This is a genomic window from Streptomyces sp. 549, assembly GCF_030124175.1.
In the GTDB taxonomy this organism is placed as follows: domain Bacteria; phylum Actinomycetota; class Actinomycetes; order Streptomycetales; family Streptomycetaceae; genus Streptomyces.
Genome location: NZ_JASKMT010000021.1, coordinates 55,882 through 99,746, shown reverse-complemented (window position 1 = coordinate 99,746; position 43,865 = coordinate 55,882). Strand labels below are relative to the sequence as shown.

Below are 43,865 nucleotides of genomic sequence, written 5' to 3'. Positions count from 1 at the left end.
GCCAGCGATCAGTCACACGATCGAGCGATCACGAACCGAGGAAGATCGGACTTAACGTCCACTGAGAGGATCGAGTCGTGGCACGTCCTTCCCAGTACCCGCTTGAGCTGCGCCGTCGTGCGGTGCGCATGGTCGCCGAGGTGCGGACCGACTACGACACCGAGCGGGCCGCGATGAAAGCGGTCGCCTCGAAGCTCGGGATCGGCATGACCGAGACGCTGCGCAAGTGGGTCCGTCAGGACGAGATCGACGCCGGGGCCAGACCGGGGACGACGACGGAGGAGTCGGCCGAGCTGAAGCGGCTGAAGAAGGAGAACGCCGAGCTGAAGCGGGCGAACGAGATCCTGAAGGCCGCAGCGAGTTTCTTCGCGGCCGAGCTCGACCGGCCACACACACGCTCGTAGCGTTCGTTGACGAGCCCCGGGACCGCTTCGGCGGAGTCGAGCCGATCTGCCGTGTTCTGACCGGGCACGACTGCAAGATCGCCCCGTCCACCTACTACGCCCACCACAAACGCCGACTGGCACCCTCGGCCCGCACGGTCCGCGACACCGAGCTGAAGATCCTGATCCAGGAGGCATACGACGCCAACTACCGCGTCTACGGCGCGAGGAAGATCTGGCGGCACCTGAACCGCCAGGGCCAGACCGTGGCCCGCTGCACCGTAGAACGGCTGATGCGCGAGCTCGGCATCGCCGGCGCCGTCCGCGGCAAGAGAGTGATCACCACGATCCCGGACCCCTCCGTGCCCCGGGCGCCGGACCTGGTCGACCGCGACTTCGTCGCGTCCGCGCCGAACCGCTGCTGGGTCGCCGACTTCACCCACGTCGCCACGTTCTCCGGCGTCGTCTACGTCGCCTTCGTCGTGGACACCTTCTCCCGCCGGATCGTCGGCTGGTCCGCCTCGACCACGAAGCAGACCCGGCTCGTCCTGGACGCCCTGGACGCCCTGGACGCCCTGGACATGGGACTGTGGCAACGCGACCGCGACCAATACCCGCTCCTGCCAGGGGAGTTGTTGCATCACTCGGACGCGGGCTCGCAATATCTACGTCCTTCACGCTGGCCGAGCACTTGGAGAAGGCCGGCATCGCCGCCTCGATCGGATCGGTCGGCGACGCGTACGACAACGCGCTGATGGAGTCCACGATCGGCCTCTTCAGAACCGAGGCGGTCAAGCCGCAGCGGCCCTGGCGATCCCTCGCCCAGGTCGAGCTGGCCACCGCCGAATGGACCGACTGGTACAACCACACCCGGCTCGGTGAGATAGGGCACATACCGCCCGCCGAATACGAAGCCAACCACTACCTGAGCACCACGAAAGCCCAGGTCACAACCAACATCTGAGATCTCTGCCGAACCCGGAACGGTTCAGGCGACTGGAGGCCGCGGCCCTCTGGGCCGGGGCGGTGGTGTCCGTGGATGCGCGCATGGAGCCCCGCCTCTCCGGCTGGTGGCCTGTCGGTGCCGTCGACGCTACGCAGCAATAGGCCGCGCCCTCAGCTTTACCCATCGTCGCTCGCGTACCCGGCACCGCGACGAGCCGTACACCGTCGACGGGCGACGCTCCACCCCAGCCGTCCGCCCCGGCCGCACACCGGGCACTCAGTGTGCACGGGTGCCACTCGCTGACGGCACCCACCAACGCCGCCCTTCGGCCGCCGGGAGGAGCGGGGTCACAGCAGTTCCCACCACCACGCGATAGCGGGGTCCTTCTCGGCACGCTTCTGGTTGGGCGTGTCGGTGATCTCGTGCAGGGCTCTGGCGGGCTTGACGACGGCAGCGGGTCGGCCTGCCACGGGAACGTCTAGGGCGGTGGTGTAGCGGGGGAGGAAACGCTGCCACTCGTAGGTTCCGCGCACCAGGTTGGCCATCTGGTCCGCGTAGCGGTGAAGTTCCGTGCTGCCGCTGTGTTGCAGCTTGCTCCGCATCGCGACAAAGAACTCCATGACGCTCTCCAGGAGTGAGCACGAGCGGCTGACCGCCTCCTCCGACGAGCAGGCGTACTCGACGCCGAGAATCTGCACCACGTTCGATTCCAGGCATTCCTGGTGACTCTCGCGCGTGTAGGAGGCCAGGTCCGTGGGAACCGTCAGCAGGATGCCCGCCGCCTGGCTCAGTGCGCGGACTTCAGGGGTGATGCGTTCGGAAGCGGGAAGCGCTGTCCCCTCGGCGACCTCGATCATGTGCGCGGACAGGCAGTCCGCTCCGTCCGCTGCGCGGACGAGCAGGTGCTGGCTCGCAGTCCGCAGTGTTCCGGCAGCCCGGTCGCTCACCCCGCACATGGCCCCGACGGCCCATCTGTAGTGGGCGAGTGAGCAGAGGTGGGCCAGTTGGGGGTCGGCCAGCGTGTGGATTCTGGTGACGATATCGGCGAGTGAGGACGCGAAGGCGTCGAAGGCGGTGTCACCGGTGCGGCCGGTGCGGCCGAGTTCCGGGTACATCGCCCGCGCCATCATCTCCGCGATCAGCGTGTTGAACGGTCCCGGCTGGTCCGACAGCTCCCCAGCGTCGCAGTAGTAGTCGTCGAACAGCAGGGCCCACACGAGCCAGTCGGAGAGGAGCTGCACTCCTTCCCGCGTACCGTCCGGCGCCCAGCTGCACGCGAGAAAGCCGGTGTCGGTGGCGGTCGCGCGCAGCAGGGACCGCTCGTCCAGGCCGTGCCGCTCCAGCCAGGCGTGCGACCGTGCGTCGAACTCCTCCACACCGTCCCGGACCCGTAGTTCCAGCGGACACCAGAGTGGGGGGATGTCGATCGTGACGCTCATGCGATGTTTCCCTTCTGGGGGTACGGGGTCCAGCAACCAGGCGCGCGGTCACCGGTACGAGGGGTCTGGGCAGCGACTCCACAGCCGGTCAGCGGCTTTCGCCGCGGACAGCGCACGCTTCGGCGGTCGTGAGGCGCGCTCGGCGGTCATGAGGCGCGCTCCACGGCGAGGGCCGCGATGTGGCGCAGGGCGCCGGCCGCGGCGGACGGGCAAGGAAGGTCGTCGACGGCGGCGAGGGCCTGTTGGTATCGGGCCGCGATCATGCCCTCGACGGTGGCGCGGGCCCCGGTAACCTCCAGCACCCGCCGGACGTCGACGGCACCGTCGTCGTCCAGCGCGGGAGCACCCACGAGCCGCCGCAGCAGCGCCAGTTGGCAGGGGTCGGCGTTGCGGGCGGCGAGGGCGAGCAGCACGGTGTGCTTGCCCTCACGCAGGTCGTCCAGGACGGACTTGCCAGTCCTGGCGGGATCACCGAACACGCCGAGCAGGTCGTCCCGGAGCTGGAAGGCTTCCCCGAGTGGCATCGCGAACCGGCTCATCGGCTCGAGGATCGCCTCGCCGACCCCGGCGAGAGCCGCTCCGGCGTGCAGTGGGCGCTCGATCGTGTACTTGGCGGTCTTGTAGCGGATGACCCGAAACGCCGCGTCGACGTCGGTGAGGGGCCGGTCGGGAGCGAGCAGGTCGAGGTACTGGCCGTAGATGATCTCCTCGCGCATGCTGTCGACGACGTGGAGCAGCAGGGGCGTGGGGCGTGTGGTGTGGAGGAGTTCGTCGGACCAGGCCAGGGCCATGTCGCCGATGAGGATCGCGGCGCCGGCACCCCACCGGTCCGGGTCCGTGGCGTGGCCGCGGCCGGCGGCGAGCGCGCGGTGCACGGTGGCTCGGCCGCGGCGCGTCGGGGAGTTGTCCATGATGTCGTCGTGGATGAGCGCGAAGGCGTGGAACAGCTCCAGGGACGCCGCGGCGCGCAACACGCGTTCGGGGTCGTCGTGTCCGCCGGCGGCGTACCAGCCGACGACGCACAGGAGGGGCCGCAGGCGTTTGCCGCCCGCGGTCAGGAACTCGCCCAGGCAACGTGTGACGTCGCCTGGCAGGTTGCCCCGCGCGGCGGTGGCGCTCTTGTGCTGAAGGAAGCCGTTCAGCACGGCGTCGACTCCGGCGCGAACGGCGTCCAGGTCGATCGGGCCGGTGGTCACTGGCGTCGAGGTCACGGCGTGTCGCCCGCTTCCGGTAGCTCCGCCTGTTCGCCGAGCCGCAGGGCCTCCTCGACGAGGGCGTCGACGACCTGCTGTTCGGGCACGGTCCTGACGACCTGGCCGCGGACGTAGATCTGGCCCTTGCCGTTGCCGCAGGAGACGCCGAGGTCGGCTTCGCGGGATTCGCCGGGTCCGTTGACCACGCAGCCCATCACCGCGACGCGCAGGGGGTGGGGGAAACCGTCGAACGCGGCTTCCACGCGGGCGGCGAGGCGGTGGATGTCGACCTGGAGGCGGCCACAGCCGGGGCAGGAGACGATCTCTAGCTTGCGGGGGCGCAGGCCGAGCGACTGCAGGATGTGATTGCCGGCCCTGACCTGTTCCACCGGGTCGGCGGAGAGGGAGACGCGGACGGTGTCGCCTATGCCGTCGGCGAGGAGGACGCCGAAGGCGACGGCGGACTTGATCGCTCCCTGGAAGGCCGGACCGGCTTCGGTGACGCCGAGGTGGAGCGGGTACGGGCAGCGTTCGGCGAGCAGCCGGTTCGCGGCGATCATCGTCAGGGGGTCGTGGTGTTTGACGGCGACCTTCAGGTCCTGGAAGCCGTGCTCCTCGAACAGCGAGCACTCCCACAGAGCGGACTCCGCCAGGGCTTCCGGGGTGGCGCGGCCGTGCTTGGCGAGCAGGCGGGGGTCGAGGGAGCCGGCGTTGACGCCGATGCGGAGGGGCACCCCGGCAGCGGTCGCGGCGTCGGCGATGTCGCCGACCCGGTCGTCGAACTTCCTGATGTTGCCGGGGTTCACTCGGACCGCCGCGCAGCCGGCGTCGATGGCGGCGAAGACGTAGCGGGGCTGGAAGTGGATGTCCGCGATGACGGGGATCGGGGACTTGGCGACGATGGCCGGCAGGGCGTCGGCGTCGTCCTGCGTGGGCACGGCGACGCGGACGATGTCGCAGCCCGCGGCGGTGACTTCGGCGATCTGCCGCAGCGTCGCGTCCACGTCGGCGGTCGGAGTGGTGGTCATGGTCTGCACGCTGATCGGCGCTCCGCCGCCCACCGGGACGTCGCCGACGCTCAGCCGGCGGCTGGGGCGGCGCACGGGAAGCAGGCTGGACCGGGAGGGCAGGCCGAGGTCGATGGCGGTCACCGGCGGCTCCGATCCGGTAGGGGGCGGGCACGGTCCACACCGTCGGTCGAGGGGGTCGCCCGCTGGTGGTCCATGGCGTGCAGGACGGCATGGGTGATGCCCGGCGCGTCCAGGCCTGCCTGGGCGAGCAGGGCACTCCGGGAGCCGTGGGGGACGAAGGCGGTGGGCAGGCCGAGGGTGACGACCGGGGTGGTGACTCCCGCGTCCTGGCAGGTCTGGGCGATGGCCGTGCCGGCCGCGCCGGCGCGGATGCCGTCCTCGACGGTCACGGCCAGGCGGTGGCGTGCGGCGAGCGCGGGCAGGGCCGGGTTGGCCGGCAGCGCCCAGCGGGGGTCCACCACGGTGACGCCGAGCCCCTGCTCCTCCAGCAGCGCGGCCGCCCGGAGGCCGGTGGCGGCGAGAGCGCCGACGGTGACGAGCAGGACGTCGAGGGGGCGGCGGGTGCTGCGGTGCAGGATGTCGAGGCCGTCCATCCGGGCCACGGCCTCGACACTGCCGCCGGTGGCGCCTTTGGGGATGCGCAGCACCGTCGGCCCGTCCCCGGTGTCGACGGCTTCGCTCAGCAGGGTGCGCAGCCGGGTGGCGTCGCGGGGTGCGGCGAGCCGGAGTCCGGGAACGGCCGAGAGCAGGGCCAGGTCCCACATGCCGTGGTGGGAGGGCCCGTCGGGGCCGGTGATTCCGGCGCGGTCCAGGACGAGGGTGACCGGCAGCCGGTGCAGCGCGACGTCCATGAGGACCTGGTCGAAGGCGCGGTTCAGGAAGGTGGCGTAGATCGCCACGACCGGATGGAACCCAGCGGTCGCGAGCCCCGCGGCGCTGGTGACGGCGTGCTGTTCGGCGATGCCGACGTCGAAGACGCGTTGGGGGAAGCGGGCGGCCATCAGGTGCAGGCCGGTGGGCCGCGGCATGGCGGCGGTGATCGCCACCACGTCGTCGCGCTGGGCGGCGAGTTCCGTCAGGGCCTGGCCGAACACGTTCGTCCAGGTCGGCGACGCCGGGGCGGGCTGGGCGGGCCTGCCGGTGGCCGGATCGACGGTGCCGACGGCGTGCAGGCAGTCCGACGGGTCCGTCTCGGCGGGCTGGTATCCCTTGCCCTTGACGGTCATCACGTGCACCAAGACCGGGCGCCGCGTCGCCCGCGCGTGACGCAGTGCAGCTTCGAGTTCCGGGGTGTTGTGGCCGTCGACGGGGCCGACGTAGGTGAAGCCGAGTTCGGTGAACCAGTTCTGGCAGGCTTCGGCGCCACCGCCCTGCTTCAGCGCCGCCAGATGGCGGGCCAGAGCGCCCGTGGTGGGGGCGTAGGAGCGGCCGTTGTCGTTGACGACGACGACAACCGGCCGGTCCGGGGCCGCGCCGATGTTGTTGAGGGCTTCGAAGGCCATGCCTCCGGTCAGGGCGCCGTCGCCGATGACCGCGACCACCGCCCGGTCCCGCTCGCCGCTGAGTGCGCGGGCCTTGCCCAGGCCGTCCGCGTACGACAGGGCGGTGGAGGCGTGGGAGTTCTCGACCAGGTCGTGCACCGATTCGCTCCGGGACGGGTAGCCGGACAGGCCGCCCGCTTGGCGCAGTGCGGTGAACCCGCGCCTGCGTCCGGTGAGCAGCTTGTGCACGTAGGCCTGGTGGCCGGTGTCGAAGACCAGCGCGTCGCGGGGTGAGTCGAAGACCCGGTGCAGGGCCAGGGTGAGTTCGACGACCCCAAGGTTCGGGCCCAGGTGACCGCCGCTGGCGCACACCGCGTTGACCAGGAAGGTGCGGATGCGCGCGGCCAGGGACGGCAGTTCCGCGGCGGGCCAGGCACGTACCTCGCGCAGGCCGTCGGGCAGCGCGGGCGGCCCCGGGGACGACGCGGTGGGAGCGGCCATCAGGATCGTTCTCCTTCACGGTGTGCGGGGCGGTGCGGGCAACCGCGCTGGCCTGGACCAGGCTTCACGGGCGGGCGTGACGGGGTATCAACCAGTGCACAACCCCGCGCACGTTCCGCCCAGGGGGGCGGGTGGTCGGATGCCATGCACGGCATCCGACTTCGTGTCCTTGTGAAAGCCGGCATGGGCGCTGTGGCGGACGGGGTGGAGCCGGGTGGGAGGGGACGACCGTGGGAGCCGAACCGAACGTCCTGCTGCGGCGGTTATTGGAGGAGTCCGGGTTCAGCGAGGCCAGGTTGGCCGCGGAGATCAGAGTGGTGGCCGCCGAGCACGGGCACCGGCTGGCGTGCGGCCAGTCGTCGGTGTCACGCTGGCTGTCCGGCGCCTCCCCGCGCCCGCCGGCCCCGGTCTTCCTGCTTGAGGCACTCTCCCGCCGCCTGGGACGGGTCGTCACACCCGCACAGGCGGGCCTGTCGAAGGCTGTGCCGGCCTCGACCTCCGGGCAGCCGCAGCTCGGCGGGACGGAACCGGCGCGCGCCCTCTCCGCGCTGGTGCGGGCCGAACTCGACCCGGCCCGCCGCCGTCTGCTCACCGGCGGCGTCTACAGCCTGGCCACGCTCGCCCCGGACCTGGCCGCCCCGCCCGCCCTATCCGGTGCGCACGGTGACGCCCCGGTGCGGCCCGGTGTCCCCCCGCACGCCCGGGTGGGCCAGATGGACGCGATGGCCGCCCGGTTCGCGGAGGCCGCCGAGCAACACGGCGGCGGGCACGTGCGTGCCGCCCTGGCCGCCTATCTCGCCCAGCCGGTCACCGGTTGGCTGCGCGCACCCGTCGGTGACACCCTGCACCGCCAGTTACTGGCGGGAGCGGCCCGGCTGACCCTGCTGCTGGGCACCATGACCGCCGACGACGGCGCCGACGCCCTCGCCCAGCGCTACCACCACCTCGCCACCCGCCTGGCCGCCGAGGCGGACGACGCGGCCGCCTTCGCGATCGCGCTGAGGCTGATGGCCACCCACGCCCACGACCTGGGCCACCGCACTCCCGCCACGGTGAGCCTGTCCGAACGTGCCATCGAGGCATCCCGGGGCGCGCCGCGCATCGCCCGCGCCTTCACGCAGGCCCACCTCGCGGTCAGCGCAGCCCACCATGACCGGCACGCGGCACTGAGAGCCCTGGCCACCGCCGAGCGTCTCCACAGCCGGGCCGACTCCGCACCCGGGCCGTTCACCGCCTACTCCCTCGCCGCCCTGCTCTACCAGCGCGGTCAGACGCTACTGGCGCTCGGCGACGTCCCCGGCGCGATAGACGCCTTCACCACGTCGCTGAGGAGACGCACCTCCGCCGAACGGCACGCCCGCGTCCTCACCCACGCCGGTCTCGCCGATATCCGCCTCTCCCAGGGGCATCTGGAAGCCGCCCTGGCCCACTGGCACGTCTTCCTCGACGACTACCCACACCTTGACTCGGTGCGGGCCACCCGCCGTCTCGCCGCGATGCGCCGGCGCCTCGTTCCCCATCGCCGCCACCGGCCCACCGCTGCTCTCCTGGACCGGGCAAGGGCCCTGTGAGGCTGCCAGCACGGCGGCACAGTCGAATGGATCCTGCATGAGGAGCAACATGACCGGCCCCCGGCGGTGAGCCGTGCAGGCGCGACCGCGCCGGGGGCATATTCACGCGAGTGCCGGGGCACTGCCGGCGACCACTGCCCGGTTGCCCGGCCGGTCAGCGGGCGCGGGCGACACCGCGACGCCGCCAGTAGAGCGCGCCGCCCGCCGTGGCGAGCAGCAGCAGAGCACCCCCGGCGAAAGCTGCGGGGTCCGTCTCCCCCCAGGACCCCGCCGGAACTTCCGACACCGGTACGGACCGGACCGATGGGACCGCCCAGATCCACCCGGAACGCCGCAGTCCACAGCTCGCTACTTCAGGTGCGGCCGCACGCCCCGCGCTCACCTGCCCACGCGGCGCTGGCAGCAGCTCCTCAGCTCACGTCTGGGGCCAGAACTGCAGAAGGTAGCGCTCGACCCCGTGGGCGACACCCACGTCGCGGGTGAGTCGCTCCACCTCTGGAACCGCGGGAGTTTGGCCAGCCATGCCCTGATCGCCGGGGTCATGTGGGCGCCGTAGTTGTAGACGATCAGGTGGACCTGGAGATGCGCGGGCACCTCTTCGTCGATCCTGATCAGGGATTTCCTCCTGCAGGCGAGGCCCGAACCGATCGTGGACCACCCCTCGTTCGTGCATCCAGGTCAGTGTCCAGGCAGGACGTGATCAGCATGTCAACGACCGTGTCGGCCAGGGCTGTTGTTCCCCGCTTGTCGGGCGGGCGGGTCTGGAGGACCGGCTGCGGAGGGTAGGAGGAGGACGGTGGCGACGGGGCGTTCTCCGGTGGGGTCGCTGGGGGTGTTGCGGACGCGGTCGTGGGTGACGAGGGTGGTGGAGCCGCCGCCGTCGAGGTTGAGGGCGTCGACGGCGCCGAGGCTGCGCATGACGGCCGCCGTCTCCGTGATGGTGAGCCCGGCGCTGTGTCCGGGCTGACGGCCGTCGGCGGTCATCAGGATGAGATGGCCGGAGGCGGTGGTCCCGGCAGCGGTACGCGGGTTCCTGCGCAGGTACCAGTCGTTGTAGAAGGCGCGGCGGTCGTGACCGTCGATGGCCTGCGGACTCCAGCCGTCACGGACAGGATCGAGCACGGTGCGGCCACCGCGGAGGAGCAGGGGGCCGCCTTCGATGATGTCCAGGCTCGGGGTGGGTCGGAGCCGCTGGCGGGTGTCGGGATCGGTCACCTCCTGGCGGATCTGGAGGCGGACGCCGGGGCGGGCGTTGGTGGCCAGCCACTGGGCCGCCGCGCCCCGTCCCTGGACGACGCTTCCGCCCGGAGGCACCGGGCCGCCGCGGTGGTCCTGGAGCGCGGTGACCTGGCCGTTCGCGTCGAGGAGGGCCTGGCGGCCGTCCCCTGCGGGAGCCTGCCGGCCGTAAGTGGGGGTGATGACAACGAGGTCGTCGGAGCTGCCGCAGGTGTAGTCGTGGTGGGCGGCCTTGTCACGGCCGGTGGCCCAGGCGCCGCCGCAGTAAGGGACAAGCCCGGGGAAGCGGTTGAGGCCGGTGACGGGGTGCGCGGCGCCCCGGGAATCGGTGATGCTCAGCCGGGTGGACAGACGGCGTACGGCCGGGCGGAGGCCGGAGGAACCGGGGAGGACGAGGGCGGGCCGGTGCAGGACGGACTCGGAGAGGAGGTCGCCGCCGATGACGGTGAGCCCGGCGGGATCGCCGGGGGTGCCGGCGAGCCAAGGCCCGGGTTCGCGCCGGGTGTTGGGGGTGACGTAGAAGCCGCCGTTCACGGCCGCGAGAGCGCCGGTGCGGTGGGCGGCGGAGCTGACGGACTCCAGGCCCTCGATACGACCTTGGCCAAGTTCGACGCGGAGTCGCTTGGCGGCGGCGGGGTTGAGGAGGAGGACGTTGAGGCGCCAGGGGCCGGTGGTGTGGTGGCCGTCCTCGCTGGTGTGGTGGACGCGGGCGCTGAGACCGGCGCTAACGAGCTCGGCCCTCAGCTGCCCGGCTTCGGCGGAGGTGGGGAAAGCGCCGACGCGGACGGCGGTGGCCATCGGGCGGCCGGGCGGGCCGCGCGGGTCGGGGCCGGCGACGGCTTCGCGGCGCGGGTCGTGGCCCAGTTCCCGCAGCCGCTGTTCGAGGGCTGCGATCTCCGGTTCGCCGGTGGCGAGCCCGGCGGTGACGGTCCAGTAGTCGTTGGCTGAGGCGTGGCCGCGCTTGATGGTGATATGGGTGACGCCGGGCCCGACGGCCTCGCTTGTCCGCGCCTCGTGCAGGTCACCGGACCCCAGGGGCAAGGCCGGTGCCGTGGCGTTCGCCGCCGCCGCCGGGCGCTGGTCGGAATCCGCCGTGGAGGGCGATCCGGCAAGCAGGGTGAGCAGCGTGAGCACGGGGATGAGGAGGGCGAGAACAACCGCGCGGGCGGCGCCGGATGGTCGGCCGATACTAGGTCGCCTGCTGGGGTGCCGCATCCCGTGGGTCCTCCATCTCTCACATGAGTAAGCAGAGTCAGGTGCATCTTCCCGTTCACAGTGGTGAGCCGTGGTTACGGCAGGGTGGCTGACAACGTGTCGGCGGGTGACGGCTTCACCACCGCCAGGGGTGCGGCGCCGGAAGGTGCCAACTGGTCAGCGTTCGACGCGGTTGCGGATGGCGAGGACGGCCAGGCCCAGGAGGACGGGTCCGGTCAGGCGGGAGGCCATCTCGATGTAGGTGCCGACAGTGGCCAGATCCTGGCCGGAGGAACGGAACACCACCGAGTTGATCGTCACGCTCAAGGCCCCACCACGGGCGAGAAGGCCGGTAGAACGCGGGGGTGGTCAAGAACCTTCAGCGCGTCGGCGCGCTTTCCCTCGCCCTCGTTCCGCTCTTTGCTTCGGCACCGGCCCAGGCGTCCCCGGCTTCTCACGGAGCGCGGGTTGCCGAGGTGACGACGCTCACCGATGCCGCCGGCCTGATCCGGGCTGGCTTCGTTCACTCTCAGCAGCAACGTTTGCCTGCTGTTCGGACAGCAGTTGCAGATCTTGGGGCCCCTGGACGTATACGAGGAGTAGCAGCAAGCGGGGTGATGGTCGGGTGTCGGGCTTGGTCATCAAGGCGGGCGCTGGTGGGATCCGCCGCTATCGTGCTCCCGTTACTGGTTCCGTGCAGCGTGCCCTGCTGTTCTCGATGTCGATGGGCCACTCATCCCGTTCGGCGCGGTGTCCCAGCCGTTTCCGGTTTACGCGGCGGGTCCTGAACTGCCCGGTGTGGACGCGAATCCGCTCCTGACCAGGATTCAATTCCGATCACGGGCCTCGGCTGGCGGCGCTGCGGCTTGCTTCTCTCGACTGGGTTCCTCTCCTTGTAGGGGGTCGGCATCGTGGCTGACGGGACGGCCGACCGGCAGACGGACGCGGATCTTCTTTCAGCGCGGGGACGAACCGGGGGCCGTCCCCGGCCGGCCCGGCGACCAGGACGAACGACAGAGGTCGTCGCTTCCGGTCGGCGGGAGGTGAATCTTGCTGGTCAGCCCGCCGCAGGACCTGCCGAGCGGAGCTTCCTTCTGACGGAGCCCGTGTCGGCGGCGGTCGCGTCGGCGTTCTTCCCGCTCGGGCTCGTTTCCGCCTTCCCGCCCGTTCTGTTCCTGAACGCACCCCGTACGCTCCCCACTTGGTCCTGAAATGATCAGTACGGCCGAGTCGGCACCCTGGAGCGGTAGGCGCCCGGGGTCACACCCGTCCACCGGCGGAACGCGCGGATGAACGCCGCCGCGTCTGCGTACCCGAGCCGAACGGCGACCTGGTCGACTCCCAGTCCGAGGGTTGACAGCATCTCGACAGCGCGAGCGTGCCGCGCTCCGTCGGCGAGACGCCGGTAGGAAGTGCCCTCCACGGCCAGACGCCGGTGCAGCGTGCGGGTGGAGACGTGCAGCGCGGCTGCGGCAACACCCATGTCGGGGATCCCGACCGGCCACTGCATGAGCAGCTCCCGTACCCGCGCTGCGAACTCGGTGTGGGCGCGCCGGGCCAGCAGGAGGCTGCACTCGCGTTCGCACACCTGCATCGTGTGGCGGTCCGCCTGCGGCAGCGACTGCTCCAGTACCGCGGCCAGGGTGACGATCGCGTTGCGCGGCGCTCCGAAGGCGATCGGCGCGTCGGCAAACGCCTCGTAGCCTGCGGGGTTTTCAGGCCGCGGGAAGCGCACCTCCAGCCGATGGGGGATGAAGGGCCGACCCAGAATGGTATCCAGGATGGTGCGGATGTTGGCCATTTCCCGCTCAACGAAGAAGTGCCGGACGGGCTGGGGCACAAGCCCGTCGTCCATGACGAGGTGGACCTCGTCCCCTTCATCCTGAAGGTGGATCCCGACCATGGTGAAGGTGAGTTCCAGGTAGCGCAGTCCCACAGCCGCCGCTTCGCGCAGCGTTGGGCTGGCCAGCAGTGCGAAGCCCCACACGCTGTACTTGCGCAGCGGAATCCGGCTCCCGACCTCCAGACCCAGGCCGGGAGCATCGCCTGTGGCACGGATCAGATTCTGCGCCACGACGAGCTCCTGCCAGGCGCGGACGTGTGCGGCGTCGTCGACAAGAGTGTTCTCGTCCACACAGCTGCCGTCCAGGCACGCCGGTACGGGAACTCCGCGCTCGACCCCGACATCCACCATCGCTCGCACGCCTGCGATGCCGCGCGGGAACAGCCTGGGAGCCGTGGGGACTTCGTCGACACCCGCCCCGTGTCCGGAACGGCCCACAGCATGGCCGCCATTGCCTGGAACCAGCACCGCCAACTCCCTAGCATCGGAAGGAATCGCTGCGGCGAATCCCGTCGCAGGCTGTCATTCAGCCTAAGCGGGATGTGCATGCCGGCCAGCGGGCATGCACGGTATCAGCCACGGTCACCAGGAGGGCTCGGCGCACCCCTACAGCCTTCGCGTGTGCAACCACATGTGCCAAATGCATTCTTGACAGCATCCGTGCACACCGGCCAGGAGACCACGGAGTGGAACGGGGACGACACATCCGAATCGCACAGGCGGAGTGATTGATGGACGAGTGCAGCACGTTGGAAGTAATGCTGGTCGACAATGAGGACCTTGTGCGCCGCGGTTTCCGGCACGCACTCGGAGAGGCATCAGACATCACCGTGGTCGCTGATACGAGAGTCGGTGAAGAGGCGTTACGATTGCTCGAGCTGCGGCGACCGCAAGTCGTACTCATCGACGCCGAATGCGAGTTCATCCGAAAAATCACCAAGCCTTCGGGGGCAGCGGCACCCGGATTCGTACCCGGAATCGTCGTCCTCACGAGCATCAGCCTCGACAGCCATCTGTTCGGGACGCTGAAGGCGGGCGCAAGCGGTTTTCTGCTCAAGAGCGCCAGCCAGGAGGAACTGACCTCAGCGGTCCGCGCGGTCGCCGGCGGCGCGGCTTACATCTGCCCCACGATGACCCGACGGCTGATCGATCGGTTCGAGATTCTTCCGCCGCCGCAGGAGCGCTCGCACGCGGTCGCCCTGGCCACCCTGAGCGGCCGGGAGACCCAAGTCCTGTCCGGTATAGCCATGGGGAGGTCGAATCAGGAGATCGCCGCCGAGCTGCATGTGACGCCCGCCACGGTGAAGTCCCACGTCTCGCGCATCCTCGCCAAGCTCGAGCTGCCGAACCGGATGCACGCGGCGCTGATGGCACAGCGGAGCGGTCTGGTGCACCCGACCCAGCCTGCGCAGGCTCCAGGGACCTCCGCAGGCCCTCCAGTACCTCCCGGCCCCTCAAGCCCCCTTTCCTCCGGCCCGTCCCGCGCCCCCGGTCAGGCGGACTTGGTGAAGGCGAGGACCACGTTGTGACCGCCGAAACCGAACGAGTTCGAGATGGCCGCGGTGACCTTGGTGTGCCGAGGACTTCCCGTGACGATGTCCACCTTCACCTCGGGGTCCTTGTCGTCGAGGTTCCTGGTCGCGGGAATCACGTCGTTGAAGATGCTCAGGACCGTGAAGATGGCCTCGACCGCGCCCGCCCCGCCTATGAGATGGCCGGTGATCGACTTGGTCGCTGTGACAAGAGCGTGCGGGCCGATCGATTCCAGCAACGCCGACGCTTCGATGCGGTCGCCGACGGGCGTACCGGGAGCGTGAGCGTTGACGTGAACGATGTCCTGCGGGCCGAGGCCGCCGGAGCTCAGTGCCTGGCGGATCGCAGTGATCTGACCGTCCGCTGAAGGAGCTGTCATGGCGTGCGCGTCGGAGCTCATCCCCGTACCGGCAAGCGTGGCGTACGCCCGCGCGCCACGAGCTCTTGCGGAGTCTGCTCGTTCCAGTACGACGGCTCCGGCGCCCTCCGCCATGACGAAGCCGTCACGCGCGCTGTCGAACGGCCGCGATGCGCTCTGAGGTTCGTCGTGGCGGCTGGACAGGGCTCCCATGCGGGCGAAGGCCGCCATGGACAGCCGCCCGATGCATCCCTCGGTGCCGCCGGCGACAACGACGTCGGCCCGCCCGGCACGAAGTATGGCGAGCCCCATGGCGATCGCCTCGGCTCCAGAGGCACAGGCGCTGGTCGGTGCGTGGGCGCCGGCTCGGGCGCCGAGGTCCAGACTGACGGCGGCGGCCGGACCGTTGGGCATCAGCATCGTCACGGCGAAGGGCGACACACGCCCCGGCCCCTTCGCGGAGGACAGGTCGTGCTGGTCGACCAGGGTCTTCCCGCCGCCGAGCCCTGTGCCGATCACCACGGCCAACCGCTCGGGCGCCACCATGGGCACGCCGGCGTCGGCCCATGCCTGCCGGGCCGCCACCATCGCAATCTGCTGGCAGCGGTCCATCCGCCGGGCCTCGACCCGGTGCAGGACCTCGGTCGGTTCCTGACTCAGCCGGCCGACCAGCCGTACGGGCAGGTCGTGGGCCCACGGTTCGTCGAGCACGGTGACCGGGGATTCGCCGGCGAGCAGCCCCGTCCAGGTGGAGTGGACGTCGGCGCCCAACGGCGTGGTCATTCCCAGGCCGGTGACCACGACGCCGGTTGTGCCGAGGACTTCCCCTTCCGGGGAACCGGGGAGATCGGGGAGCTTCGGATAACCCAAGAAGTAGCCGTCAGATGCTTCGTAGGACATCGCGGTTCCCTTTCTGAAGCCTTCCAGGGAATGGTCTCCCTTGGACATGTGCGTGGGCACGGGCCATTCGTTGTCCACTGGCCGTCGTCATCACGGTAGAGAGCACGAGGCGCTTTCCGTAACGGCCGGCGGACGGAGCCGTGAGGGCGACCGGAGGCTGGTTGCCATCCGCCCCACGGCTTAACCGGCACTCGCCTTCCGGTAGGGGGTGGACGCCGTCCGCCGGTGGATACCCGATGGTTCTCCGCCGACCTAGCATCACTCCGAGGGGAACGAGCGTGACGCAGGCGTACGGCAATGGCTGGGCAATGAAGCCAGGTCCTCGCGGCCGGTGGGGAAGGGCGGGGCAGTAGCAATGGCAATGGCGAACAGGAGGACCACGATGTCAGAGGATGCCATCACAGAATTCCGAGTCGAGCCGACGACCTTGGTCGAGCTCTGCAGGTATCGCGCGTCCAGGGACCCGGATCGACGGATGTTCGCCTTCCTGGAGAACGGCCTCGAAGAGTCCGCCTCGCTCACCCTCGCCCAACTCGACGCCCGCGCACGGGCGATCGCCGTGCGTCTGAGCAGGCATGCCCAGCCGGGCGCCCGCGCCGTTCTGAGTTACCCGCCGGGTCTGGACTTCGTGTCCGCCTTCTTCGGCTGCCTGTATGCCGGCCTGATCGCGGTGCCCGCTCCTCCGGTGCTGCGCGTCGGCGTCGACGACCGGTATACGCGCTTCCGGGCGATCGTCAACAGCTGCCAGCCGGATCTGGTGCTGTCGAACGGGTCCAGGCTGGACCGTGTCGACACTTTGCTGAAGGACATGTCCACACGGCGCCGGCCGACCGCTGTGGCGACGGACGAGATCAGTGGGACGGACGCATACGGCTGGAAAGCCCCCCACATCGGCCCGGACACGATCGCGTACCTGCAGTACACCTCCGGTACGACCGGCCCGCCCCGGGGTGTGGGGCTCACCCATGGCAACGTCCTGCACAACCTCTCGCTGATCCTGGCCAACGGTTCCCGGGACACGGACGACCTCGACCGGCTGCCGCCCGTTGTGTCCTGGCTGCCCGTGTTCCACGACATGGGACTGATCACCGGGGTCCTGCAGCCGCTCTATGTGGGGTACGACGCCGTACTTATGCCGCCGTCGGCGTTCACCCAGGACCCGGTCAACTGGCTCCGCGCGATATCGGACCGCGGGGCGGGCATAGGTTCGGCACCCGGTTTCGGGTACGAGCTGTGCGTGCGGCGCGTCTCCGAGCAGCAGCTGCGTTCCCTGGATTTCAGCGGCTGGCGGATCGCGGTGGTCGGGGACGAGCCGGTGCGTGCAGAGATGATCGACCAGTTCAGTGCCATGCTCGCCCCGTTCGGCTTTCGCCGAGAGGCGTTCTTTCCGAGTTACGGCATCGCCGAGTCCACCGTGATGCTCAGCGGCGGGCCGGTGGAGCCCGAACCGGTGATCCGGCGGTTCGACGCGGTGGCGCTGGCGAAGGGCAAGGTGCAGCGAGCCGGTCGCGAGGACGGCGCCCGCCGACTGGTCGGCCTGGGCCAGTTGCATCCGTCCATGACCATCGCGGTGGTGGATCCGGCCACCGGCGAACCGTGCGCCCCGGACGAGACAGGGGAGATCCTGGCGTCCGGACCGAGTATCGGTGCCGCGTACTGGAACGCCCCGGAGGAGACGGCACGTACGTTCAACGCCACCGTGCACGGCCACGAGGGCCGCCAGTTCCTGCGCACCGGCAGCCTCGGCTTTCTGGACGGCGGTCAGCTCTTCGTCACCTGCCGGGTGGACGACCTCATCGTCGTGGAGGGCATGCAGCACTACCCGTACGACATCGAGGCGACCGCGGGAGGAAGCCACCCGGCCATACGGGAAGGCTGCTGCTGCGCGTTCACCGTCGAGGACGGCGGACGCACGCGCCTCATCGTCGTGGCTGAGATCAACAGCCGGTACCGCGTCGTGGCCGGCCCCCCGTCGGACGCCCCTTCAGGTGCACGCGCGGCCGTCGGGGCGGACGAGGTCGGAGAGGCCGTCCGGGCGGCCGTCTTCGCCGGGCACAGCCTCCGGGCCGACGAGGTCCTCCTGGTCAAGGCCGGTTCGCTGCCGTTCACCACCAGCGGCAAGCTGCAGCGCTCGCAGTGCCGGTCCAGGTACCGGGCGCGGGCCTTCGAGACGGTCTGAACCTCGCTCCGTGCAGGGAGGGCGCGCGGACTGCCGCCGCCCTCTTCCTCCTTCCTCCGTTTGGAGTTGTCTCATGCGAACCGATCATCAGCACAGTATCCTCCTGCCCGAGGGCGTGGCCGGTGAGCACGGCGCACTGACGACGTTGATCGACCTGTGCCGAAGCCGTGCGGCAGCCGAGCCCGACCGGAAGAGCTTTGTGTTCCTGGGCGATGGTGTCGATGAATCCGACTCACTGACCCTGGCCGAACTCGACCGCCATGCGCGGGCGATCGCCGTGACGCTGCTGAAGCAGGCTCCAACCGCCCGCGCATGCGCGCTGCTGAGCTACCCGCCCGGACTGGAGTTCCACGCCGCCTTCCTGGGCTGCATCTACGCGGGGCTGATCCCGGTCCCGGTAGCTCCGCTCGACGGCACGCGGGGCAATGCCAAATGGACTCGGGTTGAGTCGATCGCCGCCAGTTCCGAGTCCCGGCTCTTCCTGTCCACCGGCCCCATGCTCGCCGCCGCGGAGCCCGTCCTCACCGGCACCGAAGGGCTCGCCCAACTCGACCGGGTGGCGACCGACGAGGTGCACCCGGACCTGGCCCTGCAGTGGACCCCACCTGCGATCGCCGCTGAGATGGTCGCCTACCTGCAGTACTCCTCGGGATCGACCGGAGTACCGAAGGGCGTCGCGATCACTCACAGCAATGTGCTGAACAATCTGTCGTTGATATACGACAGCACGCGTCGGCCTGCCGACGACACCGGGCTGCCCCGCCCGTCGTCGGTGTCGTGGCTGCCGCCGCACCACAACATGGGCCTCATCTGCAACGTCCTCGAGCCCCTCTTCACCGGCCGGGACGTCACACTGCTGCCCACGATGACGTTCGTACAGCGTCCGCTCACGTGGCTGCGGGCGATCTCCCGGCTCGGACGCGCAGACAGCTGCGCTCCGAACTTCGCCTACGACCTGTGTGTCCGCCGGGTATCCGACGCTCAGCGCCGGGAACTCGACCTCAGCCGTTGGGAGATGGCTCTGGTCGGAGGTGAGCCCGTCCGCGCCGACACCCTCGACCGCTTCTGCACGGCATTCGCAGAGGCCGGCTTCCGGCGCGGGGCGCTGTCCCCCGCGTACGGCCTCGCCGAGGCAACAGTGATGGTCACGGCCGTGCCGGTCGGCCAGCGTCCGGTGGTCCTGCGCGTGGACTCCGAGGCGCTCACCGCCGGAGAAGTGCGCCCAGCCGCGTCGGCACTGGACGGTCGGGAGCTGGTCGGCTGCGGCCCGATCCATCCGTTGAGCACGGCTGTCGCCGTCGACCCGGAGACCGGCAAGCCCTGCGATGAGGACGAGGTGGGCGAGATCTTCGTGTCCGGCCCGAGCGTCGCATCGGGCTACCTGAACGCGCCCAAGGAGAGTGCCGAGACCTTCATGGGGACCCTGCCCGACCAGCCGGGCGAGCGGCTCCTCCGTACCGGTGACCTCGGATTTCTGCACAGCGGGGAGCTGTTCATCACCGGTCGGGCGAAGGACCTCATCATCATCGCCGGTGCCAACCACTACCCGCAGGACATCGAAGCCACTGTCGAGGCCAGCCATCCGGCAGTCCGCGAGTTCGGTGCTTGCGCGGTGTCAGTCGACGACGGCGCACACGAACGGCTCATCGTGCTCGCCGAGACGACGGCGGCAGCCGGCGGCGGGAGTGAGGAGCCGGTGACCGCGCAGGAGATCAAGCAGGAGATCAGGCGCGCCGTCCATGCGGGACACCGCATCCAGGTACACGATGTCGTCCTCCTCAAGCCGGGTACCCTGCCGCTCACGACGACGGGCAAGCTGCAACGTCGCGACAGCCGGGACCGATACCTGGGGGGTTCCTTCGAGGCGGCCCTCATCGAATGAGGGGCCGCAGTCGAGTGACGCCGGCGGCTGGGGCGGGCGGCCGTCCGCTGAATGCGGTGTACATCGCGAACCGCATACTCGATGGCGACGCCTTCAACGTGAAGATCACCCCTGACCGAGGCAGGAACCAAGTGCCCTGAGCCATCAGCGAGTACGCGGTGAAAGCAACCCCCGCCTGCCGCATCGTGGAGGTCTACGGCGCTGACGCCTACCTCGATGACAACGAGGCTTTCACCGCCGCCCAGGTAGAGGTGGTCGCCGGAAACGGCTACCACCGCTACCTGGGCGGCCTGAAACTGGACATCAAGGTCCGCATGTCCATCCGCGTCCGGGACCGCACCCCACCACTCGCCGCCGTCGCGGTGCTACCTGTTCGTCTTCCGGCTGGCCCTGACGCTGGCAGGCGCTCGGATCGGGCGCACACCGGTCGCCCTCCTGGTGCGGCGGCCCGAGGCTGGTCGCCGCCCACCTGCGGGTGACCGCGCCAAGGCTTCGGCGAGTCGGGCAGCGGCACCCCGCGCTCCCGGTCGGGCCTTGTTGCCGCATCGGTCGGGCCTGTTGCCGCACTCGTCGGGCGGACGCCTCGGCCTCGCGACGGTCCAAGGGAATGCTGACCGCGGCCCGCGCCGTCTTCATTGGCGTCGCCGGGCGTTGAGCCGGGAGGCCTGGCGCGTGAGGTGGTCGCGCTCGGCCAGGTTGGGCGCCTTCCGGGCGGCCTCGGCGTACAGCCGTGCCGCTGTGGCGAGGTCGCCGTCGCGCTCTTGGAGGTACGCCGCCACCGCGGCGTACCGGGGCAGGGAGTCGTCCAGTGCCGCGAGCACCGCCAGGCCGGCGCGCGGTCCGTCGGCCTCGCCGACGGCCACCGCACGGTTGAGCCGGACGACGGGGCTGTCGGTCAGGCACACCAGCTCGTCGTACCACTCGACGATCTGCACCCAGTCCGTCTCCTCGGCGGTGGGCGCGTCGGCGTGCAGTGCCGCCACTGCCGCCTGGGCCTGGAACTCGCCCAGCCGGTCGCGGGCAAGGGCGGCCTGCAGGATGCCTACGCCCTCGGCGATCGCCTCCCTGTCCCATCGCCCGCGGTCCTGCTCGGCGAGCGGAACGAGGGAGCCGTCGGGTGCGGTCCGGGCCGCGCGTCGGGCGTGGTGCAGCAGCGTCAGGGCAAGGAGCCCGGCCACCTCGGGGTGGTCGATCACGGCCGCGAGCTGCCGGGTGAGGCGGATGGCCTCGGTCGAGAGGTCGATGTCACCGGAGTAGCCCTCGTTGAACACCAGGTAGAGCACGCGCAGCACGGTGGCGACGTCGCCGGGCTGGTCGAACCGCACACCGGACACGGTGCGCTTGGCTCGGCTGATGCGCTGCGCCATGGTGGCCTCGGGTACCAGATAGGCCTGGGCGATCTGGCGGGTGGTCAGCCCGCCGACGGCACGGAGCGTGAGCGCGATCGCGGACGAGGGAGTCAGCGACGGGTGCGCGCACAGGAAGTACAGCTGCAGCGTGTCGTCCGTCGCCGGTGCGGGGCCGGGCGCCGGCTCCTCGTCGACGAGGTCCTCACGCCGGCGGCGGGCGGTGTCCGACCGTACGGCGTCGAGGAGCCGGCGCCAGGCCACGGTGACCAGCCAGCCCTTCGGATCCCGCGGCATGTCGGCCGGCCAGACGCGGAGCGCTTCGACCAGCGCGTCCTGCACGGCGTCCTCGGCCGCCGCGAAGTCGGCTCCGCGGCGGACGAGGACTCCCAGCACGCTCGGCGTGAGGCTGCGGAGCAGGACCTCACCGGCTTCGGGGTTCACTCGGTGATGGTGGGCGGCGCGGACAGGAACGGGCGCACCTCGAGCCACTCGTGGATCGGCTTCCCGCCCGCGCCCGGGGCGGCCGACAGCTCGCCGGCCAGCTCGACGGCACGCTCGTAGCTGTCCACGTCGATCACCATCCAGCCGGCGATGAGGTCCTTGGTCTCGGCGAACGGGCCGTCGGTGACCGGCGGGCGGCCCTCCCCGTCATAGCGGACGAACGTGCCCTCGGGGGCGAGTGCCTGCCCGTCGACGAACTCGCCGGTCTTCTCCAGCCGGGCCGCGAAGTCGTTCATGTACTGCACGTGTGCGGAGATCTCCTCCTGCGTCCACCGGTCCATGGGCACGTCGTTGACCGGAGCGGGGGCGCCACGGTAGTGCTTGAGGATCAGGTACTTGGCCATCGGGTCTCTCCTTGTGCCGGTGCGGCCCCGGGTGGGTCGCCTTCACTGCGGGGACGGAGCCGGTCACGGCTTCTCGACATCGCCGCGCGGGGCTTCTCGGATCGGTGACGCCTGCGCGGCCTCCCAGTCTCGGTCAGCCCGCCGCCTTGTGCGTACGTCACCGCCCAGGGCCACCGGATCGGACCAAGCGCACTGTCACCGTCACCTGACCGGCCCGTCAGGCCCCTTTCCCTCGCCGTGCCGTAGGTGTGCAGTCTCTCCTGCCGAAGACCTTCGGTGATGCGGGTCGCCTCCGTCTCGTCCAGGCAGAGGTACACGTCCCGGCCATGATGTGCCCGGCGAGCAGCAGCTGCGTCGCGAAACTGGCGATGTCCTCGTCCGCCAGGCGCTCGCCGTCCAGTTCGGCGGCCACCAGGGTGCCCAGTAGGTCGCCGCATACGTGGAGATGGTGACGGCGGTCTCCTCCATCTGCCGCATGCTCTCCGGATCCTCCGGGTCGGTCGACAGCAGTTGGCCCGCCCGACCCTGGAACAGGTTCCCGTCCGGCCGCAGGTAGGGGATCGTCCCGTTCCTGCGCAAGTCCGCCAACCGCTTGGACAGCCGGTGTGCCAGGAACACCGGCAGCGGCATCAGCGTCGGCGTCTCGTCCGTCGCATAGCCGAACATCAGCCCCTGGACCCCGGCGCCCTGCCTGTCCAGCTCGTCCTCGTCCTCCTCTACCCGCGTCTCGAACGCCGCGTTCACGCCCTGTGCGATGTCCGGGGACTGTGCGCCGATCGACACCGACACCCCGCACGGCGCCCCGTCGAATCCCGTGTTCGAGGAGTCGTAGCCGATCTCCGGGATCGTGCCGCGCACCAGTGTCGCGATGTCCGCGTAGGCCTTCGTCGTGACCCCACCGGCCACGTGCACCAGGCCTGTCGTGATCAACGTCTCGACGGCGACCCGGGAATCCGGGTCCTCACGCAGCAGCGCGTCGAGAACGGTGTCGCTGATCTGTTCGGCGATCTTGTCGGGGTGGCCCTCCGCCGTCGTCACCGCGCTTTCTCGTTGAAGGAGGCGTGTCACCCGTGACCGGGACCCCGGCGCCCGGCCGTCATCCGAGGAGCTGCGCGAACCGCTTGGCATCGATGTTGCCGCCGGAGACGATGACTCCGATCCGCCGCGGCGGGGCCCCGACTCGTCCCGCAAGCAAGGCTGCCAGCGGAGTGGCACCGCTCGGTTCAAGGACGGTCTTCATCCGCTCGAAGGCGAACCGCATCGCGTCCCGGATCTCGTCGTCACCGACCAGGGCGATCTCGTCGACCAGTTTCCGGTTGAGGGAGAAGGTCAACTCCCCCGGGACGTCGGCGGCCTGCCCGTCGGCGATGGTGCGGGGAACGGGGACGGAGACGCGGTGGCCCGCGGCCAGGGACCGCTTGGTGTCGTCCCCCGCCTCCGGCTCCACGCCGATCATCCTGATGTCCGGCACCAAGGCCTTCGCGGCGGTGGCGCTGCCGGCCATCAGCCCGCCGCCTCCCACCGGCACCACGAGGGCGCCCAGTTCACCGACCTCCTCGATCAACTCCAGCGCGGCGGTGCCCTGGCCGGCGATGACGTGCGGGTGCTCGTACGGCGGGATCAGCGCCAGACCGCGGTCCGCTGCCAGCGCCTCCCCGATCGCGACCCGGTCCCCGGTGTACCGGTCGTAGGTCACCACCTCGGCCCCGTAGCCCGTGGTGGCCTCCACCTTCGAACGAGGAGTGTCCTCCGGCATCAGGATCACCGCCGTCGTCCCCAGCTCACGGGCCGCCAACGCCACAGCCTGGGCGTGGTTGCCCGAGGAGTACGCGGCGATGCCGCGCGCAAGCTGCTCAGGCGTCAACCGGGACGCCGCGTTGTACGCGCCGCGGAACTTGAACGCTCCGACGCGTTGGAGGTTCTCGCACTTGACGAAGACCTCGGCGCCCACCAGCGCGTCCAGAGTGCGGGAGCGCATCACCGGTGTGCGGTGGGCGACCCCCTCGATCTGCGCGGCGGCGTCCCGCACGTCGTCCAGGGTGACTGTCATCTCTGCTCTCCGTCGGAGTCGGTGTCCCGGCGCCCGGTGGCGCCCGGTCCGGGGGCGGTCTGGGCGTCTCTGGCCTGGGCGAGGTAGCTGTAGGCGGAGGCCCGGGAGATCCCGAGGCGGTCGGCGACGCGCTGGACCGCGCCGCGCACGGCGAACACCCCGGCTTCGTCCAGGCGGTTGAACAGCCCCAGGCGGGCATCGCGGTCGAGTCCGCTCCAGGGCTCCTCGCGGAGCCGGTGGGCGTCGACGATCGCGTCCAGTACGGACTCGATGTCGTTGCCGAAGGTGGTCGTGGGCAGTTCGGCCGGTGCCTCGCCACCGGCGAGGCGGCCGATCAGGGCGCCGGCCCGCTCCAGGGGAGTGATGTCGAGGTTGACGCAGAAGGCTCCGAAGACCGAGCCCGCGGAGTCCCGCAACACCATGGTGGAGGACTTGACCAGGTTCCCGGAGGCGGTGCGGGTGAGGTAGTTCAGCTCATCCTCCGCGGCGTCGCCCCGCGCGAGCACTCCCATGCCGATCTCGCTCATCGATCCGCCGACAGCACGCCCGGTGACCGACCCGGCCAGGGCGACGACGGAACGCTCGGTGCGGCGGAAGTCGTGCACGACCGCCTCGCAGAACGGCCCCAGCGTGGCGACGATGCCGTCGACAACCGGATTCAAGCCGCGATGATCGCGTCGCGTTCGGCGTCGCGTTCGGGATCGTGCCCGGCGTCGTGTTCGGCGTCGCAGTCCGCGGTGCGTCCCTGTGGGGGGCCGGAGTGCTCACGCGGCACGGGCACTCCCCCGGTCGGTGCGTGTGCGCGCTACCGCGTCGATCTCCACGCAGCCCCCGTAGGCCGGCGCTGCCACCCCGGCGCAGCTGCGGGCGGGCCGCGGCCAGGCGAAGGACTTCCGGTACACGGCGTTCAGCCGGACGCGGTCGGCGATGTCGGTCGGGTAGACGACCTTGACCATGTCGGTGCGCGCGGCGCCGGCCGAGCGCAGCGCCTCGTCGAAGTTGGCGAACGCCTGGGGGCACTCCGCCTCGAAGCCGACCGGCACCAGGACGCCGGGCTCGCTGAACCCCAACCGGCCTGACTCCGCCACCAGATCGCCGCTCCGGAAGGCGACCGAGCAGGGGTGTTCGTCCGTCGCCGCCGCTGCCGTGTCGGGCACTGGGCATCCTCCTGCGCACTCGGCGCCGGATGCCGGAGGGGCACTCGACGCGGTTCCTGGAATCGGAATCTAGCACTTGGATTTCAGTTCCAGGAATCGGAGAGGGGGCCGCGCCGCCTCTACCGGTTCGGCCGGCGTACGCGCGGCCGTCGGCGCACCCTCCGCAGCCTGCGGAGGCGCCCGTCCGAGAGCAGCCTGCGCCCGCGCCTCTCACGCGAGTAGCGGTCGAGTTCCTCCGCGAGCCGCAGGGAGCGCTTCTCCACGTCCAGTTCGTCCAGCATGCGGTCGACCTCGGCGAGCAGCGCACCGTGCAGCTGCCACTGGCGCGGGTCCTCCCGCACCGCCTCCAGGAGCAGTCGGGCGAGGTGGTCGCGGCTGGCCCGGCTTGCGGACAACTCGGTGAGCAGGAAGGTCTCCGCCTCCTCCGCGTTGCGGCTGACCTGGGTGGTGATGAGCACGGCGAAGCTCTCGACCGCACCCGCGGTGTGCATCAGCAGTTCGCGCAGCGCGGTGGCGATCTCGGGTGGGAACAGGTCCTCGTCCGTGCGGTGCTTGGCCAGGTCGGTGAGCGTCCTGGTGGCCACCCGCAGCACCACCGCGCAGATCTCCAGGGTGTCCAGTCCGGTGCGCAGCACGATGCGGGAGAGCAGCGCCTCCTTGACCCGCGGGTTGAACCGCAGGCTCTCCTCGGCACGTGCGAGCGAGGCGTCGACCTGGACGACGTCGTGGTCGAGGCGTCGGGCGGTGTGCAGCCGGGCGGCGGCCTGCTCCACCGGGATCCGGCCTCCGACCTGGTCTGCGAGGTCCAGCATCAGGGTCCGCATGCGGCGGGCGAGGTCCTCGATGGAGTCGCCTGCGGTTTCCACCCAGACCGGCGGTACGAAGACGGTGTTGAACAACAGGCCGACGACCGCGCCGACCAGCGTTTCCAGTACCCGGCTCAGTGCGAGGTCCGTCGAGTGGGACACCCCGAGCACCAGCATGGCGGAGATGGCGACTTCCGGGACGAACTCGCCGGCCCGTACCAGGTGGCCCAGCACGAGTGCGGAGATGATGAGCAGGCCCAGGCTCCACCAGCTCAGGCCCACCATCTCGCTGAAGGCCACGGCGATGAGCACGCCGGCCACCACGGCGTTGACTCTGCGGATGCCGCTGGTCAGGGTCGCGTAGAGGGTGACCTGGACGACGAGCAGCGCCGTCAGCGGGGCGAGCAGGGGCGGCGGCTGTGCGCTGAGCAGCCAGACGGCGGTGGCGTAGGCGATCGTGGCGGCCGCCGCCGAGCGCACGGTCTGGACGACGACGGGTTGGTGGCGGCGCTGCGCCAGCTCACGCAGGCGGCGGGGGACGACTTCGAGCACCTTCTGCCTGTTCCCGTTCGCGCGGCGGGCAGACATGGGGGCCGGCCGGGGCACCCGGCCTGGCGGCGGAGAGCGGCACGCGGGGCCGGACCGGGCTCCCCGGCGCGGCCTTTGCGGGCAGCGGTGTGGCGCACCTCACAGACGCGTGCGTACCTACTGGTCGGTATGGTCGTGGTGTCCATCGACGACTGGAGGCCTCATGTCTGCGCCCAACCGCCAGGTCCGTTTGGCGAGCCGCCCCGCGGGTGAAGTGAAACCGGAGAACTGGGAGCACGTCTCGGTACCCGCCGAAGAACCGGGCCCCGGTCAGTTCGCGGGCAGGACCCGGGTCATCTCGCTGGACCCGGCGATGCGCGGCTGGCTCGACGACCGGCCCTCGTATCTGCCGCCGGTCGGTGTCGGCGAGGTCATGCGGGCGGGCTCCGTCATCGAGGTGACGGCCTCGCAGCACCCCGACTTCCAGGTCGGTGACCACGTCGTGGGCAGCTTCGGCGTGCAGGAGCAGGTGGTCTCCGACGGCAAGGGGGTGCTGCGGATCGACACCTCCCTCGCACCCGCCTCGACCTACCTGGGCGCGCTGGGCATGCCCGGCATGACCGCCTACTTCGGCCTGCTCGACGTCGGCGCCCTCAACCACGGTGAGACGGTGGTCGTCTCCGGTGCTGCCGGCGCCGTCGGCACCATGGTCGGTCAGATCGCCAAGGTCAAGGGCTGCCGGGTGGTGGGCATCGCGGGCGGCCCCGAGAAGTGCGCGCTGCTGACCGACGAGCTGGGATTCGACGCGGCGATCGACTACCGGGCCGGCGGCGTCAAGCAGGCGCTGCGTGAGCACGCGCCGGACGGCATCGACGTCTACTTCGACAACGTCGGCGGGGACATTCTCGACGCGGCCCTCAGCAGGCTGGCCATGCACGCCCGGGTGGTCGTCTGCGGAGCCATCAGCCAGTACAACAACGAGTCGGCGGTGAAGGGGCCGTCGAACTACCTCTCCCTGCTGGTGCGCCGCGCCCGGATGGAGGGCTTCGTCGTCTTCGACTACGCGAAGCGGTACGCGCAGGCCGGGCAGGAGATCGCCGGTTGGATCGCGGAGGGCAAGCTGCAGGTCAAGGAGCACGTGGTGAAGGGAACGGTGGACGACTTCCCCGACACGCTCCAGATGCTGTTCCGCGGCGAGAACGTCGGCAAGCTCGTGCTGGACCTGTCATGAGCGGGGGGAACGAGGCACCGGGCGGGCCGCGCGAACAGGACGAACCGCGCCCGCCGCAGGCGTCGCTGCGCGGCAAGGTCGCCGTTGTCACCGGTGGCGGCAGCGGGCTGGGCCGGGCGACGGCGGTCGTGCTGGCCGCGGCGGGCGCCGAGGTGGTCGTCGCCGACCTCGACCCGCGGGGCGGTCAGGAGGTCGCCGACCTGGTGGGCGGGCACTTCCGGGCCTGCGACGTCTCGGATCTGGAGGCCAACCGCGCTCTGGTCGACTTCGCGACCGAGCGCTGCGGAGGTGTCGACATCGCCGTGCTCAACGCGGGTGTCGCCACGGGCTGCGGTGTCGGTGACGAATTCGACCCCGTCCGGTACCGCCGCGCGATGGGCGCCAACCTCGACGGCGTCGTCTACGGCACCCACGCCGTGCTGCCCGCGTTGAGGGCCCGCGGCGGTGGGTCCGTCGTCGCGACCGCCTCGTTGGCGGGCCTGGCCGCGGTGCCGCTGGATCCGCTGTACGCGGCCAACAAGCACGCCGTGGTCGGGCTGACCCGGTCCCTGGGCCCGGCGCTGTCCCAGGAGGGAGTGCGGTTCAACGCCGTCTGCCCGGGGTTCGCGGAGTCGCGGATCATCGACCCGCTCCGCGACATGCTCGCCGAGCAGGCGGTTCCGGTCATCCCGGCGGAGGTCGTCGCACGGACCGTCCTGCGCATCCTGACCGGAGGCGGCGCGGGTGAGTGCTGGCTGGTCCAGGCCGGCCGCGAGCCGGAACCGTTCCGCTTCCGCAACGTACCCGGACCTGCCGGAGCGGCGGTGGTGTGACCGCTCGACCCGCGTACGAACGGGCGGGACGGGACCGGTCGGACGCGGGCCGCTGTCCGGCGGCCTCGGTACGATGGATGTTCGACGGACAGGGGAGGCCCACCATGAGCGCCGAGACCGAGACCGAGACCGTGAACGTGCAGGACGTCGAGCAGCCGGGGCACGAGTCCCGGTTCAGCCGGCTGCCGGAGCGGGTCAGCCCGGACGACATGATCGTGTCGGTGAAGGCCACTCCGGCCGACCCGGCGAAGGACGCCTACAACGAGGACGAGTGGCTCGTCAGGTACTGCCTCTGACCTCACCTTCCCAGCCAGTGCCCCCGCGGCGAGACCCGCGGGGGCACCGGCTTCCTGGGGGTGGGTCATCGGCCGGCGGCACCCGCCAGGCGACCGCTCCGGAAAAACCGTCGGGCAGCGCCACGTCCCGCAGCCGCCAGTCGGGGGCGACGGCTGCGGGGACCGGGCCGGTGCCCACGTAGTCAAGGGTGGACGAACGGCCCAGGCCGGTGCCGAGGCCCTTGAGGTAGGCCTCCTTGCGGGTCCAGGCGCGCCCGAAGGCGTGCCCGCGGCGGTGGTCGGGCAGCGCGGTGAGTTCCGCCTGCTCCCGTGGGTGCAGCAGACGGCCCAGGTCAGGCGAGGGATGGATGTCGGCCAGCGCCTCGCAGTCGGCACCGACCGGCGTTCCGGCCACCGCGATCAGCCCCAGGCCGCGGGTGTGGGACAGCGAGAAGTGCGGTCCCCCTCCCCCGCGCAGCGCCGGCCGGCCGTGCGGCTGTGCGCACAGCGGACAGGGGTCGCGCACCAGTTCGACCTCGTTCGGCACCGTTCCCGTGTAGGCGGCCAGCAGGCGGCGGAGTGCGACATGGCTGGTCAGGTAGGCCGCCCGGTCGGCGTCGTCCATGAACGCGGCGGCGCGGGCCTGTTCGGTGCCGCACAGCGTCCCGGCGGCGGCCTCCCGGGCGCCCCGGGCGTGGGTGTCGACGTCGACGAGCCACACGCGCAACTGCCCTCCGCTCAGCCGGGGCAGGGCGGAAGGCGCCGGCGGCAGCAGGTCCGCCACGAGCGCCGCGGGTGCCTGCGCGCGGGTGCCTTCCGCGGTGAGCGCGGCCAGCGGGGTGCGGTGGCGCGGCGCGGCAGCGATGCGTGCCATGGGGATGCTCCTCTTCGGGTGCGGTGCCGGGCCTGTCACGTCCCCAGCAGGTGCAGTTCGTCGGCGGCCTGGGCGTCCGTCGTCTCCAGCACGGCCCGGACCGCGGCTGCCGCCTCGCGCAGTGCGCCCGGGTCCGCTGCCACCGCTGCCGCCTCGGCCGCCAGCCGGGCGGGAGTGGGTGCCAGGAAGAGCGAGTTGACCCGCAGCTCCGCGCCAAGGTGCTCGCGCAGGAACATCACCGCCCGGGCGGCGAGCAGCGAGTGGCCGCCCAGGTCGAAGAAGTCGTCGTGCACGCCGACCCGGTCGACGTCCAGGACGTCCGCCCAGACCAGCGCGACGACCGCTTCCACGTCGTCACGCGGCGGCTCGGGCAGTGGCCGTTCGCCGGAGGGTCCGGCGTGTGCGGCGGGGGCGGGCAGAGCGGCGCGGTCCGTCTTGCCGTTGGTGTTGAGCGGTATGGCGTCGAGCAGCACGTAGTCGCCGGGCACGGTGTATGCGGGCAGGACCCGGCCGAGTTCCACGCGGAGTTCCGCCGGGTCGGGCCGGTGGCCCTCGGCGGGCACCACGTAGACGACGAGGCGCTTGTCGCCGGGGGTGTCCTCGCGGCAGGTCGCCACGGCCTCCCGCACCTGCGGGAGCGCGGCCAGCACGGCCAGCACGGCGCTGATCTCCTCCAGCTCCACCCTGACCCCGCGGATCTTGACCTGGTGGTCGGTCCGGCCGAGGTAGTCGAGGCGTCCGTCGGGGCGCCACCGGCAGACGTCGCCGGTCCGGTACAGGCGCGCGCCGGGCTCCGCGGAGAACGGGTCAGGAACGAAGCGCTCCGCGGTCAGCGCGGGCCGCCCGGTGTAACCGACGCCCACCTGGTGCCCGCCGATGACCAGTTCGCCGGGCACGCCGATCGGGACCGGACCCCCGTGGGCGTCGAGCACGTGGACCTGGGTGGTGAGCACCGGGCTGCCGATCGGCACCTGTCCGGGCGCCTCGCGGTCGCACTCCCAGGCGGTGACGTCGATGGCGGCCTCGCACGGGCCGTACAGGTTGAGCAGCCGGGCGTCGAAAGCGGCGAAGAAGCGGCGCTGCAGGTCGGGCAGGAGCGCCTCGCCGCTGCAGATGACCGTGTGCAGCGATCCGCAGCGGGCGGCCTCCGCCGGGGCCTCGACGAAGGCCTGGAGCAGCCCACGCGGGTGTCTTGCGCGGCGGTCGCGGCTTCCAGGAGCAGGCGGTAGTGGCCCGTCATGCGCTCGATGGTCGCGGCGTCGAACAGATCCGTGGCGTACTCGACGGTCAGCTCGATCCGGGTTCCGTCGTCGACGGCCGTGAACGACAGGTCGAACTTGGAGCGGTCCGCTTCGATGAAGTGGACGGAGATGACCTGGACTTCGTTGAAGTCGGACCGGGTGGTGCCGCCGACGTGCGCGTCGAAGGTGACCTGGAAGAGCGGGTTGTGGCTGAGTGAGCGCTGGGGGCTCAGTTCCTCCACGAGCCGGTCGAAGGGCAGTGCCTGGTGGTCGTAGGCCTGCAGGCAGGTCCTGCGGACGTCACGCAGGTGCTCCCGGAAGGACGGGTTGGCCGCCAGCTGCGCCCTGAGTACGACGGTGTTGACGAAGTACCCGACTGCTGAGGCGAGTTCGCGGGACGGCCGGTCCGCCACTGTGCTGCCGACGCTGACGTCCTGCTGCCCGGACCAGCGGGAGAGCAGCACCTGGTACGCGGCGAGCAGCACCATGTGTAGAGCGTCGCGCGTTCAGCACGTGCCGTCGACCGCAGCCGTTCGCTGAGGTCGGCGGGCAGGTGGGTGGTGTGGACGCCGCCGGCGTGGCTCTGGGCGGCCGGCCGGGGCCGGTCGGTCGGCAGGGTGAGCAGCTCGGGCGCCCCGGCCAGTTGCCGCCACCAGTACTCGACGAGCTTCTCCCGCTGGGCGGCGGGCACACCGTCGGCGAACTGGGCGGCGGGCACGGGCCGCCATCGCTCTCCGGCACGGGCGGCGCCGTAGGCCTCACCGAGTGATCCGCTCAGCCTCCAGCAGGTCCAGGAAGTGCCCCACCGAGGTCAGCGCGCGGCGGTAGCCGGCAAGGACCACGGTGGCGCCGCACAGCAGCGACGGGAAGATCTCCTCCAGCACCGCGGAGAATCCGATGGAGGCGAGTTGCGGGAAGCGGTCACCGGGTCGCAGGCCGAACTCGGCCGCGGCGGCCCCGCCCCGGTGGGCTCCTGACCTGCTGATCGGCAGCAGGCCGCCCGCAGCCCCGTGTCCACCCGCGGACCCCGCGGGTTCCCACGTTTCCCCGGATGCGTGGTCCTCCCGGCGCTATGGGGCGACGGTTCGATGCGCAGTGTCAAGGACCTCAGGCGAGATACCGCGTTCTCTCCGGTGGTCGGCGGTACAGCCAGGCCGGGATTCTGTGCTTTCCACCGCGGGCACCGCCGGTGATATCCGCGTGATTTCCCTCCACCGCTGCGCGGGTGGGGCTCTTGCGGGGTAAGGCAAGCACTCCGGCCGCCGGGTGACCGCACGTGGTCCCGCTCCCAGCCGCACCGAAACGGCGGGTGGGAGCGGGGCGGGAGCGCACTGCCTACTTGGCGAGGAAGGCCAGGAGCGCGTCGGTCACTTCCTCCGCGTGGGTCCACAGCAGACCGTGGGGCGCGCCCTCGATCTCGACGTAGTCCGCCTGCGGCAGGGCCTCGCGGAACGGATGGCCGGTGGCCTCGATCGGGAGGATGCGGTCGGCGGTGCCGTGCAGGATCAGCGCCGGGACGTCGATCTTGGGGAGGTCGGCGCGGAAGTCGGTGGTCCAGGTGGGCACGCAGGCGGCCGAAGCGTGCGGGGAGGCTCCCGCGGCGGTGTTCCAACTGGCGCGCACGACCTCCTCGCTGATACGGGAGCCGAGGTTCTCGTCGAGGTTGTAGAAGGCCTCGTAGAACTCGGTGAAGTAGGCGTACCGGTCCTTGGTGACGGCTTCGAGGATGCCGGAGAAGACACTGCCGTCGACGCCGGTCGGGTTGTCCTCCGTCTTGAGCAGGTAGGGCTCCAGGGAGGCGAGGAAGGCGGCCTTGGCGACGCGGCGCGAGCCGTGGGTGCCGAGATAGCGGCCCACCTCGCCCGTGCCCATGGAGAAGCCGACGAGCACGGCGTCGTTCAGGTCGAGCGTTTCGAGCAGCGTGTGCAGGTCACCGGCGAAGGTGTCGTAGTCGTAGCCGGTGGTGGGCCGACTGGAGCGCCCGAACCCGCGGCGGTCGTAAGTGATCACGCGGTAGCCGGCCTTGAGCAGCGCCGCGGTCTGCTTCTCCCAGGAGTCGCCGTCCAGCGGGTAGCCGTGGATGAGGACGACCGGCTGACCGCTGCCGTGGTCCTCGTAGTGGATCTCGATGTCGGCGCTGTTCTCCTGGCCGACGGTGATACGGGGCATGGCGTTCTCCTTCTGGACGAAAGTACGGAGTACGACGGGAGGGCGGAAGGTGGATACGGCGGGCGAAGCATGCCTACCCCTTCCCGTCACCGGCGGCGTTCCCGGCGACAGACAGAACAGTAGCCCACGATTGAGTTGTGCACAATCTTTCTGTTCACAACTTCACCGGACACCACTCAATCGAGTGCGCCTACAGTGGGGGCATGGATACCGACTCCGGCACCGCGGTCGAGCACGACGGCTCACCCGTGCTCGACGACCAGTTGTGCTTCGCCCTGTACGCGGCCTCACGCGCGGTGACGGCGCTGTACCGGCCGCTGCTGAACGAGCTGGACCTGACGTATCCGCAGTACCTGGTGCTGCTGGTGCTGTGGCAGCGCGACGGCCTCACCGTCAAGGAACTGGGCGCGGACCTCCAACTGGACTACGGCACGCTGTCGCCGCTGCTGAAACGACTGGAGGCGAACGGGCTGCTGCGCAGGCAGCGCAGCAGCGAGGACGAGCGCACGGTCCACGTGAGCCTGACGGAAGAAGGCTCCGCGCTGCGGACCCGGGCCGGCTCCGTTCCCGACGTCATCGGTGACGCCATGGGGCTGGGACCGGATGAGCTGCGGCACACGCGTGCGGTGCTGCGCCGGCTGACCGAGAACGTGACCCGGTACCAGCACGCGCGCTGAGCCCCGGCGGCGAAGGCGGGCCGACCGGCTCGGCGAAGCGTCGCAGGCGTGCCTCGTCGAGGAGGCACGGTTGACCGGGACGGACCGGCCCCGCAGGTCACGGCAGCGGCGCCGCCCGTGCGGCCGACCAGAGCGCGTACCACTCCTCGTGGCTGAGCCGGGGCGGCTCCACGGCCGCGTCCCGGCAGGCCAGGATGCGTTCCGGCCGGGCGCTGCCGACGACGGGCGCGATGCGCGCGGGGTGGCGCTGGAGCCACCACAGCAGCACCGTCTCCGGCGTGGTGTCCTTCTCCTTCGCAAGTGAGGCGACCAGCCGAGCGGTGGCCTGCTCGGCGGCAGTCTCCTGCCGGCCGGTGAACCGGCCCTGAGCGAGCGCGCCCCACGCCTGGAGGCGGACGTCGTTGGCGCGGCAGTACTCGATCGTCCCGAACGGGAAGCCGTTGGCGGTTGCCGCCGGGGTGTTGACCAGGACTCCGGCTTCCAGCCAGTCCCTGGCGTGCAGGCTCATCTCCAACTGGTTGGCCACCAGCGGCACACCGAGGCACTCCTGCAACGCCGCCATCTGCGGCGCCCCCATGTTGGACACCCCGAAGCTGCGCACCAGGCCCTGCCGCCGCAAGCCTGTCAGCGCCTCGGCGATCTCGTGCGGGTCGGCGAGCGGGTCGGGCCGGTGCAGCAGGAGGACGTCGATGACGTCGGTGCGCAGCCGGGTGAGGCTTTCCTCGACGCGGCGGACGACAGTGGCCCCGCGCAGGTCGTAGAGCCCGGCCCGGTCGCCCTCGGGGAGGCGGATGCCGCACTTCGTCTGCAGCACGATGCGCTCGCGCAGTTCCGGCGCCCGGGACAGGACCTCCCCGAAGACGGCCTCGGCCTTGCCGAAGCGGTAGATGTCTGCATGGTCGAAGGTGGTGATGCCGCACTCCAGGGCGGCCTCGACGGCCGCTTCCGCCTGGGCGACATCCGGCGCGCCGTACGTCTGCGCGTCCCAGCTGCCGCCGAGTCCCATACAGCCGTAGAGCAGCCGGTCTGCGTGTGGCCCTGTTCCCGTCGTCACCCGCACAACCCTACGTCTCCGGGACGCGGCAGCCGTGTGGCGGCGCACCTCCACCTGCCGACGCGTCAGGTCATTCACCGGCAAGCGGTGTTGCCTCCGGCCGCGGACGCCTGGACCTCCGCCCCCCTCCGGACAGGGACGGAAGGCGGGCAGGAACAATCCCGGCACAGCGGGACGTTCCCCGAGTGGCCCCCGGTTCCCCGACAGGCAGGCAGCGACGCCCCAGCAGCGGGGCGGGCCACCGGCGGGTCCTGACGTCCCGGCGGGGCACCCCGGGTACACGCTGCGTACTGTTCGGGCGGCCCGCTCGCTGCTGCCCGTCGCCCCAACCGGCGGGCAGCCGGGCCGGTCCTCCGCCGGGACGTCCCCTGCGCCGAACCGGCGCGGGCAGCCGTGTCCGCACGACGGCCGGCCCCGGATGGCCACAGGACGCGTTTTGCGGAACCGGCAACAACTTTTGTCCCCTGGTGCGCGGTGATGCGACCTTGTGGCCAGGAGGTGGTCACCATGACCCACAGCTCGGTACACGAGGCAGCCGGATCACCGCAGGGAACACCCGCCGGCGAGGCGCAGGAGCAGTACGACGTGGTCGTCGTCGGGGGCGGAGCGGCCGGACTGAGCGCCGCGCTGATACTCGGCCGCGCCCGGCGCCGGGTCCTCGTCGTGGACGCCGGACGGCCCCGCAACGCTCCGGCGGCACACATGCAGGGATACCTGACCCGCGACGGCATGGCGCCGGCCGACTTCCTGGCGGAGGGACGGCGGGAGGTGGAGGCGTACGGAGTCCGACTGGTCCAGGACGAGGCCACCGCGCTGCTGCCGGACGGCGACGGGGAGTTCGAGGTCGTCCTGGCAGACGGTGGACGAGTGCACGCGCGCCGCGTGGTGGTCGCCACCGGGCTGGTCGACGAGCTGCCCGACATCCCCGGGCTGGCCGAACGCTGGGGCCGCGACGTGCTGCACTGCCCGTACTGCCACGGTTGGGAGGTTCGCGACCAGCCGCTCGCCGTGCTCGCCTCACCCCTGATGGGGGCGCACCAGGCGCTGCTGCTCACCCAGTGGTCGAAGGACGTGACGCTGTTCCTGCACACGGTGGAGGACCTGTCCGAAGCCGAGTGGGACCAGTCGGCCGCGGCCGGGGTCACCGTGGTGGCGGGCAGGGTCGCGGCCCTGGACATCCGCGACGACCGGCTCGCCGGGCTGCGACTGGAGGACGGCACGGTGTTCGAACGGCCGGTGTTGTTCGCCGGCGGGACGCCGGTCGCGAGCGACGGATTGCTGCGCGCTCTCGGTGCGGACACCACGGACACTCCCGTCGGCCCCTACCCGGCGGTCGACGCGACGGGTCGGACGACTGTGCCGGGCGTGTGGGCCGTCGGCAACGCGACCGGGCCCGCGGAACAGGTGATCAACGCCGCGAGCAGCGGATACCGCGCCGGGACCGTGATCAACGCGGAGCTCGTCCTCGGTGACCTGGTACGCGCCGCGCAGTCCAGGTCGGTTCCTGGCGGCTCCTCCCCCGCCCCCGGCGCACGGATCGATCCCCCTTCCGAGCGCATGCGGCGGGAACCCGGGTCCGCCGCGCGGCGGTGAACGGGAACGACGGGGTCCAGGCGGCTCGCCCCGGCGGACGGCGGGCAGCCGGTGCGGCGTGCCGTCCGCACGCGCACCGGTCATGCGCGCTCGGAGGGGGGCGGTGCGAGGTGCTTCTCGAACCAGTGGTGGGCGTACGGCTCGTCGTTGAAGGCCGGGACCTCGTCGAAGCCGCAGGAGTGGTAGAGCGCGATTGCGGCGCTGAGCGACTGGTTGGTGTCCAGGCGCAGGAGGCGGGACCCGTGCCGGGCGGCCCGCGCCTCCAGTTCGGTCAGGAACCTGCGGCCCAGGCCGAGCCTCCTGGCCTGCGGCGCGACCCACATGCGCTTGATCTCGGCCGGGGCGGCGGCGGGGAGCTTCAGACCGGCGCAGCCGACCGGGATGCCGTGCAGGCGGGCGAGAAGGAAGACCCCGTGAGGGGGGCGGAGTTCGCCGGCGTCGGGGAGCAGGCTGAGATCCGGGTCGAAGCCGGTGTCGAGCCGTTCGTGCAGCTCGGCGAAGTAGGAGCGCAGGCAGTGCTCGGCGTCCGGGTGTGCCGGGTCGACGACTTCGAGGGTGACCGTCGCAGCGGTCAGCAGGCGCTCCACCTCCGCCATGGCGGTCACCAGGCGTGCCCGCTGCGAGCCGTTGAGCGGTTCCAGCAGCGCACCGGCGAGTTCGTCGCTGCGTGCGTCGAGCACGGCCCGTTCCGTCCGGCCCGCCTGCGTCAGGCGCACGGTACGCACCCGCCGGTCCCGGTCCTGCGGCTCCACCGTGACCAGCCCCTCCCGCGTCAGGGAACGCAGCAGCCGACTGACGTAGCCGGAGTCCAGGCCGAGGCGTTCGCGGAGTTCCCGGACGTCGCGCCCCTGCTCGCCGATCTCCCAGAGCATGCGGGCGGCCCCGACCGGGCGGTCCAGCCCAAGGAAACGGTCGTGCAGCACCCCCACCCGCTCGGTGACTGTGCGGTTGAAGCTCCGCACCCGGCCGATCTGCGTTTCTTCCGTCATTCTCTGACCCTAGTCAGAGAATGACGGTCCATGGAGCCCGCCTACCAGATCAGCGGAGACGCGTACGACTACGCCGTTGCCGACGACCTGGTGCATCTGTCGATCTTCGACGGGGCACGACTCGGCTGCCGGTCTGACCGCCAACCTCGCGGTCGGCGCCTGCCGCAACCACCGCAGGCAGGGAGCCTCACTGATCGAGCAGTTCCACCAGGCGCAGTACGCGGCCGGCATGCCGGCCGGCCTGAACACCCGCACCGGCGTGTTCTCCTGGGTCAACCGCGGCCACCATGCCCCGGTCGTCATCCGGCGCGGGCGCTGGACCAGCAGGCTCGACGGGCCGCCCGCCCATCCGATGGGCACCGCGCTGGGGCTCACCTCCACGCTCTGCCGCGAGCAGCTGGAGCCGGGCGACCGGGTCGCGTCTACACCGACGGCATCACCGAGGCCCGCCGACCGGGCGAGACGGAGTTCGGGCTCGTCCGCTTCCTGGAGTTCCTCATCCGCCACCACGCCGACGGACTGCCCGTACCTGAGACTCTGCTCCGGCTCATCCACGCCATCCTCGACCACAACGAAGGCCGACTCCAGGACGACGCGACGGTGCTGCGTGCGAATGGGAGGGTCCACCACCGCACCGGGACGCCCCGTACTGAGCCCGCACGCACGGGTCACCGGCGCCGGCAGCCGTGGGCACACCCCCGTGCCGTGCTCCGAGGCGGAGTGCACAGCGGTGGGCCGGACGGGTGAACGGCCCACCCTGGTTGGTGACCTCTCAGCGCCTCCCGACTCGCCCGCCTGGCAGGCCGGCCTCCTCAGAGCCTCCCGTGGCCTTCGCCGTCGGCCGAGTCCTCCTCCACGACGTGCACCGCTGCCTCCTCAGCGCTCGCCGCGCCCGCGTCGATGCCCTCGTCGTGCCCCACCAGTTCCTTGGTGGTGTCGGTGTGCACACCCTGGTCGGGCGCCGTCAGACGTCCGGCACGCGCGTCCCCCACCTCCCGGTCGATCGGCTCGCCCTCCCCACCGGGAAGGTCACCCACGCCGTCCCCCACTGGTTCGGCCGCCTCGGGCACCTCCTGGGCGAGCCGCTGGTCCAGCGTCTCCCCCTCGTGCTGCTCGGCCGCGGTGGTGCCGTGCTTGGTGACCCCCAGCGGCTTCTCCGGCGGGGAGTAGCCCTCGTCCAGGACATCGTCGTACGTGCGCTCGGAGACGGCGTTCTGGAGGTCCAGGGGCGCCGCGTCCTCCTGCTCCTCGTTGCCGCCCGTCGGCTGGTAGACGTCGTCTGCCATCTCGCTGTCACTCATGGCGCTCCTTCGTCCGTGGGTTCTCCCTCTCGGGTTCCCGCTCTCGCGTTTCCACGCTCGGGCACGTTCACTGCTCCTGCGGCTCCTGCCCAGCCGGAAGCGGCCGATTCCCACCGGATCACGCACGCTCCGGCGGGGCGCCGCGATGGAAAACCGGCAGGCGGGCCGCGCGACCCGCCTACCGGGCGGGGTCACCCGGCCGACTCCGAGCCTCTCCGCCTCACCACTTCTGCGCCTGTCGTCGCGGGCTCTCGCCCCGGCGCCGGTCCACCGGCGAACGTCTGCCGACACCCGGCCTCGGCACGCCGTCCTGTCCGACCCCGCCGGTAGGCTTCCCAGCCTCCCGCCAGCCGCCCGGACCGCCGAGAGCAGCCCGGACCGACGAGGAAGAGGATCGTGTGCAGAACTACGACGTCAAGAAGGAACGGCGAGACCTGTACTCGGCAGGGCACGACCGGTTCGCCCTGGTCGACGTGCCACGCATGAGCTTCCTGATGGCGGACGGCCACGGCAACCCCAACACCTCCGCCGACTACCGCGCAGTGGTCGAGGCGCTGTACACGACGGCCTACGCCGTACGCGCGATCGTCAAGAGTACGGAGGGGCGGACACACACCGTCGGCCCGCTGGAGGGGCTGTGGTCCGCTGACGACCTGAGCGTGTTCGAGACCCGGGGATACGACCAGTGGAAGTGGACGCTCATGATCGTCCAGCCGGAGTGGGTCACCTCCGCCACGGTCGAAGAGGCGAGAGAGCGCGTGGCGAGGACGAAGAAGCTCAGCGCCGGCCACCGGGTGCGCTTCGACGACCACACCGAGGGACGGTGTGTGCAGATCCTCCACGTCGGGCCGTACGACGAGGAGGGGCCGACGATCAAACGGATGCACGAGGAGTTCATGCCCGCGCAGAGGCTCGCGCCGCGCGGCCGCCATCACGAGATCTACCTCTCCGATGCCCGGAGGACGGACCCGCGCCGGTTGCGCACCATTCTCCGCCAGCCGGTCCGCCCGGCTCAGAACTGACCCGCCACGCACACCGGTGCCGTCGACGGGCAGCGGCGGATAACCGCTCTCGCCGCGCCGCTCAGAGCACCCGAGAACGTCAACAACCGCTGCACTGGCGTGACTTCACCCCAGGCACGGGCTCCCTAGTCCGCAACCGCGCCCAGCGTGCCGCACACGCCCGTCCGGCGCCCCGGCCCGACCGCCGTTCAGCGGCCGAATACGCAGGTCACGCCTACGCTCGGGGCATGGACCAGGAACTCGCACCGACGCGGCACATCCGGTCGATGGACGACGTACTGCGCATGCTGGACGGCTTGTTCGCACAGGGCGCGGACCGCTGGGCCGACGAAGGGTCCGCATGGTGGGACACCTTCTACCAGGACCGCTCCCGGTCCGTGCCGTTCTTCGTGGCGAAGCCCGACGAGAACCTGGTGACGCACCTCGACCGCGGGGCGATCACCGGGACCAGGGCCCTCGACCTCGGCTGCGGCCCGGGACGCAACGCCCTCGAACTCGCGAGCCGCGGTTGGGACGTGACCGCGATCGACCTATCCTCCGAAGCGATCGCCTGGGCCCGGGAACGGGCCGACGCGTCAGGCGCCTCGGTCCGCTTCGTGCACGGAGACGCGTTCGCGCAGACCGACGAGGTCCTGGGCGATGCCTTCGACCTCGTCTACGACTCCGGTTGTTTCCATCATCTGCCGCCGCACCGCCGCGTCAGCTACCTGGCTCTGCTCGACCGGGCCCTCACTCCGGGTGGCCACTTCGCCATGACCTGTTTCGCGGCCGGACGCATGGGGTCGGAGGTGCCGGATGCCGACCTCTACCGGCGGCTGCACCTGGGAGGCGGCCTCGCCTACACCGATCAGTCCCTGCGCTCGATCTTCTCCCCGCTGGCGGTCGTGGAGTCGCGTGCCATGCGGGACGAGGGCCCCGGGTCGGCACTCTTCGGCGAGCCCTTCCTCTGGACAGTCCTGTTCCGCCGCGGCACACCCTGAACGGTTCGATTCGGATCAGCCGCTCGTTGTGCCGGCCGGGGCGCTCGGTCCCGAAGTAGTGGCTCACTTCCCAGCCGACTGCGCGTCACTTGAGGGCGGCTACGTGCCGCTGTTCATCGCCACCAGGTAGGCGCGACCCGAGACGCGCAGGGGCAACTGACCCGCAGTCCGGCGCCCCGAGGACCTGCGCGAGCAGGCCCACGAGAACTTGGACTCCCTCGGCGTCGAGCCCCTTGACCTGGCCAACATGCGCACGGGCGGCGATCCGGCTGACGCGACGCTCGCCGTGCGGGCTACGGTCGGTGGACGCGCAGGTACGCCACCTCGAAGGACATCTCCGTGACCTCCGGGGGAGGCGGCGGGTGGTAACGGCCGGCGCACACCGAGAGGTTGACGATGAGATAGGCGCGCCACCGCCGGCCCACGCCGCGCCGGTCGGCGAACACCCGTTTGCCGTTCACCCACCAGACCACCGAGTACGCGCCGAACTCGACCCGCAGGTCCACCCACCCACCGGGCCGGATCGCCGGGTCGCGGTAGTACAGGTGGCCGCCCCTGATCCGGTTGGACAGCTCCAGCAGGTCGGGATTGTCGGTGTGGTACTCGAAGACGTCGATCTCCTGCCCGCCGTCGAGCCACGTCCAGATGGCCGGCCAGGCACCGATCTGCTCGGGAAGCCGCACCCTGGCCTCCAGCACGTCACCGGTCCGCGCCATGAAGCCCTCCCGGCTGCCCTCGGTGGTCAGCAGCCCCGCGTTCCACCGGCCGTCAGACCGGCGGGTGGCACGGAAGGTGCCGCTGCGCGAGTAGGAGGCGTCCTCCACCAGGTAGTCGAGTTTGTCGTCGTCGGGATTGACCGGCCCTCCGCCCGGATAGGCCCAGGAGCGTCCGGCCACCCACTGCGAGGTCGAGGCGAAGTCCGCGACGAAGACCGGCGCGTGAACACTCTCCGGGGTGGACGGCCCCGAGTCACCGGAGCCGGAGCCGGTGCCGGAGCCGGGAGCACGGATGCCATCGCCCAGCAGTCTTTGCGCGCGTTGAGTGAGGCGGGCCAGAAGGTCTTTGAGCATGTCACTCCTCCCTTTGCACAGGGAAATTCCTGACCCGGTTGTTACCCCTCGGCCTTGTCGATACACCCGTTCAACAACCTGGAGTTACCACATGACCACAGGTGGTGAACATCTTTTGGTGTTGGCCCGCCAGCGTGAGCCGAGGCTCAGCGGTTGGCACCGGGAGAGCCGGATGGCGTGGCGAATGAGACCGGACGAAGCAGCACCTCCAGGGCGGGTTTGCGTGGGCCGGTCTCGATCCGCGACAGCGTGCTCGGCGGTTACGGCCGCTCCTCCAAGCCCGCCGCGACCGACGCCTACCGAATGCTCGACCTGGTGGAGGACAACGTCGCCGTCGTGCGCGCCCTCGGTGAGGAGAGCGCGGTGGTCGTCGGCCACGACTGGGGCTCCAACATCGCTGCCGCCTCCGCCCTGCTCCACCCGGAGGTCTTCCGCGCCGTCGGCCTGCTGAGCGTCCCGTACGCGCCGCCCGGCGGCCCCCCGCCCAACCGACGTCTTCGGCCGGATCGGCGGCCCCGGGCAGGAGTTCTACGTCTCCTACTTCCAGGAGCCCGGCTCCTACTTCCAGGAGCCCGGCCGCGCCGAGACGGAGATCGAGCCCGACGTCCGGGGTTGGCTCGCCGGCTTCTACGCCGCGTTGTCCGCCGACACCATGCCCGCCCCGGACGAACCCGACCCGCACTTCGTCGCCCTGGGCTGCCGGCTGCGCGACCGCTTCCCCGCCGGCCCGCTCCCGGCCTGGCTGACCGAGGACGACCTCGACGTCTACGCCGAAGAGTTCGAACGCACCGGCCTGACCGGCGCCCTCAACCGCTACCGCAACATGGACCGCGACTGGGAAGACCTCGCCTCCCACCGCGGCGCCCCGATCACACAGCCCGCCCTGTTCATCGGCGGCGCGCTGGACGCCTCCACCACCTGGATGGCCGATGCCGTCGACGCCTACCCCGCCACCCTCCCCGCCCTGTCCGCCTCCCACCTCCTGGACGGCTGCGGCCACTGGATCCAGCAGGAACGCCCCGAGGAGGTGAACCACCTGCTGACCGACTGGCTCGCCACCATCCGGGGCTGAACCAGGCGGGCCGCCCGGCAGCTTGGCGATGCGTTTCGGGGGCCCGCCGACGCAGCGCAGCCCGGTCTGCTCGGCTCCGCTCAGAGTGCCGATGCTGACGGCCGGGTGACCTGGTCGACCGCGGTCTTCTGACTGGCCAGGAAGTGGAGCAGAGACTCCATATGAGGATCAAGAGCGCACCACGCCCTCATCGACCTGCTGAGATGCGGATGCTCAGCTGTCAGCACTCCCTCGGAGACTCGCGCGTACCTCACCACGCCGGTGGCAACCAGCCTGCCTGTGTGACGACTACCGTGCTTCGGTTCACCAGCGGAACCAGCCGGCGGGCACCGAACAGGGCGACTCAGTAATCGAGTTCGACGTAGTCGATGTCGGTGAACTCGACCACCAGGTCGCGGGCGCGGCGGCCGTTGTCCTTGAAGTACTGCTCCTGCAGTCCTTCCGCCGCGATCTCCCGAAGCCGCTGCTCACCGGCTCCGGATGTGCGGGCCTCGAAGAGGCGCTGCGCGTAGGCGGGTGACAGGTGCTGGGTGATGCGCCGGATACGGCCGTCGTCGGTGCTGCCGGGGGCGGCGGTGAAACCGAAGCGGGCGCGCGTCTCGATGACGATGCCGCCGGTGGTGGCGGCGCGTCTGCGGGCCCGCTCCCGGACCCGCGGCTGCCAGCTCTTGCCCACCTCGGCGGCGAGACGCGCGGCAAGGTCCTTGCGGGGGCGTTTGAACGTGCCCTTGAGGTAGCGCTCGACGGTCCGCTGGGTGACGCCCAGCCTGCGGGCGACGGCACGCGTCGAGCCCTTCTCCGCCCGCAGCAGGAAGCGCATCTGCGCTCCGGCGGACTTCGGCAGGGGCCTGGTGGTGGTGTTCTGCTCGGCCTTGTCGAGGCTGTCGCCGATGATGCCCATGCCGGGGTCCTACTCTCCGTCGTTCGCAGCGTCGGTGCCCTTGATGTGCCGCGCCGGGTTGTGGCCCTCGTCGAGCATGCGCACCGCCCACAGCATGTCCTGGGTCCCCTCGTGCTTGACCATTCCCGGGGACACACCGAGGCGGAAGCAGCCCGCGGCCGGCTTGCCGTCCGGCGTGTACGGCAGGACGTCGAGCGGG

At 71.0% G+C, this 43,865-nt stretch carries 36 protein-coding genes and 7 pseudogenes (1 of these 43 running past the window's edge); 16 read left to right on the top strand and 27 right to left on the bottom strand.

Annotated elements, in window-relative coordinates:
- Window positions 1–128: 128 nt before the first annotated feature.
- Window positions 129–1,347: pseudogene (locus QNO07_RS21140) on the top strand (IS3 family transposase).
- A 329-nt stretch (window positions 1,348–1,676) separates the two neighbouring features.
- On the opposite strand, the gene QNO07_RS21135 reads toward QNO07_RS21140, so the two are convergent.
- The 4 genes from QNO07_RS21135 to QNO07_RS21120 all read right to left on the bottom strand — a co-directional run bounded on the left by QNO07_RS21135 (window position 1,677) and on the right by QNO07_RS21120 (window position 6,974).
- On the bottom strand, window positions 1,677–2,768 hold the full coding sequence (locus QNO07_RS21135; protein WP_283993786.1) for a terpene synthase family protein: 1,092 nt from the start codon (window positions 2,766–2,768) through the stop codon (window positions 1,677–1,679).
- A gap of 146 nt (window positions 2,769–2,914) precedes the next feature.
- Window positions 2,915–3,979 carry a polyprenyl synthetase family protein gene (locus QNO07_RS21130; protein ID WP_283993785.1) on the bottom strand — a complete coding sequence of 355 codons (1,065 nt, stop codon included), beginning with the start codon at window positions 3,977–3,979 and terminating at the stop codon, window positions 2,915–2,917.
- Window positions 3,976–5,112, bottom strand: coding sequence for a flavodoxin-dependent (E)-4-hydroxy-3-methylbut-2-enyl-diphosphate synthase (ispG, locus tag QNO07_RS21125; protein WP_283993784.1), 1,137 nt, complete (start codon window positions 5,110–5,112; stop codon window positions 3,976–3,978). The genes QNO07_RS21130 and ispG overlap by 4 nt, the downstream gene beginning before the upstream one ends.
- Window positions 5,109–6,974 (bottom strand): 1-deoxy-D-xylulose-5-phosphate synthase, encoded by a 1,866-nt coding sequence (locus QNO07_RS21120; RefSeq protein ID WP_283993783.1) that lies wholly within the window; start codon window positions 6,972–6,974, stop codon window positions 5,109–5,111. Before QNO07_RS21120 ends, ispG begins: the two co-directional genes overlap by 4 nt.
- Before the next feature lie 230 nt (window positions 6,975–7,204).
- Here QNO07_RS21120 and QNO07_RS21115 point away from each other — a divergent pair, with 230 nt between their 5' ends.
- Window positions 7,205–8,545: an NsdA family TPR-like regulatory protein gene (locus QNO07_RS21115; protein ID WP_283993782.1), complete on the top strand. Its 1,341-nt coding sequence runs from the start codon at window positions 7,205–7,207 to the stop codon at window positions 8,543–8,545.
- A 708-nt stretch (window positions 8,546–9,253) separates the two neighbouring features.
- On the opposite strand, the gene QNO07_RS21110 is transcribed toward QNO07_RS21115, so the two are convergent.
- The 4 genes and pseudogenes from QNO07_RS21110 to QNO07_RS21100 all read right to left on the bottom strand — a co-directional run bounded on the left by QNO07_RS21110 (window position 9,254) and on the right by QNO07_RS21100 (window position 13,169).
- A complete protein-coding gene (locus QNO07_RS21110) occupies window positions 9,254–10,996 on the bottom strand; it encodes a phosphodiester glycosidase family protein (protein WP_283993781.1) in 1,743 nt (580 codons plus the stop codon).
- Between the two features lie 156 nt (window positions 10,997–11,152).
- Window positions 11,153–11,302 carry a hypothetical protein gene (locus QNO07_RS21105; protein ID WP_283993780.1) on the bottom strand — a complete coding sequence of 50 codons (150 nt, stop codon included), beginning with the start codon at window positions 11,300–11,302 and terminating at the stop codon, window positions 11,153–11,155.
- Between the two features lie 593 nt (window positions 11,303–11,895).
- Window positions 11,896–12,138: pseudogene (locus QNO07_RS27750) on the bottom strand (hypothetical protein); the annotation flags it as partial.
- 53 nt (window positions 12,139–12,191) lie between these two features.
- Window positions 12,192–13,169: an AraC family transcriptional regulator gene (locus QNO07_RS21100; RefSeq protein WP_283993791.1), complete on the bottom strand. Its 978-nt coding sequence runs from the start codon at window positions 13,167–13,169 to the stop codon at window positions 12,192–12,194.
- A 380-nt stretch (window positions 13,170–13,549) separates the two neighbouring features.
- Here QNO07_RS21100 and QNO07_RS21095 point away from each other — a divergent pair, with 380 nt between their 5' ends.
- A complete protein-coding gene (locus tag QNO07_RS21095) occupies window positions 13,550–14,347 on the top strand; it encodes a response regulator transcription factor (RefSeq protein WP_283993779.1) in 798 nt (265 codons plus the stop codon).
- Here QNO07_RS21095 and QNO07_RS21090 read toward each other — a convergent pair.
- Entirely contained in the window at window positions 14,311–15,609 is a 1,299-nt protein-coding gene (locus QNO07_RS21090; protein WP_283993778.1) for a beta-ketoacyl-[acyl-carrier-protein] synthase family protein, read from the bottom strand. The genes QNO07_RS21095 and QNO07_RS21090 overlap by 37 nt on opposite strands.
- Before the next feature lie 355 nt (window positions 15,610–15,964).
- On the opposite strand from QNO07_RS21090, the gene QNO07_RS21085 reads away from it, so the two are divergent.
- From QNO07_RS21085 to QNO07_RS21075, 3 genes are all read left to right on the top strand, one after another.
- The gene (locus tag QNO07_RS21085) at window positions 15,965–17,788 is read left to right on the top strand and encodes a fatty acyl-AMP ligase (protein ID WP_349636860.1); all 1,824 of its coding nucleotides are present in this window, start codon (window positions 15,965–15,967) and stop codon (window positions 17,786–17,788) included.
- A 115-nt stretch (window positions 17,789–17,903) separates the two neighbouring features.
- A complete protein-coding gene (locus QNO07_RS21080; protein WP_283993776.1) occupies window positions 17,904–19,670 on the top strand; it encodes a fatty acyl-AMP ligase in 1,767 nt (588 codons plus the stop codon).
- Window positions 19,671–19,828: 158 nt separating this feature from the next.
- Window positions 19,829–20,149 carry a hypothetical protein gene (locus QNO07_RS21075; protein WP_283993775.1) on the top strand — a complete coding sequence of 107 codons (321 nt, stop codon included), beginning with the start codon at window positions 19,829–19,831 and terminating at the stop codon, window positions 20,147–20,149.
- A 153-nt stretch (window positions 20,150–20,302) separates the two neighbouring features.
- Here the strand turns inward: QNO07_RS21075 and QNO07_RS21070 are convergent, their stop codons facing one another.
- From QNO07_RS21070 to QNO07_RS21040, 7 genes and pseudogenes are all read right to left on the bottom strand, one after another.
- Window positions 20,303–21,460, bottom strand: a complete 1,158-nt coding sequence (locus QNO07_RS21070; protein WP_283993774.1) for an RNA polymerase sigma factor — start codon at window positions 21,458–21,460, stop codon at window positions 20,303–20,305.
- Window positions 21,457–21,864: a YciI family protein gene (locus QNO07_RS21065; protein ID WP_283993773.1), complete on the bottom strand. Its 408-nt coding sequence runs from the start codon at window positions 21,862–21,864 to the stop codon at window positions 21,457–21,459. Before QNO07_RS21065 ends, QNO07_RS21070 begins: the two co-directional genes overlap by 4 nt.
- Before the next feature lie 537 nt (window positions 21,865–22,401).
- A pseudogene (locus QNO07_RS21060) lies at window positions 22,402–22,902 on the bottom strand (S-adenosylmethionine synthetase N-terminal domain-containing protein); the annotation flags it as partial.
- A gap of 58 nt (window positions 22,903–22,960) precedes the next feature.
- Complete coding sequence (locus QNO07_RS21055; RefSeq protein ID WP_283993772.1) at window positions 22,961–23,914, bottom strand: pyridoxal-phosphate dependent enzyme; 954 nt, start codon at window positions 23,912–23,914, stop codon at window positions 22,961–22,963.
- Window positions 23,911–24,587 (bottom strand): annotated as a pseudogene (locus QNO07_RS21050) (helix-turn-helix transcriptional regulator). The gene QNO07_RS21055 and the pseudogene QNO07_RS21050 overlap by 4 nt, the downstream one beginning before the upstream one ends.
- Before the next feature lie 91 nt (window positions 24,588–24,678).
- Window positions 24,679–25,071, bottom strand: a complete 393-nt coding sequence (locus QNO07_RS21045; protein ID WP_283993771.1) for a Rid family hydrolase — start codon at window positions 25,069–25,071, stop codon at window positions 24,679–24,681.
- 119 nt (window positions 25,072–25,190) lie between these two features.
- Complete coding sequence (locus QNO07_RS21040) at window positions 25,191–26,465, bottom strand: FUSC family protein (RefSeq protein WP_502961899.1); 1,275 nt, start codon at window positions 26,463–26,465, stop codon at window positions 25,191–25,193.
- A gap of 163 nt (window positions 26,466–26,628) precedes the next feature.
- On the opposite strand from QNO07_RS21040, the gene QNO07_RS21035 reads away from it, so the two are divergent.
- The 3 genes from QNO07_RS21035 (at window position 26,629) to QNO07_RS21025 (ending at window position 28,744) form a co-directional block, all read left to right on the top strand.
- Window positions 26,629–27,636, top strand: coding sequence for an NADP-dependent oxidoreductase (locus QNO07_RS21035; RefSeq protein WP_283993769.1), 1,008 nt, complete (start codon window positions 26,629–26,631; stop codon window positions 27,634–27,636).
- Window positions 27,633–28,448 carry an SDR family NAD(P)-dependent oxidoreductase gene (locus QNO07_RS21030; protein WP_283993768.1) on the top strand — a complete coding sequence of 272 codons (816 nt, stop codon included), beginning with the start codon at window positions 27,633–27,635 and terminating at the stop codon, window positions 28,446–28,448. The genes QNO07_RS21035 and QNO07_RS21030 overlap by 4 nt, the downstream gene beginning before the upstream one ends.
- Before the next feature lie 104 nt (window positions 28,449–28,552).
- Window positions 28,553–28,744, top strand: a complete 192-nt coding sequence (locus QNO07_RS21025) for a hypothetical protein (protein ID WP_283993767.1) — start codon at window positions 28,553–28,555, stop codon at window positions 28,742–28,744.
- Here QNO07_RS21025 and QNO07_RS21020 read toward each other — a convergent pair.
- The 3 genes and pseudogenes from QNO07_RS21020 to QNO07_RS27745 form a co-directional block, all read right to left on the bottom strand.
- On the bottom strand, window positions 28,728–29,597 hold the full coding sequence (locus tag QNO07_RS21020; RefSeq protein ID WP_283993766.1) for a 4'-phosphopantetheinyl transferase family protein: 870 nt from the start codon (window positions 29,595–29,597) through the stop codon (window positions 28,728–28,730). The genes QNO07_RS21025 and QNO07_RS21020 overlap by 17 nt on opposite strands.
- Before the next feature lie 35 nt (window positions 29,598–29,632).
- The gene (locus QNO07_RS21015) at window positions 29,633–30,775 is read right to left on the bottom strand and encodes a non-ribosomal peptide synthetase (RefSeq protein WP_283993790.1); all 1,143 of its coding nucleotides are present in this window, start codon (window positions 30,773–30,775) and stop codon (window positions 29,633–29,635) included.
- 68 nt (window positions 30,776–30,843) lie between these two features.
- Window positions 30,844–31,326: pseudogene (locus QNO07_RS27745) on the bottom strand (condensation domain-containing protein); the annotation flags it as partial.
- A 74-nt stretch (window positions 31,327–31,400) separates the two neighbouring features.
- On the opposite strand from QNO07_RS27745, the gene QNO07_RS21005 reads away from it, so the two are divergent.
- Window positions 31,401–31,607, top strand: coding sequence for a hypothetical protein (locus tag QNO07_RS21005; protein ID WP_283993764.1), 207 nt, complete (start codon window positions 31,401–31,403; stop codon window positions 31,605–31,607).
- On the opposite strand, the gene QNO07_RS21000 is transcribed toward QNO07_RS21005, so the two are convergent.
- Window positions 31,597–31,722 (bottom strand): hypothetical protein, encoded by a 126-nt coding sequence (locus QNO07_RS21000; protein WP_283993763.1) that lies wholly within the window; start codon window positions 31,720–31,722, stop codon window positions 31,597–31,599. The two genes, QNO07_RS21005 and QNO07_RS21000, sit on opposite strands and share 11 nt — an antisense overlap.
- Window positions 31,723–32,173: 451 nt before the next feature.
- Window positions 32,174–33,007, bottom strand: coding sequence for an alpha/beta fold hydrolase (locus tag QNO07_RS20995; RefSeq protein WP_283993762.1), 834 nt, complete (start codon window positions 33,005–33,007; stop codon window positions 32,174–32,176).
- A gap of 203 nt (window positions 33,008–33,210) precedes the next feature.
- On the opposite strand from QNO07_RS20995, the gene QNO07_RS20990 reads away from it, so the two are divergent.
- The gene (locus QNO07_RS20990; protein WP_283993761.1) at window positions 33,211–33,684 is read left to right on the top strand and encodes a MarR family winged helix-turn-helix transcriptional regulator; all 474 of its coding nucleotides are present in this window, start codon (window positions 33,211–33,213) and stop codon (window positions 33,682–33,684) included.
- A 97-nt stretch (window positions 33,685–33,781) separates the two neighbouring features.
- On the opposite strand, the gene QNO07_RS20985 is transcribed toward QNO07_RS20990, so the two are convergent.
- The gene (locus QNO07_RS20985) at window positions 33,782–34,738 is read right to left on the bottom strand and encodes an aldo/keto reductase (protein ID WP_283993760.1); all 957 of its coding nucleotides are present in this window, start codon (window positions 34,736–34,738) and stop codon (window positions 33,782–33,784) included.
- A gap of 507 nt (window positions 34,739–35,245) precedes the next feature.
- On the opposite strand from QNO07_RS20985, the gene QNO07_RS20980 reads away from it, so the two are divergent.
- Complete coding sequence (locus QNO07_RS20980; RefSeq protein ID WP_283993759.1) at window positions 35,246–36,331, top strand: NAD(P)/FAD-dependent oxidoreductase; 1,086 nt, start codon at window positions 35,246–35,248, stop codon at window positions 36,329–36,331.
- A gap of 80 nt (window positions 36,332–36,411) precedes the next feature.
- On the opposite strand, the gene QNO07_RS20975 is transcribed toward QNO07_RS20980, so the two are convergent.
- Entirely contained in the window at window positions 36,412–37,320 is a 909-nt protein-coding gene (locus tag QNO07_RS20975; RefSeq protein WP_283993758.1) for a GNAT family N-acetyltransferase, read from the bottom strand.
- Between the two features lie 27 nt (window positions 37,321–37,347).
- Here QNO07_RS20975 and QNO07_RS20970 point away from each other — a divergent pair.
- Window positions 37,348–37,973, top strand: a pseudogene (locus QNO07_RS20970) (PP2C family protein-serine/threonine phosphatase); the annotation flags it as partial.
- A 159-nt stretch (window positions 37,974–38,132) separates the two neighbouring features.
- On the opposite strand, the gene QNO07_RS20965 reads toward QNO07_RS20970, so the two are convergent.
- On the bottom strand, window positions 38,133–38,621 hold the full coding sequence (locus QNO07_RS20965) for a DUF5709 domain-containing protein (RefSeq protein WP_283993757.1): 489 nt from the start codon (window positions 38,619–38,621) through the stop codon (window positions 38,133–38,135).
- Window positions 38,622–39,019: 398 nt separating this feature from the next.
- Here QNO07_RS20965 and QNO07_RS20960 point away from each other — a divergent pair, with 398 nt between their 5' ends.
- On the top strand, window positions 39,020–39,643 hold the full coding sequence (locus QNO07_RS20960; RefSeq protein ID WP_283993756.1) for a GyrI-like domain-containing protein: 624 nt from the start codon (window positions 39,020–39,022) through the stop codon (window positions 39,641–39,643).
- Between the two features lie 227 nt (window positions 39,644–39,870).
- Complete coding sequence (locus tag QNO07_RS20955) at window positions 39,871–40,623, top strand: class I SAM-dependent methyltransferase (RefSeq protein WP_283993755.1); 753 nt, start codon at window positions 39,871–39,873, stop codon at window positions 40,621–40,623.
- A 293-nt stretch (window positions 40,624–40,916) separates the two neighbouring features.
- On the opposite strand, the gene QNO07_RS20950 is transcribed toward QNO07_RS20955, so the two are convergent.
- Window positions 40,917–41,693, bottom strand: a complete 777-nt coding sequence (locus tag QNO07_RS20950) for a LamG domain-containing protein (RefSeq protein WP_283993754.1) — start codon at window positions 41,691–41,693, stop codon at window positions 40,917–40,919.
- Window positions 41,694–41,951: 258 nt separating this feature from the next.
- On the opposite strand from QNO07_RS20950, the pseudogene QNO07_RS20945 reads away from it, so the two are divergent.
- Window positions 41,952–42,765, top strand: a pseudogene (locus tag QNO07_RS20945) (alpha/beta fold hydrolase); the annotation flags it as partial.
- Between the two features lie 343 nt (window positions 42,766–43,108).
- Here the strand turns inward: QNO07_RS20945 and tpg are convergent.
- Together tpg and tap are read right to left on the bottom strand one after the other, a co-directional pair.
- Complete coding sequence (gene tpg / locus QNO07_RS20940) at window positions 43,109–43,666, bottom strand: telomere-protecting terminal protein Tpg (protein ID WP_283993753.1); 558 nt, start codon at window positions 43,664–43,666, stop codon at window positions 43,109–43,111.
- 9 nt (window positions 43,667–43,675) lie between these two features.
- Window positions 43,676–43,865: the 3' portion of a telomere-associated protein Tap gene (gene tap / locus QNO07_RS20935; RefSeq protein WP_283993752.1), read on the bottom strand. Its footprint extends 2,078 nt past the window's final position; 190 of the gene's 2,268 nt are visible here — the last part of the coding sequence; its start codon lies off the right edge, out of view; the stop codon is at window positions 43,676–43,678.

Coding starts and splice junctions, on each gene's coding strand:
- QNO07_RS21135 (WP_283993786.1), bottom strand. CDS start 2,768: ATGAGCGTCACGATCGACATCCCCCCACTCTGGTGTCCGCTGGAACTA.
- QNO07_RS21120 (WP_283993783.1), bottom strand. CDS start 6,974: ATGGCCGCTCCCACCGCGTCGTCCCCGGGGCCGCCCGCGCTGCCCGAC.
- QNO07_RS21110 (WP_283993781.1), bottom strand. CDS start 10,996: ATGCGGCACCCCAGCAGGCGACCTAGTATCGGCCGACCATCCGGCGCC.
- QNO07_RS21100 (WP_283993791.1), bottom strand. CDS start 13,169: ATGGTGGATGTCGGGGTCGAGCGCGGAGTTCCCGTACCGGCGTGCCTG.
- QNO07_RS21095 (WP_283993779.1), top strand. CDS start 13,550: ATGGACGAGTGCAGCACGTTGGAAGTAATGCTGGTCGACAATGAGGAC.
- QNO07_RS21090 (WP_283993778.1), bottom strand. CDS start 15,609: ATGTCCTACGAAGCATCTGACGGCTACTTCTTGGGTTATCCGAAGCTC.
- QNO07_RS21085 (WP_349636860.1), top strand. CDS start 15,965: ATGGCAATGGCGAACAGGAGGACCACGATGTCAGAGGATGCCATCACA.
- QNO07_RS21065 (WP_283993773.1), bottom strand. CDS start 21,864: ATGGCCAAGTACCTGATCCTCAAGCACTACCGTGGCGCCCCCGCTCCG.
- QNO07_RS21055 (WP_283993772.1), bottom strand. CDS start 23,914: ATGACAGTCACCCTGGACGACGTGCGGGACGCCGCCGCGCAGATCGAG.
- QNO07_RS21040 (WP_502961899.1), bottom strand. CDS start 26,465: ATGTCTGCCCGCCGCGCGAACGGGAACAGGCAGAAGGTGCTCGAAGTC.
- QNO07_RS21035 (WP_283993769.1), top strand. CDS start 26,629: ATGTCTGCGCCCAACCGCCAGGTCCGTTTGGCGAGCCGCCCCGCGGGT.
- QNO07_RS21030 (WP_283993768.1), top strand. CDS start 27,633: ATGAGCGGGGGGAACGAGGCACCGGGCGGGCCGCGCGAACAGGACGAA.
- QNO07_RS21025 (WP_283993767.1), top strand. CDS start 28,553: ATGAGCGCCGAGACCGAGACCGAGACCGTGAACGTGCAGGACGTCGAG.
- QNO07_RS21020 (WP_283993766.1), bottom strand. CDS start 29,597: ATGGCACGCATCGCTGCCGCGCCGCGCCACCGCACCCCGCTGGCCGCG.
- QNO07_RS20995 (WP_283993762.1), bottom strand. CDS start 33,007: ATGCCCCGTATCACCGTCGGCCAGGAGAACAGCGCCGACATCGAGATC.
- QNO07_RS20990 (WP_283993761.1), top strand. CDS start 33,211: ATGGATACCGACTCCGGCACCGCGGTCGAGCACGACGGCTCACCCGTG.
- QNO07_RS20980 (WP_283993759.1), top strand. CDS start 35,246: ATGACCCACAGCTCGGTACACGAGGCAGCCGGATCACCGCAGGGAACA.
- QNO07_RS20975 (WP_283993758.1), bottom strand. CDS start 37,320: ATGACGGAAGAAACGCAGATCGGCCGGGTGCGGAGCTTCAACCGCACA.
- QNO07_RS20965 (WP_283993757.1), bottom strand. CDS start 38,621: ATGAGTGACAGCGAGATGGCAGACGACGTCTACCAGCCGACGGGCGGC.
- QNO07_RS20955 (WP_283993755.1), top strand. CDS start 39,871: ATGGACCAGGAACTCGCACCGACGCGGCACATCCGGTCGATGGACGAC.
- QNO07_RS20950 (WP_283993754.1), bottom strand. CDS start 41,693: ATGCTCAAAGACCTTCTGGCCCGCCTCACTCAACGCGCGCAAAGACTG.
- tpg (WP_283993753.1), bottom strand. CDS start 43,666: ATGGGCATCATCGGCGACAGCCTCGACAAGGCCGAGCAGAACACCACC.